We start from the raw sequence: 57671 nt of genomic DNA, 5'->3' as shown, positions 1-57671 counted from the left end.
GTACGCGCTCAACTTCCAGATGATCTAGATCCTGAGGAGCTAAATGTGCGGTGGCGCGGTTGTCCCAGAACGCGATATCACCATTGTTCCAGCGAAAGCGGGTGGTGTAAGCAGGCTTAGTTATTTGGTTGAAGAACAACTCAAGCAACAGTTCGCTCTCTTGTGGTGACACCTCAAGAATATGCGAGGTGAAGCCAGGGTTCACGTACAATGCACGTTCACCTGTCTCTGGATGAACACGTACCACCGGATGGTGAGATACCAAAGGATTGGCTGCAATCCTCTGGGCGATTTTGCTATTGCTAGGCAGCCGCAAACGCGCATTGAAGCGATGTTCGGCTTTCAATGTATCTGCCAACGCCCGCAGCGGTGCTGACAGACCTTCGTAGGCTGCAACTAAATTAGTCCACTGTGTGTCACCACCAATACTGGGGACGTTAACCGCACGCAAAATCGATGCCGCAGGCGGGTTGACAACTGCCGTCACATCGGTGTGCCAGCGGCTCTCGTAGCTGGAACGGCGCAGACCGTTGCGCCGCTCGTAGCGGCTGCGGTCAATCGGTAGGATTTGTGAGAAGCCTTCGATCGGCTCATCCTCGTGGGGATGCGCGTAAGTGACTTCCCCGAAACGAGCCGTGAACGCTATCTGTGCAGCATGGTCGATATTTTGACCGCGAAAGAACACGACTTTCCACTTCAATAGTGCTTGACGAATTTCTTTGACTACATCATCGTGCAGAGGACACGAAAGATCCACACCGCTGATTTCGGCACCGATAAAACCAGCTACTTGTTTGACTTCAATGTGCTTGTTGCTCATCTGAATTCTCCAGAGTTTAATCCATAACACAGTGTTGGTACTCGTTTGCTCCACATTGCGCTGTTGCCATCAAGTGCAAGCAACATATCAAAGGAAGCGATCGTAGTTAACGAGTATTATACGGTAAATACATCAAGTAACCGTATTTTATGTAAACCGAAGACTGCAATACTTCTCAGTTAAGCTCTAATACGATTAAATTGAAGAAGAATTCCAGCCTTCTGCCATAAACCGATTTTGGTCTTAACCGATAAATTTTGCGATGCAGCTAATTAAAAAAATCTTCGTAATCCCACGAATTATTTACTTCTTGATCGCGATTATAATTCTCATTTTCTTATTCACAATTTTATCTACAAATGCTGTTGAAGTCAGTAGCATAGAATTTATCGGAGAAGCCACTTTACCGAAAGGCTTAATCATCCAAAAAACTGAAGTTGGAGGCTTATCTGGAATTACATATGATCCAAAAAACAACCTTTATTATGCTATTTCCGATGACCGTGGACAAAAAGCTGCCGCCCGTTTCTACACCCTGAAAATCAACTTGAGCAAAGGTTCCCTACAAAAAGGTGGAGTTGTTCCTCTCAGTGTTACCACATTATTAAATGAAAATGGTCAAACATTTCGCCCTGGTGAAACTGATACAGAAGGTATTGCGTTAACTAATAAAACAACTGTATTTATTTCTTCTGAAGGCGATGCTGCAAAATTAATTAATCCTTTCATTCAAGAATTTTCACTATCTTCTGGCAGAGAAATTACAACACTTCCCATCCCAAAGAAATTTTTGCCAGATAAAAGTAGTAAAACAGGTATTCGCAACAATTTGGCTTTTGAAAGCCTCACCATCACACCCGATAAAAAGCATCTATTCACAGCCACCGAAAATGCTCTAATTCAAGATGGTGTCGCAGCTAAACCTTACATCGGTAGTCCTTGCCGCATTCTGCAATATAACTTGCTCAACAACCAGCCAGAAAAAGAATTTCTTTACCAAACTGAACCAGTTTCACCATTTTTGAATCTGATTGGCAAATTTGCTAGTGGATTACCTGATTTACTTGCTCTCGATAATCAAGGACACTTCCTAAGTTTAGAACGGTCTTTTACTGGTTTAGGATTTGCTATTTTCCTGTTTCAGGTTTCTTTAGAAGGATCTGATGATATTCATAAAATTGATAGCCTTTTAGCAGTTGACTCCAAGAATATTAAACCAGTGCAGAAAAAACTGCTGTTAGATTTGAGAACCCTAAATATACTGCTAGACAACATCGAAGGCTTAACTCTTGGCCCTAAACTACCCGATGGTCAGCAATCATTAATTCTCATCAGTGATAACAATTTTAACTCCCTGCAACGTACCCAGATACTAGCCTTTAAAATGAAAATTGAAACGCCACTAGTCAGATTATTACGCCGTTTAATTCCGAATCTCAACCGTTAGCTGTACAGAGGTAAAGGCGCGTAGGCGTAGCCCGTCGTAGACATCGCACCTTTACTGCTATTTACTTGTTTGAAGCTTATTCCTGTGTATTCACGGAATCTACTAGGCAAATTTATCTAGCCTATTTGTAGTTTCCGTGTAATTTCTCAACCGTATTCATTAATAAATATGTTACACAATGTTTAAGAAATTTTGCAGAGAGATTAACCATGATTACAGCATATGACTAATTTTCTACGCATTATGAGATTTTTGAGATTTAAACTTAATAATTAGTTAGACTTATTAAAGTATTTTGCCAACAATATTTTTCATGAATGATTTTTATGCTAGAAAATAAAATTGAGAATATGGTAGGGCAAAAAGCAGAGTTAGACGATTACATTGGACAATTTTTAAATAATCGTTATTTAATCAGAGATTTGATTGGTAAAGGAGGGATGGGTAGAGTTTATTTAGCAGAAGATACTGCTAAAGGTGGTATGGCGATCGCAGTCAAAATTTTATCACTCAGTTTGGCGAATCAGCAAATGTCTCAACGCTTTGCCAGAGAGATTTTTATTGGCGCTCAATTGGGCCGCAAAAGTAAACATATTGTTCGCATCTTAAGTTATGGCGTTACTGAGGATAAAACTCCCTTTTATGTAATGGAATACCTCCAAGGAAAAAATCTCAAACAAATTCTCAAAATTAAGCCCTTAACAATATCGAAGTTTTTGGAGATTTCTAATCAAATTTGTTTAGGCTTACAATGTGCCCACCAAGGTATCAGTCTCAAAGGAGAAATTTATCCCATTGTTCACAGGGATATTAAACCAGAAAATATATTTCTTAGTGAAGATAGTAAACAAGGAGAAATTGTCAAAATACTCGATTTTGGTATTGCCAAATTTCTAACAGAGCGAAGCGGAATGACGCTGACAGATTCTTTTATTGGTAGTTTACCTTACTGTTCTCCAGAACATATGGAAGGGCGCAAATTGCTAGATGTCCGCTCTGACATTTACAGTTTGGGAGTACTAATGTTTGAGATGTTGACAGGAAAGCATCCATTTCAGACAAAAAGTAACTCCTTTGGTACTTGGTATCAAGCACATCGCTTTCAAATTCCACCTACGCTTGAGGAAGTGAACCCGCAAGTCAAAATCCCACAGGTGTTAGAAAAAATAGTGATGAGTTGTTTGGCTAAAGAAGTAAGCGATCGCCCTCAAAATATCAACCAAATATTAGAAAATTTAGAAAAGGTTAATATTCAGCTTAATGATGTTCCTCATCAAACTAGCAGTGATATTGTTAAACTTTCATTTCCAATCCAATTAGTACCTGCAACCTTATTATCAGAAAAAGAGTGTTTACAGAAAATTTGGCCTAAAAATAAACCAATTGCGCCAATTGGATTTCCCCATTTACTACATACTCCCCAAAGACCTATACCAACTTTTTGGGCAATGTTACCCAAGCAAGAGATTACAAAGTTTTTGGATAAAATACATGGCACTGAATTTATTAGTAAAATGAATGTATACCCGATGCTATTATGGGTTACAGTACTATACGATGCCCAACCTTCTATGACTAAGTGGCTACCTTATTTTTTGGATTTAAAAGATAAGAAAGGGCAGAAGATAGCGCGTAGTTTAGCAGAAGTAGGCTACTATCATCTACTATTTTTTTCCTTAGAAGATCCAAACCATTGCTCTCATGTAACGACTTTAAGCCTCACGGCTAATCAGCGCCAGCAACTTGTAGATTGGTTAGATATTAGTCAACAATCAAATGAAATAGTTTTGTCGAATCAAGCCAAAAATATTCTAAAAACAGAGTACGAAAAACTGAAATTAGATATCTTACGAAAGTTAGCCGGAGATCAAAAACCTGAAAAAGAAGGTTTAAAAAATTGGATGGCTAAATTTTTGGAGATTTTTTTAAAACTTTTATCACGTCATTGAAAGTCTGCTATCAAAATCAAAATGCTTGCCACCATTACCTAATGAGATTCTTATGTGTGTATTGTTAACTTTAAATGGACTCAGCAGCAAAGGTGATCAAAGTGAATCAAAGCCCATTTACATCTCCCAGTAGTACGGGCTTGCTTGCCAATCGTTATCAACTCAAGCAATTAATTGGTAGCGGTGGCATGGGTGAAGTTTTTTTAGCAAATGATATTTTGTTAGGAGGCATACCAGTTGCTATCAAGTTTTTGACTCAAACTGTTGTCGATACCAAGATGCAACAAGACTTTGCTCGTGAAGCTTTAATGAGTGCAGCTTTGAGTCAAAAAAGCTTACATATAGTACGGGCGTATGATTATGGTGTAAATGAGAAAGGAAAACCATACTACGTTATGGAATATCTATGCGGCAAGAGTTTAAAGGATTTAATTCCGTTACCCCTGTCTATGTTTTTGACTCTCTCCCGCCAAATTTGTTTGGGCTTACAGTGCGCCCATCAAGGCATTAATATTGACGGCAAAATTTGTCCGTTAGTTCATAGAGATATCAAGCCTGCCAATATATTAGTTATTCCCGATCCGATATTGGGTCAGTTAGTTAAAATTCTCGATTTTGGGATTGCTAGATTTTTGAATTATACATCAACAGCTAGTACAAGCAGAGGATTTAATGGCACTTTACCCTACTGTTCTCCAGAACAGCTAGATGGGGAAAAATTAGATAGTCGCTCTGATATTTATAGCCTGGGTGTGATGATGTTTGAAATGCTCACAGGCAAAAAACCCTGGCAACCAGAAACTGATTACTTTGGTGCTTGGTATAAAGCACATCACTTTGAACAACCAAAAGCGATCGCAGATGTTAAACCCACTCTTAAAATCCCTCAGAAGCTAAATAATTTAATCATGGCTTGTCTTGCTAAAAAAGCAAGCGATCGCCCACAAAATATCGCTCAGATTTTGCAAGTATTAAATAGTTTAGAATCGTCAAATTATCCCACTTATCCTACAAGTTTACCCTCTAGTTCCATTCTTAGCCGTCCCTTAGATTCTGGATTATCAATCACAATAGAACAAAGCTGTCGGCAACTTTTGTGGCCTCAAAATAAACCAATTCAAGAAATTGTTTTTCCTCAGCTTTTAGACACTGCACAAGGAGCTATGACAGCACTATGGTTAATGTTGCCTAAACAAGAAATCAAAAATTATGCCCTTTCTGCTCGTTACAACCAGTTTATCTTCATGACATCCCCTCACCCAATGCTGTTGTGGGTGACTGTACTCTACAATCGGCAATTAGCTCCTAAGTGGCTACCCTGCTACCTAGATATGCAAAATCCCCAAAATTGTAGGTTGGTAAGTTTCCTGGCTGAAAATGAACGCTACCCTTTGATTTTCTTTACCCTAGAAGCACCACATTCCTGCACCAACGTTCTTAGCAGTCGCATTGAGCCAACTCAGCGGCAAATGTTGAAAACTTGGGTGGAACAGAGTCAGAGTCTACCACCCGCTTCTCAACCCCAGTTGAGCAAACAGCTATTAAAGCAGCGGTATAAACAAGTGCAATCCCGGATATTGCAGCATCTGGAATCAGAGCCACAAGTTGTATTATCAAGGTCTATCTAACGAAAAATTTGCACCTTGGAGAGACGGGACAAAAATAATTCCTAATTCCCAACTCCAAAAGACTTGACAAAGATAAAAAAAATAGTGATAATAGCAAAGTTGCCAAACAAGGGACTGTAGTTCAATTGGTTAGAGCACCGCCCTGTCACGGCGGAAGTTGCGGGTTCGAGCCCCGTCAGTCCCGTTCTAAATTTATGAGTAGTAAGTGCTGAGTCCTGATTAATATAGGAATTGGGCATTGCTTATTTGGCGGCTTCTGGATCTGCATTTACTTGACTCAGGATTCAGGGTTTAAATATAAGCTACATTTATCAAGCTTTGCGAAAGAGAGAATCAACTGTGACTGTCAGAGTCCGAATTGCGCCGAGTCCAACCGGAAATTTACATATTGGTACAGCTAGAACGGCTGTATTTAACTGGTTATTTGCCCGTCACCACGGCGGGAAGTTCATCCTGCGAATCGAAGACACAGACCTAGAGCGATCGCGTCCCGAATATACCGATAATATTCTTGAAGGACTGCGCTGGCTGGGACTTAACTGGGATGAAGGGCCATTTTTCCAATCCCAACGCCTGGATCTTTATAAAGAAGCAGTACAAAAACTGCTAGATCAAGGATTAGCCTATCGCTGCTACACCACTTCCGAAGAACTAGAGGCGCTAAGAGAAGCCCAAAAAGCTAGAGGCGAAGCTCCTCGCTATGACAACCGTCACCGCAACCTCACGCCAGAACAACGCGCCGCATTTGAAGCAGAAGGTCGCTCCTCTGTGATTCGCTTCAAAATCGAAGATGGGCGGGAAATTGTCTGGAATGACCTAGTAAGGGGAAAGATGTCTTGGCGAGGTAGCGATTTAGGTGGTGATATGGTCATCGCCCGCGCCTCAGAAGAGGGTAGCGGTCAACCTTTATACAACTTTGTAGTTGTGGTGGATGACATCGATATGCAAATCACCCATGTCATCCGGGGAGAAGACCACATCGCCAACACCGCCAAGCAAATTCTGCTGTATGAAGCAATGGGTGCAAAAATCCCAGAGTTTTCCCACACGCCGCTGATTTTGAACATGGAAGGGCGCAAGCTTTCTAAGCGGGATGGAGTTACTTCCATTTCTGAGTTTCAGCAAATGGGCTTTATTGCTGAAGGTTTGGTGAATTACATGACATTGCTGGGTTGGTCGCCACCAGACTCGACGCAAGAAATATTTACCTTAGAAGTAGCAGCTAAGGAATTTGGCTTTGAGCGTGTAAATAAAGCGGGTGCAAAGTTTGACTGGGACAAGCTGGACTGGTTGAACAGTCAGTATGTCCACAAGACGCCAGTAGATAAACTCACAGATTTACTCATACCCTATTGGCAAGCGGCTGGGTATAAATTTGATGCTGGACGCGTAGACGCGGAGCGGCTTCTCGTCAGAGATCGCCCCTGGTTAGAACAGCTAGTAACTTTAATTAGTCAGAGTTTGACTCGTTTAGTAGATGCAGTAGCTCAAAGCCAACTGTTTTTTAGCGACACAGTTGAATTTAGCGACGAAGGCAGTACGCAACTTAAGCAAGAAGGTTCTACTGCTGTCCTTGAGGCGATTGTCACAGCTTTAGAAAATCAGCCGCAACTTTCCGAAGCCGCCGCCCAGGAGATTATTAAACAAGTGGTGAAAGAGCAAAAAGTCAAAAAAGGCTTGGTAATGCGATCGCTCAGAGCAGCCTTAACTGGAGATGTTCATGGTCCCGACCTAATTCAATCTTGGTTACTACTGAATCAGATTGGTTTAGATAAGTCGCGCTTAAGTCGGGCATTAACGGAAGGTAATTAGTGATTACTTCCAGATTTTAGAAATATTTTAGATTTTAGGGGCGCACAAACGTGCGCCCCTATCCATAAGGTAGAGCAAGTATAGGAACAAGAAATCATTGAGTGACATACTCCCACACTGATGCTTGCATACAGTGTGGGCTTCTCAACCAATCCAGCTATTGCTTCGGAGGCGAGTAGCTCTGTTTTAAGTCCACGGAATGCCCTACCGCAGACTGTAAATTTCTTACCTTGTACCCTACAAATTTCACTGTCCCGGATGAGATGCTGGCTTATTCGCGCTATAGGACAAACCAATTGGTAACTTGTATTAATCAAGATGTGCCTGCTTACTTCTATGCTGTGCAACGGAGTCGCTTACCAATAATCGTAATGCTACTGGACAGAGGCTTATCAGACACCAATAGGGGTGAAGTGAACCAAGAAGATTATAGCATAAATCAAATATTTGTTCGTCTCGACGAATCAAGTCTTCTTTGTTTTCACTCCGCTCAAATACAATCAAACTACGCAACTCGACTCACTCGTAATTCATCTCATCACCTCCCAACGGCAACGGTGAGAGGCTTCTTACTGTTCAAGCTAATTGCTAATGAATTATCCCCAATTTCAAATCTAAAATAGGTAGTCAATTCTCCTCACGTTGGGAACTTGGTGTGTAAAATTCATGTCTTCAAAAACACTTAGAAGCGAACGTAATTACAATGCCGACAAAAGCGCTCAATAGAGGGATGAGATTATCGTTCATGATACTTACGGTCTTCATCACATCAACAGTTAATGCTGTCACTGATGCTCAGGAAGCGCCAACAATATTTGGAGATGTCACCATTGACCCCCAGTTTTCGCCAGACCCCCTGACAGTTCGCGGGATGAGTGGTGGTTCAATATCTGGGAGTCAAGTAGCTGGGAGAAGCGAAACAGCCACTGGCCCTTGTACTGGATTTGTTGATGAAACACCAGACCACACATTAGCGCTAACAAGTAAATTTGACTACCTGAAGTTGCAAGTGCAAAGTCCTGAAGACACCATCATGATTATCAAGGGACCCGGTGGTACTTGGTGCAATGACGATTTTGATGGCAAAAATGCCGGTATGGTTGGTGAATGGCTGGCTGGAAGTTACCAAATTTGGGTTGGTTCCTACCAAAAAGGCAAGTATCTTCCTTACACTCTAAAAATTACAGAAGTTAAGTAGGTAAAGTCTTTAATTGTAGAGACACACCAGAGGCGAGAAAATTTCTTGGCGTCTCTGGCTTGTTTGCGCTCCCTTTTCTCGTGCGATTTTGTATTAAAATTAAGTTAACTTTGATTAAGATTCTTGTTGGCATTGCCATAATGCGCCGATCGCTCTATGGGAGTGCATATAAGAGATCAAATTAAACAAAATGGAAAAATGGATTTATAAACATCCGTTTAACAGCTGAAAGTGACAGAGTGATGAACATTTGGTTGCTAAGGCTAACGAGTTGTATAGGCATCTAGAGGCAAATTAAGATGAAATTCTCCTGGAAAGTCCTAGTACTCTGGACATTGCCGGCTTTGGTAATTGGCTTTTTCTTCTGGCAAGGGGCCTTTGCAGGCGCTCCTGCTGACATGAGTAAGAATACAGCCAATACCCGCATGACTTATGGTCGCTTTCTAGAATACTTGGACGGCGATCGCGTCAGCAGCGTGGATCTGTACGAAGGCGGTAGGACAGCAATTATAGAAGCCCGCGATCCAGAAATCGAAAATCGCGTCCAAAGGTGGCGGGTGGATTTGCCTATTAACGCTCCTGAGTTAATTAGCAAGCTCAAAGAAAAAGACATCAGTTTTGATGCTCACCCCATGCGGAATGATGGCGCAATTTGGGGATTGTTGGGTAATCTCATATTTCCAGTTTTATTGATTACTGGGCTGTTCTTTTTGTTCCGGCGTTCTAGTAACCTCCCCGGCGGGCCAGGTCAAGCGATGAACTTCGGCAAATCCAAAGCGCGTTTCCAAATGGAGGCGAAAACCGGGGTCAAATTTGACGACGTAGCTGGGATCGAAGAAGCTAAGGAAGAACTGCAAGAAGTCGTCACCTTCCTCAAACAGCCAGAAAGATTTACCGCTGTGGGCGCACGGATTCCCAAGGGAGTGCTGTTAGTTGGGCCTCCTGGAACTGGTAAAACTTTACTAGCAAAAGCGATCGCTGGTGAAGCAGGTGTACCTTTCTTCAGTATTTCCGGTTCGGAATTTGTGGAAATGTTCGTTGGTGTGGGTGCATCCCGCGTCCGCGATTTGTTCAAGAAAGCCAAAGACAATGCCCCTTGTATCATCTTCATCGATGAAATCGACGCCGTAGGACGCCAACGGGGTGCTGGTATCGGTGGCGGTAACGATGAGAGAGAGCAAACCCTCAACCAACTCCTCACCGAAATGGATGGGTTTGAAGGTAATACAGGCATCATTATTATTGCTGCCACCAACCGTCCCGACGTACTAGACTCAGCATTGTTGCGTCCGGGTCGCTTTGACCGACAAGTAACAGTCGATCCGCCCGATATCAAAGGGCGTTTGGAAATCTTGCAAGTCCATGCGCGGAATAAGAAACTAGACACTAGCGTATCTTTGGATGCGATCGCTCGCCGCACTCCTGGATTCACTGGTGCTGATTTAGCCAACTTACTCAACGAAGCCGCAATTCTCACTGCTAGAAGACGCAAAGAAGCTATCACTCTCCGCGAAATAGATGATGCAGTGGATCGGGTAGTTGCGGGGATGGAAGGTACTCCTTTGGTAGATAGCAAGAGCAAGCGTTTAATTGCTTACCACGAAATTGGACACGCCTTAGTTGGGACTTTGTTAAAAGACCATGACCCAGTACAGAAAGTTACGCTGATCCCACGGGGACAAGCACAGGGTTTAACTTGGTTTACTCCCAACGAAGAACAGGGGTTAATTTCCCGTTCTCAACTCAAAGCCAGAATTACAGGTGCTTTGGGTGGTCGCGCCGCCGAAGAGGTGATTTTTGGCCCTGCTGAAGTCACAACTGGCGCTGGTGGAGACTTACAACAGTTGTCGGGAATGGCACGGCAGATGGTGACGCGGTTCGGGATGTCAAACTTAGGCCCACTTTCCTTAGAAAGCCAACAGGGAGAAGTATTTTTGGGTCGTGACTGGACAACCCGATCTGAATATTCCGAATCCATTGCCTCGCGCATTGATGGACAAGTCAGGGAAATTGTTGAACAGTGCTACGACAATGCTAAGAAGCTGATCCGCGATCATCGCACTGTCACCGATCGCTTAGTCGATCTGCTCATCGAAAAAGAAACCATTGACGGCGAAGAATTCCGCCAGATTGTGGCTGAGTACGCTGAACTCCCTGAGAAACAGCAGTACGCACCGCAACTGTAATAATTAACTCTTTTCTGGGCTAATATCTGGAAATGAGTAAAAGAACAAAAAATCAAATGGGGATGGTGTTGACTATCCTCATTTTTTTTACCAAGTTATTCTTGAAACTACACTTACCCAAAAACTGCCGTCTCAACTTTTGAAGTGCTTACTGGTTGAGAAACTACAGTAACTTCTACTTGTCTAGTTCTATTTATAAAGCAATACGGTTCAGTTAATGGGACTTAGACAAAAAATACCCCAAAAATAGCCTCAAATCTATATACAGAAACACTTTGACATCGCTTTGATTAGTTTCTTGATATATCTGGGTTTGGGCTATTTTTGAGTCTTTGGTGTATTTCCCTTACCCTGCATAGGTTTGAGGCTTGTTTCTCCCGAAAAAATGTTTAAGTCCCGTTAAGAAGAACAGTAGGTTGGGTTGAGCAATAGCGAAACTCAACAAAACCTTGATAATGTTGGGTTTCGTTCCTCAACCCAACCTACGCTAGTTTTAGTTTTTAGCCTTAATTGAACCGTATTGATTTATAAAGTAGGTGAGTCCCAAATCAATTTATTAGCTGGTAGTGATCAAGGAGCTTCTGCTGATTGAACATTGCGATCAACATGATAAGTAACTGCATGGTACATCAAGTTATAAGCTCTTTCTGACTGAGTAACTGGCTGAAATGGTTGTTTTGCTTCTTGGCTTGGGTGGAATTCGTAACTCAGACCACGATAGTGAAGTTTCATATTTTTGCCTCCAAAATCTTGTTGGTAGATTTATCAGAGGCTAATTAGAGACTTATATAAGCTCAGGAGAAAGGTACTAGGCAATGTAAACATATATTTCTCTTCCTTAGCAAATAAATATGAATGATAAATTGCTTTTAAATGCTGGGATTAAAGCTGAGTAAGGATACAAAAACATTTGGGTAAACAGCTCATATTTATTTCAGTGTAAATACTATCGTAAATTTACTGATATTGCTAATATTAGTCTGGAATCCTGTTCTGTACATTTGTAGCTTTGTATAGACACTACTCATAACACTAGCTGCTATGCACACTAGTATTGCAGACAACTTGAAAAAACAGTTCCATGCAGCCTGCGCTTTGCAAAGTCTGAACATGAGTCAAGTTGTAGTGGAGATGATTGAGCAATGGCTGAAAGCTAATGAAGTACGGTCGCCTAGTGAATTGCAACAGAAGGAAACTGCTATAAATTAGAGCCTGCTGGTTTTGCTACTGGCTCAACATGGATAAATTAAAGGAGCAGGTTTTATGGATGAGGTTTCTAGCAAACTGCTAGTGATTTTTCAGAACGTCAATGAGTGGTTGAGGTTTGCGGAAGCAAAGAACGCTGTCCTGCTTGCTTTTGCTGGTGCTGGTATTACTGCAACTATAACCCTTTTGGCTACAGCACAAAATCTCCCAAGCTCCTTGCGCGTTGGACTATTGTTAACAACTTCCTTACTTTGCGTTTGTGCTTTATTCTGTTCGCTTTCTTTTCTTCCAAAAAAAAATTTAGAGCGCCTATTATTGGTGCAAACCAAAGCAGCTAGAAATTCAAATATTGAGTTAAAGGATACAGATAATTTATATTATTTTGGACATTTGTACAAATATAATTCAACTCAACTACTAGATATGTTAAACAAGTATTATTTTGAAGAAAATTTCAGCATACGGTACAAAAAAGAATACAAAGACATTGCTAGTCAAATCACAATTAATTCTGAGATTACATTTCTGAAATTTAAGGTTTTTACATATGCCTTGTATGTCTTAATTGCCTCGATTATAGCAATTCCATTCTCAATTATTATAAGCCTAGTTGTTTATAAAACTCTATAACAGAGTCGTATTGTCAAAAAGTTCTCAGGATAGAAGCCATCTGGAAAACTAAGCTATGAGAAAAACTGTAGTCGAACTTGATTTAGTCGGATATGGCAATCTTGTCAAGACAGTAGAAGAACATTTAGGTGTACAGATTGTACCACATCTCAACAATCAAATTCAAGGATTTGTTGATAGTGGGTTAAGCAAAGTAAATCAGAAGCGTGAAGAAGTCGTTATAGCGAGTAATGGAGACAATGCTGTTATCCTCTTTGAGGATACCAATGATGCCTATAGATTTGCCGAAGCTGTTCATCAAGCTACTCAATCGCATAACGCTAAGAAAACTGAACAATCAGCGAAAAGATGGTTCCGTATTGGTGCTGCAACCGGCGAAATTACTGAAGATAATGGTCAGTTTACAGGCTACGTTATCGTTAGGGCTTATCGGCTAGAAGCAAATGCCAAGCCTGGGGAGTTTATTGTTGACTTAGATACATATAATGCTCTCAATGTTGAGCTACAGCAAAAATATGGCATTGAAGAAACGTTAAACGGAAAGTATGATGAAAGTTTTCGAGTTCGGCGTTGCAAAATGATTCCTGACCTGAATCCAACTACAACTGAGCCAACAGTGATACCTACAACTGAGCCAACAGTGATAGGAATTCTTGATTTATTTGATAAACTCAACCCGCGGGATCAAAATCAACGGATTATGGGTATTATAGGTATGCCAGAGGTGCAACGTCCTTCAAGGACTCTTACAATTTTTCAGAGGCAAGACGAGATATTAGACTGGGCTGACAATAATAACAAACTAAAAGAACTTCAAGGTGCGTTGTTGAATTTAATAGGAAGACCGCTCCACCCTTAAATGGCTCATCGGACACAAGCGGCGCTCCGCCGATGAGCCAAACTGTCGCGTCACAACCTGTATCAAAAATTCAAGGTAGAGAATGTATTTGTTGTGATTTAGTTACTTTTGATCCACTGCTTTTTTATGATAATTGTCAATCATCTCAAAATCTACGTCTGATTTTAACCATTAATTTTTGCGAAAGCAAAGAAGAACCAATTCCCCTAAAAGATGGCTCAATAGTAAATATAATCTTTGGTATAAAAAGAGGTAATTTAGAATGTGGATTAACAAATGCAAGGATGGATTTAAATAAAGGAAATTCTTTCGATAACGAAATATACAATTGGAGAGTAATGCATTGCGGTATACCTGAAGCTCCTAAATGGAAATTTACATTGCTCAATGGCTCAGAATTTTTAGAAGGTTCACTGAAAGATCAATGTCTAGGAATTATAGACTTATTAGAAGTAGGTAAATACTTTGAATTAGAGGCAATATTTAAAATAAATGTTAATCGTAATCACATAAAAGTAATATGCTCTGACAGGGGATCGGTAACTAAAACTAAAATACAAAGAGAAAGTGAAATTGGGTTGTGCTTGCAATACCTTCAAGAAAAATATAGACTAGATAATTATGTGAGTAGAGTAGTTGTTAATATATGATGAATAAGCCAACATCTGTTGAAAAACTTGCTGAGCTTTTTCAAGTAATTCATAATCACCCAAATGCAAAACTTTCTGAGCTAGCTCAGAAAGTTGGTCTTGATTTAACTAAGGATTATATAGGAGCAGACTTCAGTGGTGAGGATCTTAGTGAAGATAATTTAAAGTACGCAAATTTTAGTGATGCTGACTTGAGCAATGCTAACCTTAGCCATACTGATTTAAGTGTTGCAAATTTGATCGATGTTAACTTAACAGAAGCTAACCTCACTAATGCTAACCTGAGTGGCACTGACTTGACAGGAGCTAACCTCATTAATGCTAAGTTAAGTGGTGCTAACCTCATAGGATCTGACCTCATTAATGCTAAGTTAAGTGGTGCTGATCTGACGAAAGTTAATCTCATTAATGCTAAGTTAAGTGGTGCTGACCTGACGAACGCTAATCTCATTAATGCTTGCCTAAGAGGCGCTGACTTGAGCGGTGCTAACTTAGAAAATTCTAACCTGAGTAATGCTAATTTAATTGATGCCAATTTTACAGGTGCTAACTTGAGTAATGCTAATCTTAAAGGTGCTAACTTAGAAAATTCTAACCTGAGTAATGCTAATTTAATTGATGCCAATTTTACAGATGCTAACTTGAGTAATGCTAATCTTAAAAATATTGATTTGAGTGATATTAATCAGATAAATCTTGTTTATAAGAGTCAAAATTCAATAAATAATTCTCTCAAAATATTTGAAGAACTTATCAAGGCTGATAAGAAAATAATATCAGCAGCTTCAGAGCTTGATAGCTCTGAAATTATATTTAATGATATATGTAAAAAAATTGAAGAACAATTTGAATTTGACTTTATTAGTATATCATTAGTTATGCCAGAACAAAATACTATTGAAACAGTGTATGGAACTGGTATAGCGACAAAATGGGTTGATCGAGCAAGGCATCCTATTCAAGAAAACGAAAAATTAAGAGATATTCAAGCAGATATAGTTAAAACTGGTCAAACTGAAATTATTAGTGGATGGGATGATCGATTTGACCGAGGTATATATGATAGGTTCGGACATGATAAAGTTATTCGCATTTTTACTCCTATCTTTCTATTTTATGATGAGAAAAAGCATCTGATAGAGGACTGGTTTAATTCCTATAAATGGGAAGAAAATTTTATACAAAAGCAACAAGATGGGCGTGTTTTATACATGGAGGAACGACCTTCAAATGCCAAAGATCGGGTGGTTATTGGCACGTTAGAAGCAGGATATCAAAACCTTGATAGATCAATTACATTTGAACAAGCAAGATCGCTAGCTAAACTGGTTGCTGAGCAAGCATTAAATATTCGTCGAATCAGCCTACGTTATGTTTTAGAAACTATTGTTGAGAGTGCTAGGAGTTTTTTTAATGCTAATTTAGCTACATTGCACTTTTTATGGAATCCGCAACAAGAACAAGAAGGAAAATACATATATGAAGTCTTTAAAGGTGATATTGGTGCCAAAGCATTAGATGAACATGAATTCTCTCCTCGCAAGAATGGGTTAGGACGGAGAGCTATTGATGAAAAAGAAGTTAAAGTAATATCTTATTCTCAAAAAAATTGTAATATCAGCTTTAGTGAAAAAGCGCATTTAAGAGGTTTTAAAGTTTATGCTGCTTTTCCATTATTGATTAATACTACATATGAAAATATACCACGTAGCATATCTACTATTAATCAACAAGAACAATTAAACACTATTGTGACAGGAGTATTATATGTGCATTTTAGAGAAGAGTCTGAATTTACTGAAGAGTTACAACGTCTAGGTAATAATTTTGTTAATACAGCTGTTCATGCAATAACAACTGTTATAAAATATCAAAAAGTGCGTGAAAAAGCACGTCAGCTATCTGCATTGCAACATATTACCCAATCTTTCAATGAGATAGATAAGAATTTGATAAATTATATTGCATGGAATACATTGAACATTTTGGCAGCAGGTGTTGTTATTATTTATGAGTTTATTCAACCAGAAAAAAAACTTCAAACTCCACCCACTTTTGCAGGTAAGTTTTTGGATGAGGAAAAAATGCGAACAGAAACTATTGATGACGATACAATAATATTGTCGCTGATTAATGGTGGAAAAAATGTTTATCCTGATCAAGATTATGGCGAACCTCTTTTAAAAAATTTACCCTTTGCTCAACGAGAAGAAATTAAATCTGCAGCAGGTATATTGTTGAAAGCAAACAATGACATAATAGTCGGAGTCATGTTTATTAACTACCGACGAATTCATAGCTTCTCAAATGAGGAAAAGCAAATAATTGACTCTTTAGCATCTTCAGCGGCTACTGCTATTCATAATTATAGATGGATGCAAAGTTTAAACAATATTGAACGCAAGATCATAAATCAGGAAACCTTAAAGCTAGTTGTGAAAAAAGCTGTACAAATCACAGGGGCAAATGTCGGAGAAATTATTATTGAGTCAAATACCAAAGAATCTATCACGCTCGGTTATCCAAACAGACAGCTAAGTAAAAGTGTTGCTAGTTGGGAAGAAGTTAAAACATATGGAGAATCAAAACTTGTAAATAAGATTAAGGATCAACAAAACTACAAACCATACTTTCATGATTCTAATTCAGAACTAAGTGTACCTCTTTTAGATGAAAATTACTATCTACGGGGTGTGCTGATAGTTGGGAGTAATGAAGATAAAGAATTTACAGAAATAAACTTGCTAAAACTAAAGTATATTGCTAACTTAGCACTTATTGCTATTCAGTATGCAGAAAAAGAAAAAACTGTTCAACAAGAGACAATAGCTACTATTGATCATCTATCTATGAAGTTAGTAAGTCAAATTAATAATGATAAAGATAATAGTTATCAATTTTCGCAAAACGAAGATGATAAAAGTTTGAAGCAAAAGTTAACGTTAGCCAATGATGTAAAAGAAAATATTAGTAGTTTAAACAATGATGTGAAAGAAACTATTAATAATTTAAACAAAGATAATGTAGAAACTAGTCAAGTTCAAATCAAGGATTCTTTCTCAAAGCTAAATAAAGAGGGAAAAATATTATTAAACTCACACTGCTAAAATTAATTACCAATCTTTTGACTTGTTAATTCGGCGTTGCATAATTGCGGGATGATTTGAGACTTTGCAAGCCCTACATAATCACCGCATCCTTGGGTCAGCCTTAATCATCCCATTATTCAGCAACGCCCTTAATCCTTGTTTATCTTATCGTTCCACTTCATCCACTGCCTTGGGAACTCCCGCAGTTAACACCTCATGTCCATCAGATGTAACTAACACATCATCCTCAATGCGAATACCAATGCCAACCCATCGAGGATCAGTCTCTGGCTGGTCTTCTGCTAGTTTGGTATCTGGCACAATATATAGTCCCGGTTCCACTGTCAAAATCTGGCCTGGTTGTAAAATCTGCGGCTTATCTTCACCGTGCTGGTAAACCCCCACATCATGGACATCCAAACCTAACCAATGACTGGTGCGATGCATATAATATGGCTTATATTTCTCTTCTTCAATTAACTTGTCAATTTCGCCTTTGAGGATGCCAAGTTCAACTAAACCTTCCGTGAGGACGCGCACTGCTGTATCATGAATTAATTTGAAGGGATTACCTGGTTGCACTTGAGCGATCGCTTGTTTTTGCGCTGACAAAACAATCTCATACAGCGTCTTTTGTTCTGGCGTAAATTTACCCCCGACAGGAAATGTCCGCGTAATATCCGAGTTGTAATAACCGTAGGCACAACCGGCATCAATTAGCAGTAATTCTCCATCCTGCATTTGACGATTATTCTCAATGTAGTGCAGTACGCAAGCATTCACACCAGAAGCCACAATCGAAGGATAAGCCGGGCCTAACCCACCCCGCACTCGAAAGATGCGTTCCATCTCCGCCTGAATTTCGTACTCATAACGTCCGGGTGCGGCGATTTCTTGTGCGTAATTGTGTGCTTCAGTGGCGATCGCAGCTGCTTGACGCATCAATTCCAACTCAGCTTCGCTTTTGACTAGTCTCATGCTGTTGAGGACAGGCCCAGTATCTTCAATAGCGATCGGCCCTGTACCGCGTTTAGGATAAGTCCGCAGTAAACTCTGGTAATGTCCCAAGATTTGGTCATTAAAAGCGCGATCGCGTCCTAAGTGATAATAAATCCGGCTGGCTTTTTCCAAATACTGTGGCAACTTTTCATCTAACTCGCTAATGGGGTAAGCTTCATCAGCACCATAAATTTCCTTGGCTGCATCTACCCCAGAAAGATAACCAGTCCATACTTCCTTTTCGCGATCCTTCGGTTGGACAAACAGCACAAACCGATGTTCTGAATGATGCGGCGCTAACACTGCAACTGCCTGTGGTTCGTTAAAACCAGTTAGGTAGAAGAAATCACTGTCTTGGCGATAAACATACTCGACATCGTTGTGCATCACTGCCATTGGCGCACTGCGAAAAATGGCTGTGCCATCACCAATTTTTGCCATTAACTGCTTGCGACGCTGCCGATATTCTGCTTGCATAACTGATGTGTGTATTAAAGTATTGTGTTATTTTACACTTTTCACAACTAGAGGATGCACAGATTATCCCTCTTAATAGTTGCTAATCTAAGTTATTCTAACCAATATTTGTTTCAACTCAAGTCATAAATTATTGGAGAATAATCAATTATCTTGAAAGACTCAGCTCCTCGAATTTTTCAATAATTTGGGAATCTTGTTGTTTTTGAATGATTTAGGATATTTATAAAATAATTTTTTAACCGTTCATCTTATATCAATTCTGGTAGTTAATAAGTTAATAAATTCAACAACACACCGGAAAAATATGTCCACTCAACCCACAACAAAAAAGCGATCGCTTCCGTGACCAATCCAATAAAGACGAATTAATGGTATTTATACATACTGAAGATTTTTTAAAAAATCCAATCGGATTGCTATAGTGATTCGGTCAATACTTGAGAAAGTGCCAAGAAAATAAAGGTAAAGATTATACGAATGAATTAGGACTAATGTAGCGATTGCTTCTCTCTTCGCGTATTTGTAACTTTGTAAAAAAAATACGCTTAGTACTTTTTCAAGCTAGTTTTGAGGGTTTTTAGTAAGGAATTTAGTGCTTAAAAAATAAGATTAAAGTCCTTACTACGAACTTGCTTACCCATCAATTTAAACTTGATAGACTACTATTGTGGATATTTTTTATCTGACTGATAAACTGTTAAAGATACAAGTATATTCTTGATACAACATTTAAAGATCAAAGAAAATAGATAAAATCATCAAATTTTATCTGTAATTAATCATATATATAGAAAACAAAACTTTTTTTTGAAATTGCTTGTATAGAACTTGATAATTTCATAATAATCGTTTAAAACAAACAGATATTTATCTTCAAATAATGACATTAACAAATAAAAAATATTTATAAAGAAATCTTGAAAAATTAGTAAATGTTATTTGGTTACAGAAAGAGATTGTCAAAAAAAGTTAAAAAAATATGATAACCAATCATAAAAATACACCATGTCTGGAAATACAAATTCCTCACCCTTATCTTTGAATACATCTGGATGGGCATCAGACTCTTTTGCAAAATCAAAAATCTTGACATCTTCTTTTGAGAATTTAAATTATGATTCGGCATTTGGGAGTAAGAGTTCCTCATATACACTAAAAAATGAACCGTTGACCCAGCCTGTCAAAACGTCAGCAAATCCCAATCCTAATCCTTACTTAACTAGTGCGGCGATTACTCCTGACTTTAACGGTGATGGCAAAACGGACAAAGTTTGGGTCGATTCTACAACCGGTGAGATTATCATTCGGTTGATGGATGGAACAAAAGTTATCGACCAGGGTTCTCTAGGTAAATTCGACCTATCTGCCTATGATTACAAAATTGCTGACTTCAATGCTGATGGCAAAACCGACTTCTTATTACGCAATAAGACAACCGGTGAGAATAGCATTGTGCTGATGGATGGAACCAAAGTTGCTAATTCGGCTGCTCTCACCACCGTTGACCCAGCCTGGACTCCTCAGATTGGCGATTTCAATGGCGATCGCAAAACCGATATCTTCTGGCATAATAATACAACCGGTGAGAACGCTATTTGGGAGATGGATGGCACCACAGTTCTGACTGCAACTGTTCTAGACACTACAGACGCAGCACTAACTCCTACCATTGTTGATTTCGACGGCAATGGCAAGAGTGATATTTTCTGGCGCAATGCGACAACCGGCGATAACACTGCTTGGTTTATGGATGGTACGCAAAAGACTGAATTAGCGCTGCAATCACAAGACGCCGCTTGGACTCCTAGCCTTGGTGATTTCAACGGCGACTATAAGACTGACATTCTGTGGAGAAACGCTCAAACAGGTGAAAACAAGGTTTGGACGATGAATGGGATCATAGTCACAGAGGGTGCTCTGGAGACACTTGACCCAGCCTGGACTTCTAAAATTGGCGATTTCAACGGCGATGGCAAGACCGACATCTTCTGGCACAATGGCACAACTGGTGAGAACACCGCTTGGTTGATGGATGGTACAACAGTTGCTACTCAAGCTTTCTTACCGACTAATACCGCGGCCTTGACACCATCCCTTGGCGACTTCAACGGCGATGGTAAGACCGACATCTACTGGCGCGATCAGACAGCAGGTGCAGACAAAATTTGGACTATAGATGGAACGACAGCGGTTGAGACTCCCATCAGCGATGCAGATAAGCTTGGTGCAGAGTGGTATACGTTCTAAAATCAAAATTCAGAATTCAGGAGGCAGGAGTCATTATTCTTCCCCTGCTCTCTCATCCACTCATCCCCTGCCCCTTAAAACTTGTAACTCAAAACCTGAATCACGCTATTTTCCGGCAAATCTTTAGGGTTAATGGAAATAGTATCTCCATTGCTACGCCGCACTGTCACACCTTGCATCAAGGTCAGAAAATTATCGAGTGGCGAAATATCGCACTTAGCAGCATCAGCGGCTTGTGTCCGGTAATGGGTCGGAATCACCAACTTGGGATTTAACACTTGAACAGCCTGCTTTGCTTCCTCAGCATTGTAGGCTTTTGCACTGCCTCCCACTGGAATGAAGGCTACATCGGGACGCCCCATCAAGATTTTTTGCTCAATGGAAATGGGTGCAGCAGCTCCCCCTAAGTGCAGGATATTAATTCCGCCTTGCTTCCAACTCCAAGAAGTATTTGAGCCAAATTGCTTACCACCTTTGCGATCGTGGTCTATGGCAATTCCTTGGAACTTAATGCCTTTGAACTCGTAAACTCCTGGTTCGTAGATGAGTTTTGCATTTCCTGGTAGTACGTCCACAGCCCCTTCATCCAGCAGTTGGCTGCTAATCAGTACTAAGTCTGCTGCAACTTTTGGTGGACGATACCCAGCAGTACAGCCGACCGACCGAAATGGATTGACGAGAATTTTCGCACCGCCACCAGTAAAAAGAAAGCAAGTATGACCCAACCACTGAACTGATAAACCGCTAGATTGTGCGTCAGCTTGAGATTCAGAACCCAAGGTAGTAACTAAAGCTGTGACCAACCCCGCCCCAGCATAGCCCATCAACTGTCGTCGTTTCATTAATTATGCTCTCGACTGTAACTGTTCCAGAAAATTTCGCAATAACTGCTTTCCTGAAGATGTCAGGACACTCTCTGGGTGGAACTGGACGCCCTGAATGTGAGGATAGTTCCGGTGTCGCACTCCCATGATGGTGTTATCTTCAACCCAAGCGGTGATTTCTAACACATCTGGGCAAGTCTCACGTTCGATTACCAAACTATGATACCTAGTGGCGATTAGAGGATTTTCTAATCCCCGGAAAACCCCCACCCCAGTATGAGACACCTGAGAGGTTTTGCCATGCATCAACTCTGGCGCAGGAATTATTTTACCACCGAATACTTGACCAATGCTTTGATGCCCCAAACAAACACCCAAAATTGGCAACTCTTGGCCTAGCTGTTCAATCAATTCTAAAGAAATGCCGGCATCTTCCGGGCGACCAGGCCCAGGAGAAATAACCACGGCTTCCGGCTTTAATACCCGAATCTCATCTATGGATATCTTGTCGTTACGAAAAACTTTAATATCATCTGCCACTGGGAATTCTGCTGCCAATTCTCCCAGATACTGCACTAAATTATATGTAAAACTGTCGTAATTGTCGATAACTATAATCAAAGCTTATCACTCCTGTTTTTTACCACTCATCAGTTCCAAAAAGTATAGACAAATATCTCATGCTATTTGTTCGCTAGCTGTAAAAATAACGCTGACGTGGACGCGTAGATATAAAGCGGCTACTCTGCGACAAGCCAGTTCCTAAAGATTAACAAGTAATCATTTAGCCAGGATGCTTGGCACGATCGCATTACTTAAATTTTGGGCGTTGCTGAATCAAAATATGAATCATGCGACGGCGAATAGCCCGGCGTAGACATTGCTTCAAGCTTGCGGGTGCATAGCGCATCATCACCGGACTTGAGATAATATATTACTAATCGAATAGAATACTTAAGGATTTCTTCTGAGTTTGAATCACAAAAAGTTTGACATGTAACCAAGCCAGATCATGTCTTAAACGACTGTTTTCTCCCTCTACTCAAGTCATATAAGTTTTCCTCACAATCTGATCTTCATTGCTGATAAAACTAGGGTAAACAGGATATCCATCGGTGACATAAAAATTAGACTGCCAACATCTTAGTTAATCTGCCACAAGAGTTTAAAAGTTTCTGAACTTCGCTTCCCGTAAAACCCCAGATATAATCCCCGGAACACGATGATTTACCGCCGTCCACAGCCATATCTTGTTTTTTTCGGCGTCGTTCTAATTCATACCTCTATTCTGCAACGCCCATAGGCTGCTAGCTTTCCTATGATCAGGTTATAGCTGCTTTCAATTACGTAAAATACAGCAGAGACGCACATCTGTGCGCCCAAAGCGCGTATTGCATCCAAACGAAAACCGCTATAAACTTTATTTATATGGTGAGGCAAATCATCCAAACTAAAAAATCAACGGTTATTAGTCAATAATCAATCAAATTACAGATGACTCACTACCAAAAGTTACTAAAAATTTCCACTACTGGCAAATCTTTTTATAACATCACCGCGAAAATTGAAGCCACAGTTGCAGAGTCGGGAGTGGAAACTGGTCTTTGTACTCTATTTTTGCGCCACACTTCAGCCAGTTTAGTGATCCAAGAAAATGCCGATCCCGATGTCCTTGTGGATTTAGCTAACTTTATGGCAAAACTTGTGCCAGAATCGGGAAAATACATCCACGATGCAGAAGGCCCCGATGATATGCCGGCACACATTCGCACTGCACTCACCCAAACTTCTGAGCATATCCCTATTAATCGAGGTCATTTGGTGCTGGGAACTTGGCAGGGAATTTATATTTGGGAACACCGCCAGCACGGTCATTTAAGAGAATTGGTTGTCCATATTTCGGGATAGAGATTTCTGAGTTTTCATTTATTTAAAGTGTAGCTTTGTAGAGTTTAAATACTCTGTTTATACTGCGTAAACTGTAAATATAATATTGTAACCTGTGCGGTGATATGCATTAAATGAATTTCGCCATGATAAGTTCTTATGAAAAACGTTTTTAAAATTAATCAGATACACAGTAAATAATTCGTGTCATTTTGTAAACTGAAAAGTTAAGTTTATTTGTGATTATTTAATAGCCTACTTGTTTCAAGATAAACTAATATTTAGTATAAGCTGGCTGGGCTATTTAAATTACTATGAAGCAAGAACTGACACAAACTCATACTTTCCAATTTATTGATGAAATGCTTGCCCAGCAGTCTGTTAACCTGTTGTCACTTAATCCCCAAAAAATACTAATTACCAGCTTTGCCGAATTGGGAAATTTGATTACTGAACAAAAGGCCAATATTAAACTCCTCACAACCCTTCAAGAAACTCTCGAATCTATAGTGTATAGTCAGTTGCAAAATTTTCCAGAAAATATCTTCTGGGATTTAGATTTTCTGGTAAGTAGTATGCTTAGACAGGCTTTAGTAGCAGATGAGGGTGCTATTGCTTTTTTAAAAGTTTTTGGTGAAAAGATGATTTCTCTGACAGAGATGTTCGGAAATAAAACGGAAATGCGCTTCCGTTACGTTCACGATTTTATCTATGGATTTGACTTGGCAAGATGGGTACAAAAAGAGCCACAAAAACGCGCACAGATAGAGCCTTTTAGTCTGGTTTTTTTGATTATTTGCTTGCCAAAGGGAAAGAACTTTTACAACGGATTAATCACGGTCAAATCACATCTTATAAACTATGTGACACAGGTTATCGCAATCCCTTCACATTTTCTCGTGAACCACAAGATGAATACCGTCTGCTAACTTATCTTGCTGAAGAACAACTTATCCCGGTAGCAGTGTGGAACTGGAATGCTAGCCCTGTATGGAACAAACCTTTCCAAGAAATCCGCCAGCAATTAGCATTAAAATTAAATATTCAACCACAGAGACACTGATTAGCAATTAAAAATTGCTAAAGAAAATAATTATGAAAATTGCTGATTTAATTACTTGGTTTGAAACATGGGCAAATCCTGCTTGGTGTGAAAGCTGGGATAATTGTGGCTGGCAGATTGAACCAGGAGTTTTGCAGGAAAAAACACGGGTTTTGGTGTGTTTGACACCGACTTTAGCAGTAATGCAGGAAGCGATCGCTCTGAATGCTAATCTGATATTTGCCCATCATCCCTTGATTTTTACTCCTCCCAAATCTTTACGCACTGGTGAAGCGATCGCAGAAATGGTACGGTTAGCTTTTACTCACAATATTGGTGTTTACACTGCTCACACGAATTTTGACCAAGTGCAGGATGGTACTGCTGACGTTTTGGCTCAGATTTTAGAACTCAAAGAAGTGACTCCCATAGTAGCTACACAAGCAGGGTTAGGATATGGTCGTGTTGGTTTGCTAGAGCCATTTTTGACATTACAGGAGTTACTCGTAGCCATTCAAACCCGACTTTCTCCCCCTAATTTGATTTTTTCCCCAACTACTGATTTACAGCAAACAATTTCACGAGTTGCTGTTTTGGGCGGTTCAGGGGCTAGTTACATTTCAGCCGTAGCCAAAACTGGCGCTCAAGCTTATCTGACTTCTGACTGTAAGTTTCATCAGTTTCAAGAAAGCCGCGATTGCAATCTTATTTTAATCGATGCCGGACATTACGCTACCGAACGTCCTGCTTGCGATCGCTTGGTGCAAAAATTCCAGTCTTTAAACCTAGACTGGGTGCAATTAAGTCAAAAGGATGAAGATTTCCGCCAGTTTTTTGCTTGATTGCTTAGATTTCACTATATTTTTGAGATACTTGCCTAAAAGTTTCTCTATGTTTTAATATTGTTAAATCATCTGCCTTTTCAATATTGGTGCTAAAAAGTTTTGCAACCATCTATCTCCGTATATTAATAGCTAGATTCACCTAAAGCTCATATTGTCACCCATTGTTGTGATGTAAATCACTAATTATGTGTAATTATAATCACATAATATTCATGTTCCATATCAATTAGTAGCAGAGGAAAATGTTACACACTTGACCTAACAAATTGTTTACTCTGCCCTAATCAAGATGATTCGTACACTTGTTGAATCTGCTTTCCAAACTGGATATCTTAGTGTTGAATCTGAGGGTTTACTACATCAAGTGCTGACCACTAAATGCTGGAAGGAAGAGGATTTGTCAGCGCTGGCAGCCTTATACAATGCAGTTCGCGCCGGCCAAATTAAACGAGAAGCGTCCTCGTCGAACGTGCTTATGGAATTTCCCCTACCCTATAAATCTTGCTGATAGTCCCATAACACAAGCAGAGTAGCAGAGGGGAATTTTCTCAGGGTATTTTCCCTGTGCCCCCCATATGCTGTGCCCCTCTACCTCTTGTCCCTACTCCGTTGCCTTTTTCTTAGTCATGATCAAGCAAAAACCTTAAAAACTCAAAACTCTTTGGATGTTGTCGTTGAAAACCGTCAAGGTCAGCAAGAGAATGAGTTAAGATCAGATACACATGGGTAAAAGTAAAGCCGAGTCCCCGGACTTCCCAGTAATGCCAATGAGTAAAAGTAGGCAAGTTAAACAACCGCAATCAACGATTGTTTTGGAGTATTCTTTGTTACATAATCGTAATAATGACTCACCAACAAATATGAACCTGGTTAGGACAGGTACCGAATTGTTTGACTTCTATGAAGCAAACATTCCCTAGAATCAGCCAGAGGGAGATTGACTTTATTGCTAGAGCAACCATTGATTGATGACCCAACATTTCCCGATATTTTGAAAACTACAAGCAAGTCTTGGGATAGGGTTATGAAGCGTACTTGTTCTGAACAGTGAAATTAACCTCTTAAAGGTGTAATGTAATGGGGTAGAACCCAGATTTTGACAGGTTTAACTACGTTGTTTAAAAAGGCAGAAACAGTACATGCTACACCGCAAGATTTATCAACTGTGTTGCGATGGGCGCGAGGTATGTGTTTTCTTGCGGGACCAGCAACGCTGGATTGAACGCGCCCGCATCATCGACATAGAGGGAGATTTAGTGACCCTACGCTATGAAACAGAAGAAGAGGACGAAGTTTGTTCTTGGGAAGAAATGGTTCGCCTCGAGAGCATTGGTGCTGTAACGCAAAAATTGGCTTCAGTACCACGCGGTAATGTGGAACCTTTGATGACTGAAGATTGTCCCGAAGCTGAACGCATCCGCAACCATTACACTGACTCGAATCCAGAATAATCAGTGCTGAGTCACCGAAGTTAAGATCGGCCACCGAACTTATGTTCGCCCTTAGCGTTGGCGAAGCCAGACGCTCGCAGACTCGCTAATGCCGGAAGCCGGCGTTCAGAGTCAAGGGAAGCCGCCGTTTTGACTTATCGCCGAGTGCTGAGTAATAAATCCTAACTCAGCACTTAAGACTCAGGACTAGATAAACCTTCAAAAGCAGGACAGTAACCTTCGAGAGTTACCTTAAAGTTATATAACGGGGAAGCTGGATTCCAACACCGCTGCCCCCTTTGATGTCGGCATGTACCGCAACAGTCTACATCTGTCCATGTATAGCGATCGCTATTTTGGCTGAGTAGTTCTCGTTGAGACAATCCCCTTAATACTAGTTCTTCCCCTTGCCAACGAGCTTCGATTAAACCAGTATCGGCAAATTGCCGCCAACGAGAATCAGCAGTAATCACATCGGGTAGGGTGATTGTGATTACTGTTCCCAACTCTGTGAGTTCGCCTTCGTAGTTAGTTTCTGGCGCTGCGGGTTGTAAAAATGTATCGCCGATGAGTAATTCTACTAAGGTGCCAGCCGCCGGGGAATGGATATGGTAGCGGTTTTGCAACTCCTCTAAGCTAGTCAGATCTGCCAAATAGGCAGGAGAACCGTGGACAAAAATGACGTGCTGGGGTCGCAAATTATGAATTAGCTGCGTAGTACCAGGGCCATCACTATGTTGAGCCAGGAGATAGGTTTCGACAGTGGTGGGTGCTAAATATTCTTTGTTAACTTTTATATCAATTTTTTCTGGTACAAGGATCAGCCAAGGGCCTGTGTCTAGTTGGCAGTGTTCACCTAAATCAGATGTAGAGTCGGTAAGGACTATACAAGGTGACTTGCCCACAGTGGGACGATGTTCTGGTTGTAAACGACGCACGCGGGGACGCACCCGCTCATCCCAAAACAAGGGTTGATGGCGGGCAAAGTTCTGCACGGATGGGGGAAGGTGGGGTAGCAGTTCTAGGTACGCATCACACCCAGTTGCGACAGCACCATCTACCCAGATATCTAAATCTCGTCCGGTGAAGTGGTGATGTGACCGTAACAGCATTAATAGTTCTTGACCCAATCCTAAAGCCGGGGTGGGAAGGATTACAGAACAATGGTCAGCGATCGCTCGATTAATTCGCTCTGCTAGTTGATTTTCTTGGTTGCGGCGATGAGGATGACGGGATGTGCCATAACTGCCTTCAATGATCAGCACATCCAAGTCTAAGCCCCGCAGTTCCTCTAAACGCAAACCTTCGACCAACCGGGAGTTTGACAGGAAAAAGTCCCCTGTATAGAGTAGCTTGTAAGTCCGCTGCTGGGTGGTGTAGGTAAGGAGAATTGCTACTGCTCCAGGTAGATGCCCTGCGGGAAATAATTCTGCTACTAGACCCTCTTGGAATTCCACAGGCGATCGCAACGGCAAGGCATGACAAAATTGGGAAATTTCCTCAGCGTCTTGGTCTAGCCAATTCAGCGGCAGTAATTTGCTGGTTACTTCGCTGCCATAAATAGGTAACTTTGGAAAAGCTTCATGCAGTGCCAGTAAGCCTCTGGCGTGATCTGGGTGGGCATGACTAATCAAAACCAAATCTGCTGGTAGGGGCGAACTCGCTCCACGTACCGACTTAGTAAGCCCCTTTGCCAGAGATGAAATATCCTCCAAACCACAGTCCAACAGGATGCGGTGTGGCCCCATCTTTACCAATAAACACACGCCCTCATTGTCATGCTGGACACTATAGGGCAAACATTCTAATTCACTACCTGCTTCCGCAGCATCTACGCGAGAGGATGCCGACAGATTATCCCTCATGCTCTCCTCCCCTCAAACCTCATCATCATGGACATATCCCAAAAGCCAAAAGTTACACAAATTTTGGTTTTGTGACTTAGGGGTAAGTTTATATCGTGCGCCCCTACACCCTGAGAATACGGATTTTTGATTGGGGAGGACGCCTCCACCGAACCCGCACTGGTTCGGAAAGGTGGGCTAACGAGAAAGCCATCAAACTAGCTAAAAAATGCCTCTTGTTTATTTTCCCTTTGCACCTTCTGAGCTATCTTAGCCAACTCCCCCTACGGGAAGCCGCCCAAGTGTCTACAGACTGATCTCAATGTGCCGAGCCATTTCCGTGATAGTTATCTGAATCATAGAATCCATTTTTCGTGCCAAAAAATAAGCACGAAAGCGTAAATATAACTGTTAATCCAGCTAGAATTAGCTTTACATCCATTTGTTTGTTGCCCCTTACTTAAAGACTTTCTTATATTAATTTAGTGCTTCCGCAATCAAACGCAATCACTGGAAAATCTTTACTATGCTTATGTGGATTGGGCAATAGGTAAATTTACCGCAATCAGTCAGATTGTAGAACTTTTCGGTTCACCTGTCCATCCATCTAGACATAAACCAATATGATCGCGATCGCAATCCTCTATAGCCCGCAAAAATCCTCATCTAGAATCTGCTCAATCGAAAAAGGACAAACTGTGGGATACTCACTTTCCTGAAGTATCCGAACCCCAAACTTAGCCCATGATGTTGCCATATGACGGCGAAAGCTTGGATAAAGCCCTTCTCAACCCCTGGTAGGGTTCATAAAAAAGCGATCGCTCCTTGCCAACACAGTCAAAAGTGCGATCGCTATTTATGTTTATGTCAGGGCAGACACCTTGCCCACGCAAAATTTAAATATCCTGTTCGCTCAACTCGCGTGTGATGTGATCAAATGGTTCATCCACAAAAGCAGTATTAACCACACCTGCTGCTGCCACTTGTTCCTTAATCAGATCCTTGAGAATCTGGATACCACGAACTGTAGGCCCAATAGGCACTCCTAGAGAATTGTAAGTTTCCCGTAGTCCTTGCAGCACACGCTCATCCAATACATTTGTGTTTCCAGCAACCAGCGCATAGGTGGCGTAGCGCAAGTAGTAATCTAAATCCCGCAGACAAGCCGCATAACGACGAGTTGTATAGGAATTTCCACCGGGGCGGATCAATTCCGGCAGTTCTTCATACAACTTCAAACCAGCTTGCTTGACAAGTGCAGCCGCGTTAGAATTTATCGCCGCCGCCGCTTGTACTCTTGCTGTACCACTGTCAAAGTAAGACTTCAGGCTATCGATCGCATTCCGGTCAAAATACCGACCAGCTAGGTCATAATTCTTAATTAAACTTGTTACCGCATCGCGCATTCCTTCTTCTCCCAATCATTGCTATTTATGGTTTGATATTTATTTGGCTGCACTTATGCACCACTAAACTTTTGTGCTATTAAAAATAGATTCGGCACAAAAACAATCTATCCACTACATAAGGATTCTATGCCAAAGTTGACCCCTATGTGATGAACTTTCCAGTTTTGTACAGATGATCGCCGAAAGGTTAATATAACCTGTAATCCAGATATCTGTAGCACAGACTACAAAATACCCTAATGTCTAGTATTTAAGATGTTTCAGGTGTGTCACGACTTAATTGAGATCAGCAGGGTTAGGATGCTTTGGAAGATTCTGGTTTACTTTAGGAAATTGGTAGAGAAGGAGTAACAATGACAACACCACAAGAAGTCTTGAAGAGAATTCAAGATGAAAAAATTCAGCTGATTGATCTCAAATTCATCGATACAGTAGGAACTTGGCAGCACCTCACACTGTTCCAAGACCAAATCGATGAGACTGCATTCACTGATGGTGTACCTTTTGATGGTTCCAGCATCCGGGGTTGGAAAGCGATCAACGAATCAGACATGACGATGGTACTCGACCCCAACACTGCTTGGATCGACCCATTCATGAAAGAGCCAACACTAAGTATAATTTGTAGCATTAAGGAACCCCGCACAGGCGAATGGTACAACCGTTGTCCACGCGTTATTGCCCAAAAAGCTGTAGATTACCTAGTTTCCACTGGTCTTGGTGATACAGTTTTCTTTGGCCCTGAAGCTGAGTTCTTCATCTTTGACAGTGCTAGGTTTGCCCAAACTGCTAACGAAGGTTACTACTTCTTAGACTCCGAAGAAGGTGCTTGGAATTCCGGTAAAGCGGGTACATCTGACAAACCCAACTTGGCTTACAAACCACGCTTCAAAGAAGGTTACTTCCCAGTTTCACCGACGGATTCTTCTCAAGATATCCGTACAGAGATGCTGTTGACGATGGCAAAATTAGGTGTGCCTATTGAAAAGCATCACCACGAAGTTGCTACTGGTGGTCAGTGCGAACTAGGTTTCAAGTTTGGCAAGTTGATCGAAGCGGCTGACTGGTTGATGACTTACAAATATGTCATCAAGAACGTTGCCAAAAAACACGGCAAAACCGTCACCTTCATGCCAAAACCAATTTTTGGCGATAATGGTTCAGGAATGCACTGTCACCAGTCCATTTGGAAAGGCGGACAACCTCTGTTCGCTGGTGATAAGTATGCTGGTTTGAGCGAAATGGCGTTGTACTACATTGGTGGTCTTCTCAAACACGCACCAGCGCTATTAGCAATTACCAATCCCAGTACCAACTCTTACAAGCGCCTAGTACCTGGTTATGAAGCTCCAGTGAACTTGGCTTACTCTCAAGGGAACCGTTCTGCTTCTATCCGTATTCCTCTATCTGGCACTAACCCCAAAGCCAAGCGTTTAGAATTCCGTTGTCCAGATGCTACTTCTAACCCCTACTTGGCATTTGCTGCAATGCTTTGTGCTGGTATCGATGGCATCAAGAACAAAATCCATCCTGGCGAACCCTTAGATAAGAATATCTATGAACTCTCTCCAGAAGAACTGGCAAAGGTTCCTTCAACTCCAGGTTCTTTAGAACTGGCGCTGCAAGCACTGGAAAAAGATCACGCCTTCTTGACAGAATCAGGCGTCTTCACGGAAGACTTTATCGAAAATTGGATTGACTACAAGCTAGGTAACGAAGTCAAGCAGTTGCAACTGCGTCCTCATCCTTACGAGTTTTACCTCTACTACGATGCTTAATTAGCAGTCGGATCTAACTAAAAGTAATAAGTTTTGCCACCCTAAAGTAGAGGGTGGCTTTTTTTCCAGAGTTGTCAGTTGAGACATTCACTCAAAAATCAACCTTAAAACTCTTGAAACTTAGCTCATGGAAGCATGGCTGGGCCCATAAATCATCCGAGTGTTAGCATCTACCTTCCCTTGAATCGGGTTCCAGTACTGGGATGCTTCTTCAGGAAGACCAAGTTCTTGTGCAGCCCGCATCAGGATTGATTGTTGGCGATTCTTGACTTGCTGATGTTCACGCACCATTAACGCACGAGATTTATCTGCGATAGACATAACCATAGTCCTCTCTATTTGGTGAATATATAATTTTTGGTTCTTTCAATAACTAATATAGCAAAAATTCTGTAGCATAAGATACTTTTTACAAAAATTTATATTTGCTAAGACTTACGCACTGAAGCCTAAAACTTAGATCCCCCCTAGCTCCCCTTAAAAAGAGGGGAATTTCTAAAGCCCCTTTTTAATTACTAACTTCCGCAAATTGTTTTGCCATGCTGTTGACAAAATCCCTACCTTCTCGAATGAAACAGCCCTGCTTTATAAGGGGGTTGGGGGCGCTGTGTGCATAAATCCTGTTTGCTTTTGCCCACAATATCAGGTATTTTTCTCCCAAAGCTGGAAAAATCTTCCTTAATCCACTTTTCATGACTAAAATCATCTGCCTTCAGATTTATCTCTCCTCAAAAAACCCACCTTTCCCAAGACAGAACATTTATTCGTTACTTTTATTTACACTAAGAAGGTCTGACACTTAAGTTCAACTCAAGTAATTAATTTTTGTAACTTTTACTCTTTTTTTCAGTGACGCGGCCCAATTACAGCAGTTGCAAAAAACTAAGTTACCATCAAATAAAGATTTACAAAAATTTACATAACTTATGACAGTTACCTACCCACGGAAATTTCAGAATGTTTTGAGTGCCAGAGACATATTGAAACGGGTAGTATGCGATCGCGAAATCCATCTAATTACCCTTAACCGCTACCGTTATAGTGAACAACGCAGTTGCAAAGACCTGACTGAGGTAATTGAACAATTGAATGGACAGCCACGGGAACTGGTGCGGGATTTGTCTCATCACATTTCGGATGAAGCTCGTCATGCCATGTGGCTAACTGATTTGCTGATCGATCTGGGAAGCAATGTAGGAACTCCTCCTGGAACTTCCTATATCGATGAATTTGATCGGCTGCTCGACAAAGACGCCTATGACCCAAAACGCAACCTAGAGAACGGTATGATAGCTGCCTTAGCAGCAATTAACATTACTGAAAAGCGAGGTTGTGAGTATTTCTCTGCCCACATTCACGCCCTGAAACAAGCGCCGCAGACAGAAGAAAACATCAAAATTCGGGAAACTATTGAAAAAATTCTGCCAGAGGAAGCGGGACATGTTCGTTGGGGTAACCGTTGGCTGGCACAAATAGCAGATAAGAGTCCAGAACATCGGCAAAAGGTAGAGCAAGCTAAACTCAAGTATGCTGCAATTGAACAGGCAGCGTTTGAATCTGGAATGGATATCACCTTAGGTGCAGAACTGCGAGGAGTTGCCAACCTGGTGGAAGTGGCAAATACCATGCCGCTTTGGCAACGTCCTCAGTACCTGATGGAACGCTTACCCCAGACTTTGCTAGCACCTGAGTTGCAATTTACTAGGATTCAGGCTGCACAAAAACCTTGGCAGCGTGATCCACAGATGTTTATCGAGAAGTTTGTGCCGATGTTCCTCAACGGCATCCAAAGAAGAGAAAATAACCCCAAGAAAACATCTGTGTGAAAAAGATCGGGCATTGGGCATGAATTATTCTCCTCTGCCCCTCTGCTCCCCCTACTCCCCATTCCCCATTCCCCATTCCCCATTCCCCATTCCCCATTCCCCATTCCCCATTCCCCATTCCCCATTCCCCATTCCCCATTCCCCATTCCCCATTCTCCATTCCCCATTCCCTTTTCTTTAAGTAAAATTCATCTAAAAAGACCAAATGCAAATATTTTGCATCTGGCCTTGGGTGTAGAATAATTAAATGACTAAGATGAGCTGGCAGATCCTTCTTAATATTTATTTGGTCGGGAACCATCTGCGAGGAGAACGAACCAGGGCGCAAGAATAGGTTAGGAATAGTAAGATTTGTTGCCAAGTGCAATAAACCTATACTAATTGTGCGAATTCATGCACTAGATAAGCTCAGATGAAACGAAAGGGATTTTATGCTTCGGCAAAGGACGCTAAACAGGCGTCGGAGCGAAGATCAATTAGTTGCTGATGTAGATAACCAGCTACTTAATGTATGAGAAGAAAACCTATTGGGGGATAAAGTTAAGTTGCCTTAAGGCTGTTTCCTCAACAAGCAAAATATCTGAATTAGATGTGCTTTAGATTAACTGATAGCCTAAGTAACATCTATTTCTAGAGCAGTTGAGGATTGAGATGCAGAGCAACAAGCAATATAAGCAACAGTTGTGTAGCTTTTGAGGAGTTGGTGATGCTGTTGATCAAGGCACTTAATTTGATTTGCGTTTTGATCGCCAGGATTGACACCAACTATATATACAAAGCTTGCAGTTGAAATATTAAGCGATCGCTGAAGATTTTCGTGTGTCAACTGTATATATCTTTGCCAGAAAAGCCGTGTAAAAGATGTTAGCACAACATCCTGTTTTCTGGTAATTCTGTTCATTTGGGAAAAGAGGCATTACCTTACGGTAGTTAAACCACAGCATAGATATTTCCGAATTTTTGCGTCACTTCTCTGCGCCCACTACCGCGATGACGTGGCGCATCATCTGGATTTTGTTCAGATGCCGCCGAGAGCCACTGTTCCGAAGCAGGCGTAGAAAGCAGCCCATAGGATAAGTGATTGACCATTGCTTGGCAGTTAAAAGCTAAGGGGCCGAACACCAGACTCGATACTAAAAGTGAAATGGCAGCACGCATAGCAGATGTCTATTTTGGAACTCTCCACTTCACTGATACTTAGCTTTTTAATGAATATCCGGACAATTAATCAAAAAGTATTCTGTTTTACTGAAAATAAACTCTTCTTATCCTCCGTTTAAATGTTCGACTAATAACCAATTACCAAAGTGATTCTGACGACCCCACAATGTAACTAATTGTTCGTGGGGATAAGCGCGTAATTGCTCGTCAATATGCGATCGCAAAGTCACAAGCTGCCAATTTTGCCCTTGATATGCGACTGGTGCTGTGACAGTGAATCTGTATTCCTGCCGATCCAAGCGGTAAAAAATGCCTTTGAAACAGTTACTTTCCCGAATTAATGCCTTGTCAAAAGCAGAGTCAGGGTAATCATTCCCCGATGGGCAAGGGCAATCGCCACTAACTGGATAGGCTTGTGGGTTATCTAAGTAATACAGTTGCCAGTGCCGCCAATCCGAACGATTGGGTGGAAGATTAAACAAAGGAATAATTGCTGTTTTTGAGCGATTATCTGACAATAAAGCTATTTGCAGCGCCCTAACAGGTAAATCCCTCGGCTGGCAGTTTAACTCAACACACATCGCCGCTGCCATCCCCGCTGCTTGACCAATGCCCATAACCACAGGTTGTAATCTGGTGGCACCATTGGCAATGTGGGAGACAGAAATGTTCTTTTCACAGACTAAGAAACCATCTGTTGTGGCTGGAATTAGACAACTGTAGGGAATTGTAAAAGGAGTCCCCGTCCAACGTCCGCCCCAGCGAATAGATTTTGGTTGCAATGGGAATTGAACACCAGGATAATGATGGTCATTGGCGTAGTTACCAACTGCGATCGCTTCTCCTGTCGGAGACGCTTCGCGTAGCTTGCTTCCACGAACGCCTGCCGTAGGATGCCCGAATGGCTGTAGGGCGAACGCATCATTAAATATAGATGCAACTCTACCTCCAGCAACTGGCAAAATATCCTGTTCTCGAATAGTAGTTAGCCCCACTAAGCGGCGGCTTTCCCGGTAATAGGGATGCAGTGCAAAAGCTGTAGGAGTGTGAGGAAATAGTGTTTTTGCTAAACCATAACGACGACCAAGCTGATTTTGGATAAAACGGGCAAAATTTTGGCTTTGCCAGCGGCATTCTTGGATGAATTCACCTCTGGATGCATCCGACTCTATCAGGCGTCCTACTCCTTCGCCGTAGTCATTGCCACAGATTGGCCAATTAATCATAAACAGACCCCCAGGCAAGCGTCCGTAATTCAAAAATGTCTCTGCTCCATAGCCATCCCAAGCACCTGTAAACTGGGATGGATTATCGTTAGGGGCAGCCGGAATTTCTGGGGCTGCATCTACGCCCGTCGTAGACATCGCTTCACCAAAATCTTGCATAATCACTACCCAAGTGGGCGCTTGCACTGGATATTTCTTGGTTAAAGAGTTAAAAGTTACTGGGGCACTGGGTTCTCCCCACTCAGATTGCAATTCCCAACCCCAGCGGTAAGGTATCTCAGCTAAAGGCAATAAATCTCCCAATTCTGTGCCGTCGAGAATAATTTTGGCTGTAACAGCAAAATCCACAAAGCGGACACCAGTAATAGAATTACCCTGCCGGAACACTTCTAAAGGCACTTGTCCAGAAATCCAGTGCAGATTTGGCAATTCCTGCACCCAATCTGCAAAAATCTCTGCCCCAATCCGAGGATCGTAACTAAAAAAGCTTACCCAGCTGTTATCTAATCCTCCGGGCTGTCGTTGTCGCAATTCCTGCAAAAACGCACCCCATAAGCCCGTTTGAAAAGCTTCTAATTCGTTGCCATCGGGTGCAGATACTCCAGCTGAAGTCAGCATCCCCCCCAACCAAGGAAATTCACTCACCAGAATCGTTTTGGCTCCCCGTCGCGCCGCTTGGATAGCAGCCGCAGTGCCTCCGGTTCCCCCACCGACAACTAAGACATCAGCTGTGTATGTCTGATTAACCATTGCTTAACCTCACTGGAGTTTCGACATATTCTCCCCAGATAGCTTGGCATCAAACAAGATAATTTATTTTATTTTTCGGATACTGAGCATTACATTTGGAAACAGTTCATTACTTAGGATGCTAAATCTGTCTGCTAAAAAGCTTCAAACCCTTGTTAGGCAATAAGAGCAGTCGTTATTCTTAGCATATTATGCTTATGTGCGAGATTTAGGCTTCTAACCTGGATTTTAAAGTCAAGTTCTGATGCTTAACTAAAAGTTCGGCATAACAGGTACTGAAGATCCAAAATTATTAATATTAGCCATTTTGAAATCACAAAGAGCGGTGGAATAATCAAATTTCAAACAATCTTAGATTTGCCAGCTAAGAGACAATTTATAAAGTAAATCAAAAGTTAGGGTGTGTTACGGCTTTAGCCTAATGCACTGCTACATAATAAGTAAGTTGGCATAATAAAACCAACCTGTGTGAATAAAAGTAAACAAGGCTCAAACCCTTTTTCCCCCTGCTCCCTGCCTTATTCCAACGATAATTATTTACGCCGACCTACTTAACACGGTGCGTGATAGCCGAGAGTCATATTTTTCGTAACAAATAATATTGAAATATGCGCCTAACACACCCTACAAGAATTTTATTTTTACTTTATAAATAGCCTCTAATCCTCTGAGAATTTGGCGACAACCGACTGTAGAGGTGGATTTAATTTTACGTACTCCCTATAATCCCTTTTTTGTCACTCTGAGGAAAGAAAAATATTATGGTTATCTGAGACTCAGAGAGCATCAAGAATTGAGCGATCGCATTCCTATTTTGTCATTTAAATTTCCTTGTTGCGAAAAGACGTAAAAATAGGGATTTGAGATTATTCTCTGCCGAAAGTAACAGAAGAGGGATAACTCCTGATTTTATCAAACTCGCCGTCATACCCCTTCCTCAACGAAGTAGGCAGGGGATTAATGACTGCTCAATACTTGTGTTTAGCTAATCATCCCTCTGTTCAGTAACACTTTTTTCCTTTCCCATGTCTTAACAAGCATCTATTGTGGGCATCATAATCCCAAGCCGAATACATCAGTTAGCAGCCAAACTCTTTGGCAGCAAGTTTTTCATCTACAACTATAGTATCGACCGATGGCAGATAGTTTTAGACGTTATCTCTTTATTTCTCGATCTAGTTTTGTTTTGGGATGCCTACAGATTCAATTGGGAGTAATCTGTAGCGGAGGTATTTGGACATTATCAGAAGCTCAGTTACAAGCTGCCCAAGCAGACCAGACCTGGAAATCACCTTCAGGATTGACCGAGCGAGTCACCAAAGTAAATCCTGAGTTAGCAGAGCAATACTCAAAACTTAGAACTTATAGAGATGTCAGAGCAGGAGCTTGGGCCGATAGCGCAACCTCAACTCTTGGAGAGGCTGCGCCAACGAGTCCGCGTACCTTTACTCAAAAGCCAGCTAGCAAGAGCGATCGCACCAGAGTATCTGGCTTGTCTGCGACACGCTACGTGAATGCCAAGGAAGAGGGCGAATTGAATTTCGGTCATTTACAATTTTCGATGCCGCTCCCCTATCGATTAGAGCCAACACCTATTTTGATGGCAGCACCCGAAAACTTCAATCCTGATCTGCGATTACCGCCAGTGTTACCCGAACCACCGCAAAATTCTAGCCCACCAACAACTTCCAGCGAACCAGGAACGCCGGATGCAGTTTTGGAAAGTATTGATACGGACTATCGCTATGACACAGACAACTTTGGCCAAACCAATTTTTTCCTCGAACCAACGGTTCAGTTTCGATTGAGTAATGGCAATAAAATATTTTTCAAGACAGGTTTTAACTTCTTTGAGCAACGCGGTGTTGAATCAATTACGAATTTTCCTTTCCAAGTTGGATGGCAAGGAAAAATTGGGCAAGTGACTCTGCAAACAGCAGCCGGAGTCGATGTATTCAATCGTTTACCTACAGCTATCAATCTCAATGCTAAGGTGGAGGCTCCCATTTCGCCGCCGCAAGTTTCGCCATCAGGTCAATTACTATCGGCAGTAGTACTATCAGGTAATTTAGAACAAGGGCCTTATAAATCCAATGCCCGAACTTTAGACAATCAAATTACTGCTTGGCGATTTGGGCCTGATTTATATTGGCAGATTGACCGTGACACCAGCTTGTCTTCGTCATTGCGTTTGGGTAGTTACAACGATGGTAATTCCGAGGTGCAGTCCTTTAGTCGGTTAGAGCGCAAGTTCGGACAATTTTCTCTGGGAGCTAACTTATTCACTTGGAGTTACGATCGCGATTTAGAACGCACAAGTGGCTATTTTTCTCCACCAGATTTTCTAGTTTACAACGGTGAGGTGGCTTGGGAGGGAGATATTGCTAATTTCTTACGCTGTCGCCTCGCTGCCAACTTAGGACGGCAGCGACTTAAAGGAGAATTTGACAACGCCAATACCTATCAAACGCGCTGTACGGTAAAGGTTTCACCGAATATAGAACTAGACCTCGGCTATAGCTTTAGTAATATCCGAAATCAAGAAACCGCGGGAAGTGCCTACAGTGGTAATTCCTTGATAGGACAGTTGCGGGTCAAATTTTAGGAGTCACTGATAAGGCTGAAGAATGAAAGCACCATTACCTGATAACGAAACACAGCGAATCGAATCTCTTTTGCAGTATAAAATCCTCGATACTCCTTCGGAAACTGCCTTTGACGACCTCACCCGTTTAGCCTCATATATTTGTGGCACTCCTATTGCCTTAATCAGTTTAATTGATAGCGATCGCCAGTGGTTCAAGTCAAAAGTTGGTTTGGATGCCCTAGAAACACCGCGAGATATAGCATTCTGCGCTCATGCTATTATGCAACCGGAAGTTTTTGTTGTGCCTGATGTAACAGAAGACGAAAGGTTTGCTACAAACCCGCTAGTCACCTCTGAGCCGAATGTTCGGTTTTATGCTGGTGTACCCCTGACGAACCCTGAAGGATATGCGCTCGGAACCCTTTGTGTAATTGACCATGTACCAAGAAATCTCTCTCCAGCACAAGTTGAAGCATTGCGAATTCTAGCTCGCCAGGTAATCAAGCAACTAGAAATGCGGCGCAACTTAGCAAATTTGGTATTGGCAAGTGACACACGCAAACAGACACAAAAGGGACGCAAACAATTTTTTAAAAGGGTAGCCGGAGGATTTGGGTTAGCATCGGCAATTTTAGTTTTGATTGGCGTGATTTCTTATCAAAACACACGCATATTGATTGATACTAATAATCAGGTACAAAAAACTCAAGAGAAAATCAATAAACTGGAAGAATTACTGTCCGAGATGAAGGATGCTGAAACTGGACAACGCGGTTATATCCTGACTGGACAAGAAAGTTATCTGGAACCTTATCAAGCAGTAGTTGGAAACATCGATCAAAAAATTGTAGAACTGAAGGATTTAATCGCAGATCAACCTAGCCAACAAAAGCAGTTTGCAACCCTTGAACCTCTAATAGCTGCAAAACTTGCCATACTCAAGCAAACTATATACCTGCGTCAAAATCAGGGATTCGAGGCGGCGTTGCAGGTAATCCAGACAAATCAGGGAAAATATCTCATGGATGATATCCGCAAGGTCGTCTATGAGATAGAGAATAAGGATAGAAGGTTGCTTCAACAGGAGTCACAAGCTGCAAAAGCCAGTGCTAACAACACGGTTTTGACAATTGCGATCGCAATTTTTCTAAGTTTTCTCATTCTGGCTATAGTCTACTACTTCATTTCTCGTGAGGTAAAAGAGCGGAAATTAACAGAGGAAACACTGAACCAAGAACGCAACTTTATCTCAGCAGTCCTTGATACAACCAGCGCTTTGGTAATAGTTCTTGACCCTAAAGGACAAATAATTCGTTTCAATCAAGCTTGTGAACAAACCACTGGTTACTCATTTGATGAGGTGAAAGGAAGGCATTTCTGGAACCTGTTTCTACTTCCTGAACAGATAGAGCAAGTTAAAGCAGTTTTTGAGCAGTTGCGATCTGGTGAAGGGCCCAAAGAGTACGAAAACTATTGGGTAACTAAGGATGGCAGTCGCCGGCTCATTGCCTGGACTAACACTACCTTGCGAGACTATGAGGGCTATGTTGAATACATTGTTGCCACAGGTATTGACATCAGCGATGTCTACGAGGAGCTTCGCTTACGCAAACGAACTGAACAGCATCTCAAAGCAGAGTATGCGACAACCCGCGTCTTAGCAGAGTCAACAACAATCAACGAAGCCATGCCTCAAATCCTGCAAGGAATCTGCGAAAGTTTGGGATGGGATTTAAGTGAATTTTGGATGCTAGATCAACGAGCAAATCTACTGTCCTTGCTAAATGCATGGTATAAAATATCCTCAGAGATGCAACAATTTGACATCCTAAGTCGGCAGATCACGTTTGCACCAGGAATTGGGCTGCCTGGTCGTGTCTGGGCTAGTGTTGAACCTGTTTGGATCGATGATGTCGTTAAAGATCAGAATTTCATCCGCTCTCAAATCGCTGCCCAAGCAGAACTGCACGGAGCTTTCGGTTTTGCGATCCGTAGTGGTAAAAAAATCCTCGGTGTGATTACCTGCTTTAGCCATGAGATTCAGCAACCTGACCCAGATTTGGCAAAAGTCATGAATTCTATTGGTGAGCAAGTAGGGCAGTTTATTGAGCGTAAGCAGGCAGAAGAAGAACTCCAACGCCAAAACTTGCGATCGCAACTATTTACTGAAATCACCCTCAAGATTCGTCAGTCTTTGCAAATCGAAGAAATTCTCCAAATCACTGTTACGGAAGTCCAAAAAATTCTCCATAGCGATCGAGTTTTGATTTATCAACCTTTGGCAGATGGAGCTGGAACCACCGTGGTTGAGGCAGTAGTTTCTGGCTGGCTGGCAATCAAAGATAAAAAGCTCACCGATGCTTACTTTCAAGCAGAATACATCCAGCAGTACTATCTACAACAGTACCGTCAAGGACGGAATCTGGGGCTTGCTGAATTGGATATAGTTGAAGCCCAAAAAAGCCACATAGAATTACTGCAACAATTTGGAGTCAAGTCCAATTTGGTCATACCTCTTCTTGTCAAAGAAGAACTCTGCGGTTTATTGATTGTTCATCAGTGTGGCAGTTCCCGCCACTGGTCTATTTTTGAAACTCATCTTTTACGGCAAATAGCTGACCAAGTAGGTATTGCCTTAGCCCAAGCCCAAATGTTAAACGCAGAAACTCAACAGCGACGAGAACTCGAAATTGCCCGTCACCAAGCTGAATTAGCTTCTCAAACCAAAAGTGCCTTTTTGGCGAACATGAGCCATGAAATTCGGACTCCGATGAATGCTGTGTTGGGGATGACAGGCTTAATGTTAGAAACTCCCCTCAATTCGGAGCAACGGGATTTTATCGAAACAATTCGCATTAGTGGAGACGCTCTCTTAACCCTCATCAACGAAATTTTGGATCTGTCCAAACTTGAGGCTGGGGAAATGGCACTAGAAACTCTAGATTTTGACTTATCTACCTGTGTAGAAGAGGTGTTGGATTTATTGGCTCCCCCAGCCCATAATAAGAGATTAGAAATTGCAGCGTTAATTTATCCCAACGTCCCTACCCAGCTTCAAGGCGATGCTGGCCGCCTGCGGCAAATTCTTATGAACCTGATCAGCAATGCGATCAAGTTCACCAGCAATGGAGAGGTAGTACTACGAGCAGAATTGCGATCGCAAAGCTCTACTACAGCCACAATCTATTTTGCCATCACAGATACCGGTCTTGGCATTACCTCTGAAGACCAAGGCAAACTCTTTACGCCATTTACCCAAGTAGATGCTTCCACTACCCGCAAATATGGCGGCACAGGTTTAGGATTAGCCATCTGCAAGCAACTGGTGAGCTTGATGGCAGGAGAAATTGGCGTAGAAAGTCGGTTGGGGAAAGGGTCTAAGTTTTGGTTTGAAATAACTCTCGCCAAGCAACTTTACCCTATTTCCTCAGAAGACAATAGCGAACTTTTGCTCAATCGGCGCTTGTTAGTGGTGGATGATAATGCTACTAATCGCAAAATCATCCACCATCAAACTACCCGTTGGGGGATGCAGGTGGATCAGGCTGCTTCGGCTACTACTGCCCTCAAAGCTATTCAGGAAGCCGCCAAGCAAAAAAATCTCTATGACATAGCTGTGGTTGATATGCAGATGCCAGAAATGGATGGGATGACCTTGGGAGAGCAAATTAAGGCAAATTCAGCGATCGCTGCGCTACCTTTGATTATGCTTACCTCTACTAATCAACGAGATGAAATCCAACGAGCGCTAAAAATTGGATTTGCGGCTTATTTGGTCAAACCTGTTAAGCCGTCCCGACTCCTCGATACCATCATGACTATCTTAGGAACGCAGCTGGAAAAAGAAGAAACAGGAGTCAGAAGTCAGAATTCAGAAGTCAGAATTCAAAAGTCAGAATTCAAAAGTCAGGAGTTAAAACTAAAAAATTACGAAAACAACAGCAACTATCATTCTTCTGGCTCCTCCAAACTTAGAATTCTCTTAGCTGAAGATAATCTGGTGAATCAAAAAGTTGCCTTAAAGCAACTCCAAAGCCTGGGCTATAGCGCTGATGTCGCTGGTAATGGGAAAGAAGTTTTGCAATTATTGGAAAAAATTCCCTACGATTTAATTCTCATGGATTGTCAAATGCCAGTTCTCGACGGCTTAGAAACCACAAAAGAAATTCATCGTTGCCAAGAAAGCAGCTTTGTCAATGGTCGTCGTCCTGTAGTAATTGCAATGACAGCTAATGCCATGAAAGAAGACCAACAAATGTGTTTAGATGCCGGAATGGATGACTATTTGAGCAAGCCAGTAATGAAAGAAAAATTGGCACAGGCGCTAGAGCTTTGGGGAAGTGTGATATTCAGGGCAAAAGAAATAGCTGCCACAGAGCAGAGAGTTTCTCCAACAGATGCAGGTTCAGTTAATCTCCCAATTGATTGGGAACGTTTGCATCAACTTTCGGAAAATGACTCAGAATTTGAATTGGAACTACTGCAAATATTTGTTGAGGATATTCAACCTCGTCTAGAGGTAATGAGAATAGCGATCGCTGCTCATGACTTTGAGCAACTAGCGCGAGAAGCCCATCAAATTAAAGGTGCTAGTGCCAATGTTGGAGCTACAACTATGCATCTGGCAGCAGAAAAACTAGAACAACTAGCTCACAATCAAGAGCGTCGAGGTACTACTAACATAATCTCAGAGTTAGAAGAGTTTCTTAAACGTATCCAAGAGTTTTTAAAATGTAAAGATAGTAACGTCAAAATCTTAAAAATTAATAATATTTATTAATAAATTAACAATGACGATTTTCTCTGAGTAAGCATGAAAAATACTTATTTTCCATTTTTAGTTACTCATTTCCTATTTTCAAGATAGAACTTGTGAACAATTGGGAATAATAACTTTGAACTCCTCCATTACTCGACAGTATGGCGGTACTGGGTTAGGTCTTGCTATCTGCAAGCAACTGTGTGAGTTAATGGGTGGCAGAATTTGGGTTGAAAGTGAGCTTAGTGCAGGAAGTACATTTTACTTTCCGATTGCCGCTTCTGTTATTCCAGAGGAGCCAGAAGTCAGGAGTCAGGAGTTATTCTTGTTGTCCCCCCATGAGAGCATCCCTGTGTCTTCTTCCCCGTCACCTGACTTCCATAAATTAAGAATTCTTCTAACTGAGGATAATCTGGTGAATCAGAAAGTTGCCTTAAAGCAACTCCAAAGCCTGGGCTACAGTGCTGATGTCGCTGGTAATGGGAAAGAAGCATTGCAGTTATTGGAAAAAATTCCTTACGATTTGATTCTGATGGATTGCCAAATGCCTGTTCTCGACGGTTTGGAAACCACAAAAGAAATTCATCGTTGGCAAGAAAGCAGCTTTGTCAGTGGTCGTCGTCCTGTGGTAATTGCAATGACAGCTAATGCCATGAAAGAAGACAAACAAATGTGTCTAGATGCCGGAATGGATGACTATCTGAGCAAGCCGGTGATGAAAGAAAATTTGGCGGCGACGCTAGAGCATTGGGCAAGTGTGATATTCAAGGCAAAAGAAACAGCTGCCACAGAGCAGACAGTTTCTACAATAGATGTAGGTTCAGTTGACCTCCCAATTGATTGGGAACGTTTGCATCAACTTTCGGAAAATGACCCAGAATTTGAATTGGAACTACTACAAATATTTGTTGAGGATATTCAACCTCGTCTAGAGGTAATGAGAATAGCGATCGCAGCCCATGACTTTGAGCAACTAGCGCGAGAAATCCATCAAATTAAAGGTGCTATAGGACTCATATTTGATTTTTGAAATACACGTAGGGTGTGTTAGACGAGAGTCCGGCACCGTCCGAAGGCTTTGGTGCGTTAGGACGGAGTTCGTAACCCACCCTACATATACTTAGATTTTTTCAAAAATCAAATCGGATTACTATAGTGCCAATATGGGAATTACAACCATGCATCTGGCAGCAGAACAATTAGAACAACTAGCTTATAAGCAAGAGTGTCGAGGTACCGCTAACTTAATCTTAGAGTTAGAAGAGTTTGTTAAACGCATCCAAGAATTTTTGATTAGGAATCAGTAGTCAGAAGTTAAAAGTTAGGAGTTAAAAGTTGGGAGTTAAAAGTTACAAGTTAGTGTTATTTCTCCCCTACCTCCCTTATCTCCTTATCTCCCTACTTTCCATTCCCTTCTTTACAGTAGCGTCTATCATAGGCATCTTTAATAATATTTACTAATAAATAAACAGTAACGATTATCTACCGCCCGCTCATAACTCAACTTGTCAGCAATGGCGAACATGATTTTTAAACCACGCCCGCGCTTTTGATTATTATCCTCAAATTCAAATGTTTGCTGCAATTGCTGTTCTAAGTCAAAGGGTTCGCCTTGAGACCAGATACGAATTTCTATGTATTCATCTAATCGCACAGCTTCCATCTCAATAGGAGTTTCAATAGGTAAATTTTTGTGGGCATGTTCAACAATGTTAGTAAAGCCTTCTATCATAAGTGTTTGACATTGCCACCAAATTTGTTTATTAGGAATAGGTGGTTGATTCATCTGCTCAAACCAAGATAAAACTTGAGGTGAAGCTGTAAGGTCTGTGTTGACTTTTAGATAAATTTTATGATTCACTTCTTAACTGATAAAATATTTTAAAATCATCATATTCGGTAATTAGTTTATTTAATTTGAGTATTTTTACTATACATTAAAAACTAAATTTCATATAACTTAAATTAAAGCAACTATTTACTGATCGTTTTACCTAGAAAACTGTAATTTATGTTTAAAATTCTGGTTATTGATGATGACCCTACAGTGCGAGCAGTACTGAAAAGTACACTCCAAAAGCAGGGTTATGAGACTACTGTAGCCAGCAATGGCGAAGAAGGAATTATACAAGCACAACTGCTACATCCTGCCCTAATTATCTGTGACTGGATGATGTCCCAGGTAGATGGGCTAGAAGTGTGTCGTCGAATTAGAACAGATCCAGAGTTGGCAACTACTTTTTTTATTCTATTGACGGCTAGGGGAGCAGCTCGAGGAGAGGAGGAAGATAGAGTTAGAGGACTTGACGCTGGAGCAGACGAGTTTATCTCTAAACCAATAGAGATGAATGAATTAAAAGCACGGGTAAGAGCAGGACTAAGATTACACCAGTTAAATCAGGATTTACAAAGTCAAAAGCAAGCTTTAGAGACACTCAATCAGGATTTGCAAACCCAAAAGCAAATTTTGGAAGCAGAATTGTCTGAGGCAGCTGCTTATGTGCGATCGCTTTTACCCTCACCGCTTGTAGGATCAGTAACTACAGAAAATCTGTTTATTCCCTCAGCACAGCTAGGAGGTGATTGCTTCGATCATCATTGGATTGACGAGGATAATTTGGCAATTTATTTGTTGGATGTATCAGGTCATGGGGTGGGTTCAGCCCTCCTATCTGTATCCGTGCTGAATGTTTTGCGATCGCAATCTCTACCAAACACTAACTTTTGTCAACCAAGTGAAGTCTTGAAAGCTCTCAATCACGCCTTCCAAATGACGAAGCACGGTGATAAATACTTCACAATCTGGTATGGAGTTTATCACCGCCTTAAACGTCAACTCATTTATGCCAACGCCGGACATCCACCAGCTTTACTCTTATCTAATACCTCTACGAACAGTATTCAAGTTAAACAGCTAACTTCTTTAGATTTACCAATTGGCTTTTTACCTGATGTCCAATTTGAGGATGCTATTTTTGAGATTGAAGAAAACAGCACTTTATACATCTTTAGTGATGGGGCTTATGAAATTAATCAGCTAGATGGGAAAATTTGGGGGATTGATGCTTTCATTAATTTACTAACCGAATATAGCCTGAAAGATACGTGTAACCTAAATCAACTATTAGCGAAGATTCTCACCTTAAATGCTCAAGATAATCTTGATGATGACTTATCTTTAGTAAAAGTTAACTTTGGTTAGGATAGTCAAATATGCACATTCAAATTTTGTATTGTCTAGTAGCTTACTGTGTTGCCAATACTTGGCGATTGAATTCATCTTGGTCAGCAAAGGTTTTAAAAATTCTATCCATTTTAGTAAGTTCAAACAACATCCTGACTTGATCGTTAATAGAACAGATAAAAAGTTTACCATTAGCATTTCGTACTATTTGCATTGCTGATACTAAAGCACCTAAACCAGAGCTATCAATAAACCTGACTTCTTTCAGATCAAGCAATAAAATATCGGCTCCATTGTCCACAATATTGCTAACTTCACGACGTAGTTCATTACCTCTAATACCATCTAAGATCCCAGATATTTTTAGTATTTTTACACTCAGGCTCATGTTTTCATTGTCCTATTTTTTTGTTGGAAGACTGTATATTTATATTGTGGCATTTACCTAATACAAACCGCAATAGATATAGCAATATTTTTGTGCTTACATATGCAATCAACTGTGTTTGACTACTTGGTGATGATTATTTGCTATGGCAGTAAAGAAGCTAGCATTTACACATTGTCGTGAAATTTCAAAAGCTTCAAAATAACCATCTTTTTGACCTAACTCTCTTGCCCAAAAACGAGATAAAACCAGTATGGCATCGAGTTGCATAAATGCTTTGTTTAACTCTGATTCATAACAATCGATAGCTGCGACTTTTTCCTCAATTACAGAGGTAATATCTACAAAAAAGTTGGGTTCAAAACCACGCAAAAAAACAGGAGGTGCTGAATACCATAAAGATATGTTTTTGCGAGTAGCAACATTAGAAACTGCGATGGCACACACTTCATGATCTCTATGTCCATATTTTTCAGGTTGTGGTGCATGAGTAATAATCAGATCAGGTTGCCAACGCCCAATAGCTTCTTCAGTAACTTTAATCACTGCTTGTGTTGAAAAGTTATACTCCTCAAGTGCATAAAACTCGTAAGTTGCACCAATGATTTTACCCGCTGCATCCGCTTCTTGATGACGTGTACCCTTAACAGGCGAACTGGAAAGACTGCCATCAGTCAAGATTAAGCAACGAACATTCCATCCTGCCTTAGACATCAGACTGAGAGTACCAGCAGCAGGTAGAACTTCATCATCAGCATGAGCATAGATTGTTAAGACAGTTCGCTGACCAAAGTTGTTTAAATCTGAATAAGTGTTCATAGCTATGTTTTATAGATTGGATTTATGAAGAAGTAGTCAGGAGGCAGTAGTTATTTCTTCCTAATCTCCCCTGCCTGCCCTGCTCTCCTTGCTTACCTAGGCCTCTTTTGGAGGCTGCCAAACAGATGCACGGATGATAGCCCACAAAAGTAACAAGTTATAGATAGCCCATGCACCATTCAGTAGGTGAACCAAAGGATTATTTAGATCACCAATTGCAAAGTGGTAAAGGCTCCATAATATTCCTAGAATAGTGAGGACAAAGACAAGTAGCTGGGGCCAAACTAGTTGGAGATACACTCCAGATTGTCGCTGCTTGGGTGTTACTTTGAATTTGAGGTTGCCTCCGAAAAACACACTTAATACGGCTTGAATGAATAAGGGGAATAAGGAGATTGCGTATTGCTCGGCTCGCCAAACTTCTCTAGCTGGAATGCCCCAAGTCGCTGCGATAAAAGTCAAACGGTTGATAATAAAAGCTGGTAAAAAGTGGAGGGCAAAATCAGGGCCGGAGGTTTTAACTGGAACAATGTCCGTGAAAAAATAGACGATTGGGCAAGAAATAAAAACAAGAGTAGCAAAACCAGAAAAATAGCTATACATTGTCTTAAAGTAATGCAACCGTTGCCAAAAACTTAGTCCTGGTTTTGTCAATGGATTTTCTCTTACTAACACTTGGATAGTACCTTGTGCCCAGCGTAGTCGCTGTTTCAGGGTAGATTTTAAGTCATTCGGTGCTAAACCTTCTGCTAAAAGTTCATGATGATAAACAGATTTCCAGCCAGCACCGTGTAGACGCATGGCTGTATTCATATCTTCTGTAATACTGTTACTGGATACACCGCCAATTAATTGAAATTCATCTAAACGTTTTTCATTTTTGGCATACTCATCAGCAAAATATTGCAGTCCAACACTAATCAGTGCCTCACGCCTTAATACTGCATCTGTTCCTGTATAGAAGGCGGCATTCATGCCATCTTTACCCTGTTGGAGTGGGCCATAAAATAAATGTGCTTGATGCCCAAACGGATCGCCTGGAGGAATGTTGTAAAAATCCTGGGGTGTTTGTACAAAAGCAATTTGATTCTGGTCGTATTTCCCTGTTAAAAGATTATAGGTGCAGAAATAAGGCAGAACTCGCTTGAGAAATTGTGGCTTGGGAATATGGTCAGCATCTAGGGTAAGAATAAACTGTCCTGAAGTTTCTCCAGAAAAAATCGCGTAATTGAGATTACCAGCTTTAGCGTGGTGGGGTACACCAACTGGCTTGGGACGAGCAATGTAGCGAAAACGAGCAAGTTCAACTAGTTCCAGTTCTTTCTTGCGAATAGCTTCTTCTAAGGCTTTCCTTTCGGTGGTTAGGCGATCGCTTATACTTTGATGAGCCGGAGGTAGCCAAAGAATAAACTGTCGCAGACTTTGCACAAATTCGGTAGCAAACTGGTTAACCACTGGTTCTGATGATGCTTGCAGCCATTGTTCAGCGGCTTGAGTATTAGGTGTGAGATTTTCCAGTTGCTTCAGGCGCTCCAACAAACAAGAGTGTTCTGCATCAATCCGCTCCGCTTCTCGCTGTAGTTGTGCTGACTGCAAATCCTCAATACACAATCTTTCTGTCATCGCCCGCATATCAGCCGAGTTACCATCATCGAGGACATAAACCTGTAACTTTGTTGGCGGGTAATCCATTGTCAGAGCAGCTTTGACAGTTTCTTCTACAATTTCCGGCGGCTCGTTGTAGCACGTCACAAATACATCCACTGTTGGCCAGTCGGATCTCGGTATAGGTGGGATCATCTGGTCAAGAGACTTAATCTGTCGCACTAAAGGACGCCATAAGCCAATTACAAACATTACACCGCCGAAATAGCTATAAATTTCTGCTATTAACAAAGGAATAGAGATCCAGAGCGCATCAAAATTGATCGAATGGGTGATGCGCCATTGCAAATACCAGATACCAAAAATTAAATTGATTTCTGCTAAATAGCGAAATAATAGCGTTCTTTTTTTGAGTGTTGAGCGGCTGTTGCCGGAAAAGTTTGAGGAATTATCACTAATAGAAACTGAAGTCATGTTAGTACCAGTAATTAATCTAAAAGACTAGTGCTGCGTGGCAAAAATAACTATATAGTCGAAAAAGTGCTGAATTAGGAGTCAGGAGTTGTTAAGAATTCTGTTTATTTCTACTGCTCCCCCTGACTCCTAGCTTCAAGCACCAGTGGATGTCTACCTCTAGCTTGCTAAAGCAGACTTTCTAAAACGATCGCATTCGTATTCACGTCAACTGAAGCATTAACACCGAGTTTGGAATTTTCATATCGTTCTGAAAAATAGCCACGATTTTTATCTGATAAATTTTGAACAAAGTCTCGCAGCATTTTCGTGTAAGGCTCATCTGGCATGAGAGCAAACCAAGAAAATGCCGCTTTCGTACTGACAAACCGCAATTGGGGATAGGCTTTTCTGCTGACGTTAACGGCTTGCCAAGCTTTACCATTGGCGTAGACGCTGTAATACAGAAAGTAAGGAGGACGATCCAACGAATCTTCATTTATAGCAGTTAAAATTCCAGTGCGCTTAAACCGTTGTTGTTGCACTTTTAAAAGATTTTGCACTTGAGGCTTGACAGCATCATTCCAACCCATTTCTAAACCCTAAAGCAAATAAGGATCATTGGTTAGATAGTTAGTAGCTCCAGAGTTTTTTAAATTCCGTTGATCGATTTGCAGAGTAATACCATCAACCTCAACCACCTTAACTGGTGGATTGGAGAGAGCATTAGTAGCTTGAATATTCCACAGCTTTAAACCGTGAGCAGCATATAGAATGGCGCTTACCAACACATTGATCGATTTGACGCAATTGGCTGTCAATTTTACTCTGATTTCCTTGATAATCTGGGGCATACAGTCCCAGTAGTACAGGAGTATTGGAAGCTATTTGGTTGCGAATTTGGTTTAATTTCCGGTTTTCCAGTTGCCTTGAGGCATCAGTAACCGCCATTAAATTTTTATTCGGAAAGATGCTTCCTAGTAAAATTGGCATCATCAGCGCCAGTCGTACCTTGTTCATAGATTTGAAAAAATAAACAGGGATTTTGAATCGAGATGTCTGTTGCTCGTGAAAGCTACTACATCATGTACAAGTATTCCCAAATACAACTGATTAATCACAAACACAGCTTTCTAATTACAGAAAGTCGGTGGGAAAGCCCACCCCTGCAAGGAGTGGGATAAGCTTAAAGTGAGTTGCGTTTCAACTTATTCTGTGACTTTTGTGCCAGTTACTAGTGGAGTATTTTCGCTACCTGAAACCCAGTAACTTCCAGAACTATCAGAAATTAACCGGGTTCGTTGTGTGGGAGTGTTGGGTAGACCTCGCCCAGAATTACCTTTGTTAACTGCTACCCACCAAGGAGAGTTCATCGTGGTAGTCGGACGAATTAGGGGTTGTCGATTCATCCCTTTGTATAGCAAAGATTGCAAAATCATACTGTTGGTGCTGCTGGTGAAACCAACTGCCGTTTTACCCGTGGCTTCATAGAAACCCTCATAAAATCCGGCTAATGGATTGTATAAGTCAGTCGTTCCTTGCAGTAACTCTTGACTATACTTGTTTTCTGGAAGTAAGGCATGATAGGCAAAAGCGACTGCTGTACTTACCACTCGCCCCTTTGGTACAGGTTGCCCGTCATCCCCTAAAGCCACCCAAGACTCACCTTTTCCAGTAATTGTGCTGTGGACAGTGTAAGGTTTACGATCAATCAAGGTGGTGGCTGAGGCTGTGAGGGTGCCGGTGCGACGGTAACGTTCAGCTTGCGCCTGAAAAATTGGTTCAAAGAGCGATCGCATTTGTGGATCTAGTCCAAACTCCAGTGCATAGAGTAAGAAAGGATTGCTAACTGTATATTGGTTAACTTTGGAGTTAGTATCTGTGCGATGGCGTTGAATTGGGATTTTCACTCCCTCTACTAAGGCCGTTTGATATTCACCGCCAATAACAGAACCATCAACATTAAATCCCCATAATTGAAAAGCCCGAGCTGCATATTCCTCATAACCCAAGCGGGTTTCGGGGTTGACGCGAGTAAGCGATCGCCCATCTTGCTCTTTGGTAACGGTAGCACTGGAGAGAATACCTTCACGCACCACCCGCAAGTATGACCAATCCAGCACAATTTTATCGACGGCAGCCGTGTATTCTGGATGACAGGTTTTTAAGTTGTAAAGCGCTGCCAGTATCCTGCCTAAATCTAAAGCTGACCAACCGTTTCCTTCTGGAATTGGATTTCCACCATAATCTACTGGTTGCAGCGATCGCGTATCGTAACCGCGACCAGGTAACTCTCCAGCAAATAACGGTAACTTTGTCAAGGCTGCTAAAAGATGTCGGGTACGCTGGTCAAATTCTTTCGGGGTAATGATATCGAGCGATCGCGCTGCATGAAGTCCTGCCAGATAATCTCCTAATCCCCACAGGGTTGCACCTTTGAAATCACTGCGATCGTCGATCAGCCCACTCTTGGAGTGATAATTTGCTTGAAAGTATCCCCAAGCCGCCTCCGCATAACGCCGTTCAATAACTGACAGTGGTTGATCTAGTTTCAGGTTAGATGATGGCTGAGGACTATCCACTGGTGGAATAGGTGCAACGGCCACTTCTGTAGGTTTAGAAATATTCGCAGGGGTTGCGATCGGAGTCGTAACAGTAGAATTCGGTTGATTTGAGGGTGTTGCAGGAGAAGCGTTTTCACTAGGCTTACCAGTAGACACACTCGCAGAACCAGAAGCAATTAAAGGGTGATTTCCCTTAGCTTTGTAGTATAAAATCTCCAAAATAAGCCCATTAGTATTACCTGTCAAGGCTTTATTGGGTTGTTTTGATTCTTCATAGATACCAGCATAGTAACCACTATCATCAGGACTGCGGAGATCCTTGACTGCATCAAAAACTTTTTGGGCATAGGCATTATCTGGAAAAAGATAGTGCCAGCCAAAAGCAGCTTTGGTGCTGATGCTGCGAAACTGTGGATAAGGCTGGTTGGCATCGGTAATAGTTACCCAGTTTGCACCGTTGGCGTAGACGGTGTTGTAAAGAAAATAAGGTGCTTGGTCAATATTGTCTTCTGTGACCGCAGTCAACTGACCTGTGGTATCGTAACGCCGTTTTTGCACGTCTAAAACCTTGGCAGCAAAATCAGCTAACTCACCTTGCAAGCCAAATTCAATCCCATCAAGGATATAAGACTCACTAACAACGTAATTATTAGCGTTGGTGCTTTTAAAGTCACGGGTATCAACGGGAATTTGCACACCATTAATTTCAACTAACTTAAACGGTTCTAAAGCAATAGCCTTGGGTGCAGAGAAACCCCAAAGTCCATAGCCTCTAGCGCCGTATTCTTCGTAACCGAGTCGTCCTTCTTGCACCAGTAACGTTTTGTTGTCTGGGAGAACAGTAGCGCCAAAAAGTTGCCCATCTTTGAGCGATCGCGCCACTTGCCATTTCGCTACAATTCCTTTGAGCCAATCATTATATTGAGGATGACAGGTACGGATGACATCAAACGCAGCCAGTATTCGCCCAACATCCAAAGCAGACCAACCAAGACCCCGTTCAAGGGGATTGTTGCCATAATCAACCATCTGTGCATTGGCTGCGTTATAGACTTTATTGGGCAAGGTATCTTCAAATAACTTTAAGCTACTGAGAGTTGTTAAAAATTTGTTGAGACGAGCATCAAAGTCTGCTTGGTCAGTAAGATTCAACCAGCGTGCAGCATTCAACGCCATCAGATAGTTACCCATATCCCAGAGTGTACCCGAAGGATAACCCCCAGTAGAATTGGTAAATCCCGTTGCTGGTTGATAATTTTTGACAAAATACTGCCAAGCACCACGAGCATAAGTTTTTTCTTCAGGTGTCAGAGGGGCTGTAATATTGCTACAGCTATTAGAATTTTGGGATAAGACTGGTGTCGGGATGTAAAACAAAAATTGCAGAAATGTTCCAATTAGGAACAATGCAATCCATCTCAACAGCTTTTGTTGAGGGGGTTTGTATATCATAAGGCGAAGAAGAAGTTAGCAGTTAACAACGTCATAGTGCATCTTTACAGTTATATTCATAAATCGAGCTTTATCAATTCAGTCGAGTAGCCTCATTTTATGCAGAAAATTTCTGGATATCAGCGAGGAATATACCGAAAAGACTATACCTACGGACATGTTTGCGTAAATATACGGTATATTCACGCGTATTAGAGACTATTGATAAAGTAAATTTTAAGTAGGGTGTGTTACGGCTTTAGCCTAACGTACCGCTACATAACACTGTGCGTTAAGCGCTCATGTCATATTTTTTGTAACAAATAATCTCAAAATATGCGGTTAACACACCCTACAAGAATTTTATTTTTACTTTATAAATCGCCTATTATCCGAAAAAGGAGAATACACAGAAAATTTCTTGATATTAGCTCAAAAAAAAATATTTATAGGGAAAAATTCGGTATAATAGTCCGATATTGACGATATATAGAAAATTTATTGATATTTGGAAAGTTTCAGTCTAAATAACTAGTTAGCCCCAAAGGAGATTAGCAGCATGACTTTGTTTGTGCGCGTCGAACCGTATTGGAAAAAAAATGAATCGGCTGCTGATTGAGAGCAACGGCATATTCATTGGTGAATACGAGAAATCGCAGCAAGCTGATATTGACAGAAAAATAGAAGAAATAAATGCGGCAGAAACAACGCTTCTGTCAATCTATGAGAAGCATGGAGTGTTTCATGTTCGGTGGGATGGAAAAGCAAGAAAGAAATCCATTCGAGTTAAAGACATTGATCGAGTTAAAGACATTGAGGTTGGTAGTATCCCGAAAGCAGCATGGCGGGCTGCGTCTTGGCAGAAGTAGCAAATGCTTTGTTGAATACATTTTTTATCATTTTTGCGGTTATGAGTTGATACCCACTTTGGACATTGCTCCCGCGATCGCTGATGATTTTTGAGATGGGGTGCGATCGCAAAATAAAGATAAGATCAGCACTTGGGAACTGTAGCAGGGTCAATAAATCTGGTCATAGAGGACGCGATCGCCCATACTAGATGGTAGACACCTTCGACCATAAGAGCCGTCTATGTTGTTACAAGAATTGAAGGAGCAGGTCTTCAAGCTACCACCCAGCGATCGCCTTGCACTGGTGAGCGCCATCATTGAGTCCTTACAAGACACGCCAATTTCTGAGCCTGAGCGCTCTAGTGCGATTAGACGGATGCGAGGCTTGCTAAAAACAGACCAGCCAGCACCGACTGATGAAGAAGTGGCTGCAATATTAGAAGAGCGACGTGTGGACAAGTATCTTTAGTGAGAGTTTTAATTGATACCAATATTGTCCTAGATTTTCTGTTGCAGCGAGAGCTATTTTTCCAAGATGCGGAATTGTTGTTTCAGCAGATTGATTCTGGTCATGTGGTTGGATATGTCACAGCGACAACACTTACAGATATTTTTTATATTTCCCGAAGACACACGCGCAGTATTGAGCAAGCACGGCAAGCAGTTTCAGAAACGTTGACTGTTATGATAATTTGTCCCGTTAATCGAGCCGTCTTGAAATCAGCGTTCGGATCTGGTTTAGCTGATTTTGAAGATGCTGTTCAAATCGCTTGTGCTATTGCTCAAGGTTTAGACGCTATTGTGACACGCGATAGGCAAGGTTTTTTGAGTTCATCCGTACCCGTTTTGTCAATTAATGAGTTGTTACAGCAGTTAGGGGTGCAAGACAGCAAGTAGTTGGTTGTCAGGCAAAGATGGCGATTGTATTTTCAGATTGTCACAAATGCAGTCAAGCAACTTTTAAAATTGAACTAGGTTTATCACAAGAATGTGAGCAGTTCTGCTATGAAGACGTTGGCTAAATGGTCTGTAGACGACTATCATCGCATGGTTGAGGCGGGCATTCTGCGTGGTCGTCATCTGGAATTGTTAGCAGGCGAAATTGTTGAAACGAGTTCAGAAACCCCAATTCATTACACCACAGCAAAACGAGGTGCAAAATATTTAGAAGAGTTGCTTTCAGGTAAAGCTGATGTTCGTTTCAATGGGCCCATTACACTATCCGACTCGGAACCCGAACCTGATATTGCAATTGTTCGACTTCCAGAATCATCCTACAGCGATCGCCATCCTGCTCCTCAAGATATCTTCTGGATTGTGGAAGTTGCCAAGACAAGCTTAAAAAAGGACTTGGATATCAAGGCTGCGATTTATGCAACGGCTGCGATTCAGGAATATTGGGTTCTAGACTTATCTAGCAAACAGATGATTGTGTTAAGGAACCCTCAAGATGGTAAGTACGTTGAAGAACATACTATTGGGGAAGGAATGATTACACCACTAGCATTCGCAGACGTCTCAGTTTCTGTTAAGAGGCTTTTATCATGAGGCGATTACACTAGCCCAATACTGCGGTGAAGCCGACAGTTCACCTTCACCTTAAACATATATGTGATTTTGTTTACCATATTTTCTACCATTCTTGCGGTTATGAGTTGATGCACACCTTAGACCTCTTGCAAAAGTCCCTAACACCCCAACCCCTCTCCTGGGAGGCTATCCATTACCCGGATCTTTCTTAACAAACAGATAAAATACTTAAAATTAAAGCGAAACGGTTGATAGGTATAGTTTTGAGGGGAAGTAGA

At 41.4% G+C, this 57671-nt stretch carries 43 protein-coding genes, 1 tRNA gene and 4 pseudogenes (1 of these 48 running past the window's edge); 29 read left to right on the top strand and 19 right to left on the bottom strand.

What is annotated here, in order from left to right; genetic code table 11:
• Positions 1 to 820 carry the 5' portion of a TauD/TfdA dioxygenase family protein gene (locus tag V7K30_RS24665; protein WP_335003805.1) on the bottom strand. The gene continues 149 nt to the left of window position 1, outside the view, so 820 of the gene's 969 nt are visible here — the first part of the coding sequence; it begins with the start codon at positions 818 to 820; its stop codon lies beyond the left edge, outside the window.
• 262 nt (positions 821 to 1082) lie between these two features.
• Here V7K30_RS24665 and V7K30_RS24660 point away from each other — a divergent pair, with 262 nt between their 5' ends.
• The 7 genes from V7K30_RS24660 to ftsH2 all read left to right on the top strand — a co-directional run bounded on the left by V7K30_RS24660 (position 1083) and on the right by ftsH2 (position 11040).
• The gene (locus V7K30_RS24660; RefSeq protein ID WP_335003803.1) at positions 1083 to 2267 is read left to right on the top strand and encodes an esterase-like activity of phytase family protein; all 1185 of its coding nucleotides are present in this window, start codon (positions 1083 to 1085) and stop codon (positions 2265 to 2267) included.
• Positions 2268 to 2593: 326 nt separating this feature from the next.
• Complete coding sequence (locus V7K30_RS24655) at positions 2594 to 4216, top strand: serine/threonine protein kinase (RefSeq protein ID WP_335003801.1); 1623 nt, start codon at positions 2594 to 2596, stop codon at positions 4214 to 4216.
• A 101-nt stretch (positions 4217 to 4317) separates the two neighbouring features.
• Positions 4318 to 5844, top strand: a complete 1527-nt coding sequence (locus V7K30_RS24650; RefSeq protein ID WP_335003799.1) for a serine/threonine protein kinase — start codon at positions 4318 to 4320, stop codon at positions 5842 to 5844.
• A 110-nt stretch (positions 5845 to 5954) separates the two neighbouring features.
• A tRNA-Asp gene (locus V7K30_RS24645) sits at positions 5955 to 6028 on the top strand.
• 155 nt (positions 6029 to 6183) lie between these two features.
• The gene (gltX, locus tag V7K30_RS24640) at positions 6184 to 7656 is read left to right on the top strand and encodes a glutamate--tRNA ligase (RefSeq protein ID WP_335003797.1); all 1473 of its coding nucleotides are present in this window, start codon (positions 6184 to 6186) and stop codon (positions 7654 to 7656) included.
• 703 nt (positions 7657 to 8359) lie between these two features.
• Complete coding sequence (locus tag V7K30_RS24635) at positions 8360 to 8854, top strand: hypothetical protein (RefSeq protein WP_335003795.1); 495 nt, start codon at positions 8360 to 8362, stop codon at positions 8852 to 8854.
• 299 nt (positions 8855 to 9153) lie between these two features.
• Complete coding sequence (gene ftsH2, locus V7K30_RS24630; protein WP_335003793.1) at positions 9154 to 11040, top strand: ATP-dependent zinc metalloprotease FtsH2; 1887 nt, start codon at positions 9154 to 9156, stop codon at positions 11038 to 11040.
• A gap of 570 nt (positions 11041 to 11610) precedes the next feature.
• On the opposite strand, the gene V7K30_RS24625 is transcribed toward ftsH2, so the two are convergent.
• Positions 11611 to 11772 (bottom strand): hypothetical protein, encoded by a 162-nt coding sequence (locus V7K30_RS24625; RefSeq protein ID WP_335003791.1) that lies wholly within the window; start codon positions 11770 to 11772, stop codon positions 11611 to 11613.
• A gap of 309 nt (positions 11773 to 12081) precedes the next feature.
• Here V7K30_RS24625 and V7K30_RS24620 point away from each other — a divergent pair, with 309 nt between their 5' ends.
• Genes V7K30_RS24620 through V7K30_RS24600 form a run of 5 tightly spaced genes read left to right on the top strand, consistent with a single transcriptional unit; the run spans position 12082 to position 17492 of the window.
• On the top strand, positions 12082 to 12249 hold the full coding sequence (locus tag V7K30_RS24620) for a hypothetical protein (RefSeq protein ID WP_335003789.1): 168 nt from the start codon (positions 12082 to 12084) through the stop codon (positions 12247 to 12249).
• Between the two features lie 54 nt (positions 12250 to 12303).
• Complete coding sequence (locus V7K30_RS24615) at positions 12304 to 12876, top strand: hypothetical protein (RefSeq protein ID WP_335003788.1); 573 nt, start codon at positions 12304 to 12306, stop codon at positions 12874 to 12876.
• 55 nt (positions 12877 to 12931) lie between these two features.
• Entirely contained in the window at positions 12932 to 13735 is an 804-nt protein-coding gene (locus V7K30_RS24610) for a hypothetical protein (protein ID WP_335003786.1), read from the top strand.
• 32 nt (positions 13736 to 13767) lie between these two features.
• Complete coding sequence (locus tag V7K30_RS24605) at positions 13768 to 14385, top strand: hypothetical protein (RefSeq protein ID WP_335003784.1); 618 nt, start codon at positions 13768 to 13770, stop codon at positions 14383 to 14385.
• Entirely contained in the window at positions 14382 to 17492 is a 3111-nt protein-coding gene (locus tag V7K30_RS24600; protein WP_335003782.1) for a pentapeptide repeat-containing protein, read from the top strand. The genes V7K30_RS24605 and V7K30_RS24600 overlap by 4 nt, the downstream gene beginning before the upstream one ends.
• A gap of 147 nt (positions 17493 to 17639) precedes the next feature.
• On the opposite strand, the gene V7K30_RS24595 is transcribed toward V7K30_RS24600, so the two are convergent.
• Positions 17640 to 18950: an aminopeptidase P N-terminal domain-containing protein gene (locus V7K30_RS24595; RefSeq protein WP_335003780.1), complete on the bottom strand. Its 1311-nt coding sequence runs from the start codon at positions 18948 to 18950 to the stop codon at positions 17640 to 17642.
• A 1008-nt stretch (positions 18951 to 19958) separates the two neighbouring features.
• On the opposite strand from V7K30_RS24595, the gene V7K30_RS24590 reads away from it, so the two are divergent.
• Positions 19959 to 21200 carry an FG-GAP repeat domain-containing protein gene (locus tag V7K30_RS24590; protein ID WP_335003779.1) on the top strand — a complete coding sequence of 414 codons (1242 nt, stop codon included), beginning with the start codon at positions 19959 to 19961 and terminating at the stop codon, positions 21198 to 21200.
• Positions 21201 to 21274: 74 nt separating this feature from the next.
• On the opposite strand, the gene V7K30_RS24585 is transcribed toward V7K30_RS24590, so the two are convergent.
• From V7K30_RS24585 to V7K30_RS34365, 3 genes and pseudogenes are all read right to left on the bottom strand, one after another.
• Complete coding sequence (locus tag V7K30_RS24585; RefSeq protein ID WP_335003777.1) at positions 21275 to 22042, bottom strand: MBL fold metallo-hydrolase; 768 nt, start codon at positions 22040 to 22042, stop codon at positions 21275 to 21277.
• 3 nt (positions 22043 to 22045) lie between these two features.
• Positions 22046 to 22645, bottom strand: coding sequence for an anthranilate synthase component II (locus tag V7K30_RS24580; RefSeq protein WP_335003775.1), 600 nt, complete (start codon positions 22643 to 22645; stop codon positions 22046 to 22048).
• 194 nt (positions 22646 to 22839) lie between these two features.
• Positions 22840 to 23288, bottom strand: a pseudogene (locus V7K30_RS34365) (IS1 family transposase); the annotation flags it as partial.
• A 230-nt stretch (positions 23289 to 23518) separates the two neighbouring features.
• Here V7K30_RS34365 and V7K30_RS24575 point away from each other — a divergent pair.
• The 5 genes and pseudogenes from V7K30_RS24575 (at position 23519) to V7K30_RS24555 (ending at position 27249) form a co-directional block, all read left to right on the top strand.
• A complete protein-coding gene (locus V7K30_RS24575; protein ID WP_335003774.1) occupies positions 23519 to 23932 on the top strand; it encodes a secondary thiamine-phosphate synthase enzyme YjbQ in 414 nt (137 codons plus the stop codon).
• Positions 23933 to 24225: 293 nt separating this feature from the next.
• A pseudogene (locus tag V7K30_RS24570) lies at positions 24226 to 24974 on the top strand (hypothetical protein).
• Between the two features lie 32 nt (positions 24975 to 25006).
• Entirely contained in the window at positions 25007 to 25795 is a 789-nt protein-coding gene (locus V7K30_RS24565) for a Nif3-like dinuclear metal center hexameric protein (RefSeq protein ID WP_335003770.1), read from the top strand.
• Between the two features lie 292 nt (positions 25796 to 26087).
• Positions 26088 to 26306 (top strand): hypothetical protein, encoded by a 219-nt coding sequence (locus V7K30_RS24560; protein WP_335003768.1) that lies wholly within the window; start codon positions 26088 to 26090, stop codon positions 26304 to 26306.
• A gap of 631 nt (positions 26307 to 26937) precedes the next feature.
• A complete protein-coding gene (locus V7K30_RS24555) occupies positions 26938 to 27249 on the top strand; it encodes a DUF6679 family protein (protein WP_196514463.1) in 312 nt (103 codons plus the stop codon).
• A gap of 173 nt (positions 27250 to 27422) precedes the next feature.
• Here V7K30_RS24555 and V7K30_RS24550 read toward each other — a convergent pair whose 3' ends face one another.
• On the bottom strand, positions 27423 to 29093 hold the full coding sequence (locus V7K30_RS24550) for an MBL fold metallo-hydrolase (RefSeq protein ID WP_335003765.1): 1671 nt from the start codon (positions 29091 to 29093) through the stop codon (positions 27423 to 27425).
• Between the two features lie 875 nt (positions 29094 to 29968).
• The gene (apcB, locus tag V7K30_RS24540; protein WP_335003763.1) at positions 29969 to 30478 is read right to left on the bottom strand and encodes an allophycocyanin subunit beta; all 510 of its coding nucleotides are present in this window, start codon (positions 30476 to 30478) and stop codon (positions 29969 to 29971) included.
• A gap of 356 nt (positions 30479 to 30834) precedes the next feature.
• Here apcB and glnA point away from each other — a divergent pair, with 356 nt between their 5' ends.
• Positions 30835 to 32259 (top strand): type I glutamate--ammonia ligase, encoded by a 1425-nt coding sequence (glnA, locus tag V7K30_RS24535; RefSeq protein WP_335003761.1) that lies wholly within the window; start codon positions 30835 to 30837, stop codon positions 32257 to 32259.
• Positions 32260 to 32379: 120 nt separating this feature from the next.
• Here the strand turns inward: glnA and V7K30_RS24530 are convergent, their stop codons facing one another.
• Entirely contained in the window at positions 32380 to 32580 is a 201-nt protein-coding gene (locus tag V7K30_RS24530) for a hypothetical protein (RefSeq protein WP_335003759.1), read from the bottom strand.
• Between the two features lie 605 nt (positions 32581 to 33185).
• On the opposite strand from V7K30_RS24530, the gene V7K30_RS24525 reads away from it, so the two are divergent.
• Entirely contained in the window at positions 33186 to 34085 is a 900-nt protein-coding gene (locus tag V7K30_RS24525; RefSeq protein ID WP_335003757.1) for a ferritin-like domain-containing protein, read from the top strand.
• Positions 34086 to 34698: 613 nt separating this feature from the next.
• Here the strand turns inward: V7K30_RS24525 and V7K30_RS24520 are convergent.
• The 3 genes from V7K30_RS24520 to V7K30_RS24510 form a co-directional block, all read right to left on the bottom strand.
• Complete coding sequence (locus tag V7K30_RS24520) at positions 34699 to 34986, bottom strand: hypothetical protein (protein WP_335003755.1); 288 nt, start codon at positions 34984 to 34986, stop codon at positions 34699 to 34701.
• A 29-nt stretch (positions 34987 to 35015) separates the two neighbouring features.
• A complete protein-coding gene (patX, locus tag V7K30_RS24515) occupies positions 35016 to 35243 on the bottom strand; it encodes a heterocyst-inhibiting protein PatX (protein WP_335003752.1) in 228 nt (75 codons plus the stop codon).
• 107 nt (positions 35244 to 35350) lie between these two features.
• Entirely contained in the window at positions 35351 to 37222 is a 1872-nt protein-coding gene (locus tag V7K30_RS24510; RefSeq protein ID WP_335003750.1) for an FAD-dependent oxidoreductase, read from the bottom strand.
• A 1135-nt stretch (positions 37223 to 38357) separates the two neighbouring features.
• On the opposite strand from V7K30_RS24510, the gene V7K30_RS24505 reads away from it, so the two are divergent.
• The 4 genes and pseudogenes from V7K30_RS24505 to V7K30_RS24490 all read left to right on the top strand — a co-directional run bounded on the left by V7K30_RS24505 (position 38358) and on the right by V7K30_RS24490 (position 45875).
• Positions 38358 to 39827: a hypothetical protein gene (locus tag V7K30_RS24505; protein WP_335003748.1), complete on the top strand. Its 1470-nt coding sequence runs from the start codon at positions 38358 to 38360 to the stop codon at positions 39825 to 39827.
• A 22-nt stretch (positions 39828 to 39849) separates the two neighbouring features.
• Positions 39850 to 44589 carry a response regulator gene (locus tag V7K30_RS24500; RefSeq protein ID WP_335003746.1) on the top strand — a complete coding sequence of 1580 codons (4740 nt, stop codon included), beginning with the start codon at positions 39850 to 39852 and terminating at the stop codon, positions 44587 to 44589.
• A gap of 115 nt (positions 44590 to 44704) precedes the next feature.
• A pseudogene (locus V7K30_RS24495) lies at positions 44705 to 45574 on the top strand (response regulator); the annotation flags it as partial.
• Between the two features lie 157 nt (positions 45575 to 45731).
• The gene (locus V7K30_RS24490; RefSeq protein WP_335003742.1) at positions 45732 to 45875 is read left to right on the top strand and encodes a hypothetical protein; all 144 of its coding nucleotides are present in this window, start codon (positions 45732 to 45734) and stop codon (positions 45873 to 45875) included.
• A gap of 137 nt (positions 45876 to 46012) precedes the next feature.
• On the opposite strand, the gene V7K30_RS24485 is transcribed toward V7K30_RS24490, so the two are convergent.
• The gene (locus tag V7K30_RS24485) at positions 46013 to 46429 is read right to left on the bottom strand and encodes an ATP-binding protein (protein WP_335003740.1); all 417 of its coding nucleotides are present in this window, start codon (positions 46427 to 46429) and stop codon (positions 46013 to 46015) included.
• Positions 46430 to 46579: 150 nt separating this feature from the next.
• Between V7K30_RS24485 and V7K30_RS24480 the strand changes: the two genes are divergently transcribed.
• Positions 46580 to 47770, top strand: a complete 1191-nt coding sequence (locus tag V7K30_RS24480) for a SpoIIE family protein phosphatase (RefSeq protein WP_335003738.1) — start codon at positions 46580 to 46582, stop codon at positions 47768 to 47770.
• A gap of 43 nt (positions 47771 to 47813) precedes the next feature.
• Here V7K30_RS24480 and V7K30_RS24475 read toward each other — a convergent pair whose 3' ends face one another.
• The 6 genes and pseudogenes from V7K30_RS24475 to V7K30_RS24450 form a co-directional block, all read right to left on the bottom strand.
• Positions 47814 to 48140, bottom strand: a complete 327-nt coding sequence (locus V7K30_RS24475) for an STAS domain-containing protein (protein WP_335003737.1) — start codon at positions 48138 to 48140, stop codon at positions 47814 to 47816.
• 108 nt (positions 48141 to 48248) lie between these two features.
• Positions 48249 to 48959: a PIG-L deacetylase family protein gene (locus V7K30_RS24470; RefSeq protein ID WP_335003735.1), complete on the bottom strand. Its 711-nt coding sequence runs from the start codon at positions 48957 to 48959 to the stop codon at positions 48249 to 48251.
• A gap of 96 nt (positions 48960 to 49055) precedes the next feature.
• Complete coding sequence (locus V7K30_RS24465) at positions 49056 to 51038, bottom strand: glycosyltransferase (protein WP_335003733.1); 1983 nt, start codon at positions 51036 to 51038, stop codon at positions 49056 to 49058.
• Between the two features lie 167 nt (positions 51039 to 51205).
• A pseudogene (locus V7K30_RS24460) lies at positions 51206 to 51808 on the bottom strand (DUF3131 domain-containing protein).
• The gene (locus V7K30_RS24455; protein ID WP_335003731.1) at positions 51744 to 52037 is read right to left on the bottom strand and encodes a hypothetical protein; all 294 of its coding nucleotides are present in this window, start codon (positions 52035 to 52037) and stop codon (positions 51744 to 51746) included. Before V7K30_RS24455 ends, V7K30_RS24460 begins: the two are co-directional and overlap by 65 nt.
• A gap of 188 nt (positions 52038 to 52225) precedes the next feature.
• Positions 52226 to 55033, bottom strand: a complete 2808-nt coding sequence (locus V7K30_RS24450; RefSeq protein ID WP_335003729.1) for a DUF3131 domain-containing protein — start codon at positions 55031 to 55033, stop codon at positions 52226 to 52228.
• Positions 55034 to 55611: 578 nt separating this feature from the next.
• Between V7K30_RS24450 and V7K30_RS24445 the strand changes: the two genes are divergently transcribed.
• From V7K30_RS24445 to V7K30_RS24430, 4 genes are all read left to right on the top strand, one after another.
• Positions 55612 to 55881 (top strand): hypothetical protein, encoded by a 270-nt coding sequence (locus tag V7K30_RS24445; protein ID WP_335003727.1) that lies wholly within the window; start codon positions 55612 to 55614, stop codon positions 55879 to 55881.
• Between the two features lie 223 nt (positions 55882 to 56104).
• Positions 56105 to 56332, top strand: a complete 228-nt coding sequence (locus V7K30_RS24440) for a hypothetical protein (RefSeq protein WP_196528949.1) — start codon at positions 56105 to 56107, stop codon at positions 56330 to 56332.
• Positions 56332 to 56760 (top strand): PIN domain-containing protein, encoded by a 429-nt coding sequence (locus tag V7K30_RS24435; RefSeq protein WP_335003723.1) that lies wholly within the window; start codon positions 56332 to 56334, stop codon positions 56758 to 56760. Before V7K30_RS24440 ends, V7K30_RS24435 begins: the two co-directional genes overlap by 1 nt.
• A gap of 108 nt (positions 56761 to 56868) precedes the next feature.
• Entirely contained in the window at positions 56869 to 57411 is a 543-nt protein-coding gene (locus tag V7K30_RS24430) for a Uma2 family endonuclease (protein WP_335003721.1), read from the top strand.
• The last annotated feature ends 260 nt before the right edge of the window (positions 57412 to 57671 follow it).

The sequence above is a fragment of the Nostoc sp. genome (genome assembly GCF_036917655.1).
Taxonomy (GTDB): domain Bacteria; phylum Cyanobacteriota; class Cyanobacteriia; order Cyanobacteriales; family Nostocaceae; genus Nostoc.
The sequence above is the reverse complement of the archived record's forward strand: the minus strand, read 5'-3'. Positions and strand labels throughout refer to the sequence as shown.

Coding starts and splice junctions, on each gene's coding strand:
- V7K30_RS24635 (WP_335003795.1), top strand. CDS start 8,360: ATGCCGACAAAAGCGCTCAATAGAGGGATGAGATTATCGTTCATGATA.
- V7K30_RS24530 (WP_335003759.1), bottom strand. CDS start 32,580: ATGTCTATCGCAGATAAATCTCGTGCGTTAATGGTGCGTGAACATCAG.
- V7K30_RS24550 (WP_335003765.1), bottom strand. CDS start 29,093: ATGAGGGATAATCTGTCGGCATCCTCTCGCGTAGATGCTGCGGAAGCA.
- V7K30_RS24595 (WP_335003780.1), bottom strand. CDS start 18,950: ATGCAAGCAGAATATCGGCAGCGTCGCAAGCAGTTAATGGCAAAAATT.
- V7K30_RS24445 (WP_335003727.1), top strand. CDS start 55,612: ATGAATCGGCTGCTGATTGAGAGCAACGGCATATTCATTGGTGAATAC.
- V7K30_RS24600 (WP_335003782.1), top strand. CDS start 14,382: ATGATGAATAAGCCAACATCTGTTGAAAAACTTGCTGAGCTTTTTCAA.
- V7K30_RS24605 (WP_335003784.1), top strand. CDS start 13,768: ATGAGCCAAACTGTCGCGTCACAACCTGTATCAAAAATTCAAGGTAGA.
- V7K30_RS24440 (WP_196528949.1), top strand. CDS start 56,105: ATGTTGTTACAAGAATTGAAGGAGCAGGTCTTCAAGCTACCACCCAGC.
- V7K30_RS24590 (WP_335003779.1), top strand. CDS start 19,959: ATGTCTGGAAATACAAATTCCTCACCCTTATCTTTGAATACATCTGGA.
- V7K30_RS24470 (WP_335003735.1), bottom strand. CDS start 48,959: ATGAACACTTATTCAGATTTAAACAACTTTGGTCAGCGAACTGTCTTA.
- apcB (WP_335003763.1), bottom strand. CDS start 30,478: ATGCGCGATGCGGTAACAAGTTTAATTAAGAATTATGACCTAGCTGGT.
- V7K30_RS24660 (WP_335003803.1), top strand. CDS start 1,083: ATGCAGCTAATTAAAAAAATCTTCGTAATCCCACGAATTATTTACTTC.
- V7K30_RS24655 (WP_335003801.1), top strand. CDS start 2,594: ATGCTAGAAAATAAAATTGAGAATATGGTAGGGCAAAAAGCAGAGTTA.
- V7K30_RS24505 (WP_335003748.1), top strand. CDS start 38,358: ATGGCAGATAGTTTTAGACGTTATCTCTTTATTTCTCGATCTAGTTTT.
- V7K30_RS24475 (WP_335003737.1), bottom strand. CDS start 48,140: ATGAGCCTGAGTGTAAAAATACTAAAAATATCTGGGATCTTAGATGGT.
- ftsH2 (WP_335003793.1), top strand. CDS start 9,154: ATGAAATTCTCCTGGAAAGTCCTAGTACTCTGGACATTGCCGGCTTTG.
- V7K30_RS24615 (WP_335003788.1), top strand. CDS start 12,304: ATGGATGAGGTTTCTAGCAAACTGCTAGTGATTTTTCAGAACGTCAAT.
- V7K30_RS24465 (WP_335003733.1), bottom strand. CDS start 51,038: ATGACTTCAGTTTCTATTAGTGATAATTCCTCAAACTTTTCCGGCAAC.
- V7K30_RS24555 (WP_196514463.1), top strand. CDS start 26,938: ATGCTACACCGCAAGATTTATCAACTGTGTTGCGATGGGCGCGAGGTA.
- V7K30_RS24455 (WP_335003731.1), bottom strand. CDS start 52,037: ATGAACAAGGTACGACTGGCGCTGATGATGCCAATTTTACTAGGAAGC.
- V7K30_RS24500 (WP_335003746.1), top strand. CDS start 39,850: ATGAAAGCACCATTACCTGATAACGAAACACAGCGAATCGAATCTCTT.
- V7K30_RS24620 (WP_335003789.1), top strand. CDS start 12,082: ATGCACACTAGTATTGCAGACAACTTGAAAAAACAGTTCCATGCAGCC.
- V7K30_RS24525 (WP_335003757.1), top strand. CDS start 33,186: ATGACAGTTACCTACCCACGGAAATTTCAGAATGTTTTGAGTGCCAGA.
- V7K30_RS24565 (WP_335003770.1), top strand. CDS start 25,007: ATGAAAATTGCTGATTTAATTACTTGGTTTGAAACATGGGCAAATCCT.
- V7K30_RS24480 (WP_335003738.1), top strand. CDS start 46,580: ATGTTTAAAATTCTGGTTATTGATGATGACCCTACAGTGCGAGCAGTA.
- V7K30_RS24575 (WP_335003774.1), top strand. CDS start 23,519: ATGACTCACTACCAAAAGTTACTAAAAATTTCCACTACTGGCAAATCT.
- V7K30_RS24610 (WP_335003786.1), top strand. CDS start 12,932: ATGAGAAAAACTGTAGTCGAACTTGATTTAGTCGGATATGGCAATCTT.
- glnA (WP_335003761.1), top strand. CDS start 30,835: ATGACAACACCACAAGAAGTCTTGAAGAGAATTCAAGATGAAAAAATT.
- V7K30_RS24450 (WP_335003729.1), bottom strand. CDS start 55,033: ATGATATACAAACCCCCTCAACAAAAGCTGTTGAGATGGATTGCATTG.
- V7K30_RS24560 (WP_335003768.1), top strand. CDS start 26,088: ATGATTCGTACACTTGTTGAATCTGCTTTCCAAACTGGATATCTTAGT.
- V7K30_RS24625 (WP_335003791.1), bottom strand. CDS start 11,772: ATGAAACTTCACTATCGTGGTCTGAGTTACGAATTCCACCCAAGCCAA.
- V7K30_RS24490 (WP_335003742.1), top strand. CDS start 45,732: ATGGGAATTACAACCATGCATCTGGCAGCAGAACAATTAGAACAACTA.
- V7K30_RS24430 (WP_335003721.1), top strand. CDS start 56,869: ATGAAGACGTTGGCTAAATGGTCTGTAGACGACTATCATCGCATGGTT.
- V7K30_RS24520 (WP_335003755.1), bottom strand. CDS start 34,986: ATGAACAGAATTACCAGAAAACAGGATGTTGTGCTAACATCTTTTACA.
- patX (WP_335003752.1), bottom strand. CDS start 35,243: ATGCGTGCTGCCATTTCACTTTTAGTATCGAGTCTGGTGTTCGGCCCC.
- V7K30_RS24510 (WP_335003750.1), bottom strand. CDS start 37,222: ATGGTTAATCAGACATACACAGCTGATGTCTTAGTTGTCGGTGGGGGA.
- V7K30_RS24585 (WP_335003777.1), bottom strand. CDS start 22,042: ATGAAACGACGACAGTTGATGGGCTATGCTGGGGCGGGGTTGGTCACA.